General features: G+C 48.3%; 39 protein-coding genes and 1 CRISPR repeat array. Of the genes, 17 read left to right on the forward strand and 22 right to left on the reverse strand.

The genetic code is table 11. The annotated features are described in order from the left end of the window. The coding region (locus PN498_RS13185; RefSeq protein WP_272063270.1) for a hypothetical protein at positions 1-193 on the forward strand (193 nt) is incomplete at its 5' end. A gap of 237 nt (positions 194-430) precedes the next feature. On the opposite strand, the gene PN498_RS13190 is transcribed toward PN498_RS13185, so the two are convergent. The 13 genes from PN498_RS13190 to PN498_RS13250 all read right to left on the reverse strand — a co-directional run bounded on the left by PN498_RS13190 (position 431) and on the right by PN498_RS13250 (position 14,343). Further along, on the reverse strand, positions 431-1,159 hold the full coding sequence (locus tag PN498_RS13190) for a DUF6753 family protein (RefSeq protein WP_272063271.1): 729 nt from the start codon (positions 1,157-1,159) through the stop codon (positions 431-433). A gap of 10 nt (positions 1,160-1,169) precedes the next feature. Next, positions 1,170-1,871: a hypothetical protein gene (locus PN498_RS13195; protein WP_272063272.1), complete on the reverse strand. Its 702-nt coding sequence runs from the start codon at positions 1,869-1,871 to the stop codon at positions 1,170-1,172. Beyond that, positions 1,864-2,535 carry a hypothetical protein gene (locus PN498_RS13200; RefSeq protein WP_272063273.1) on the reverse strand — a complete coding sequence of 224 codons (672 nt, stop codon included), beginning with the start codon at positions 2,533-2,535 and terminating at the stop codon, positions 1,864-1,866. Before PN498_RS13200 ends, PN498_RS13195 begins: the two co-directional genes overlap by 8 nt. Positions 2,536-2,570: 35 nt before the next feature. Beyond that, positions 2,571-4,142, reverse strand: coding sequence for a type IV secretory system conjugative DNA transfer family protein (locus PN498_RS13205; protein WP_272063274.1), 1,572 nt, complete (start codon positions 4,140-4,142; stop codon positions 2,571-2,573). Between the two features lie 245 nt (positions 4,143-4,387). Then, positions 4,388-4,684 carry a hypothetical protein gene (locus PN498_RS13210; protein ID WP_272063275.1) on the reverse strand — a complete coding sequence of 99 codons (297 nt, stop codon included), beginning with the start codon at positions 4,682-4,684 and terminating at the stop codon, positions 4,388-4,390. After that, positions 4,681-5,382: a nucleotidyl transferase AbiEii/AbiGii toxin family protein gene (locus tag PN498_RS13215; RefSeq protein WP_272063276.1), complete on the reverse strand. Its 702-nt coding sequence runs from the start codon at positions 5,380-5,382 to the stop codon at positions 4,681-4,683. The genes PN498_RS13210 and PN498_RS13215 overlap by 4 nt, the downstream gene beginning before the upstream one ends. Before the next feature lie 87 nt (positions 5,383-5,469). Next, a complete protein-coding gene (locus PN498_RS13220; protein WP_272063277.1) occupies positions 5,470-6,588 on the reverse strand; it encodes a hypothetical protein in 1,119 nt (372 codons plus the stop codon). 64 nt (positions 6,589-6,652) lie between these two features. Next, positions 6,653-8,173, reverse strand: coding sequence for a hypothetical protein (locus PN498_RS13225; protein WP_272063278.1), 1,521 nt, complete (start codon positions 8,171-8,173; stop codon positions 6,653-6,655). A gap of 4 nt (positions 8,174-8,177) precedes the next feature. Further along, on the reverse strand, positions 8,178-8,888 hold the full coding sequence (locus tag PN498_RS13230) for a hypothetical protein (protein ID WP_272063279.1): 711 nt from the start codon (positions 8,886-8,888) through the stop codon (positions 8,178-8,180). Positions 8,889-8,907: 19 nt separating this feature from the next. After that, on the reverse strand, positions 8,908-9,948 hold the full coding sequence (locus tag PN498_RS13235; protein WP_272063280.1) for a hypothetical protein: 1,041 nt from the start codon (positions 9,946-9,948) through the stop codon (positions 8,908-8,910). A 10-nt stretch (positions 9,949-9,958) separates the two neighbouring features. Continuing rightward, the gene (locus tag PN498_RS13240; protein ID WP_272063281.1) at positions 9,959-10,660 is read right to left on the reverse strand and encodes a hypothetical protein; all 702 of its coding nucleotides are present in this window, start codon (positions 10,658-10,660) and stop codon (positions 9,959-9,961) included. Positions 10,661-10,701: 41 nt separating this feature from the next. Then, positions 10,702-13,458 (reverse strand): hypothetical protein, encoded by a 2,757-nt coding sequence (locus tag PN498_RS13245; RefSeq protein ID WP_272063282.1) that lies wholly within the window; start codon positions 13,456-13,458, stop codon positions 10,702-10,704. A 288-nt stretch (positions 13,459-13,746) separates the two neighbouring features. Further along, the gene (locus PN498_RS13250; protein ID WP_272063283.1) at positions 13,747-14,343 is read right to left on the reverse strand and encodes a hypothetical protein; all 597 of its coding nucleotides are present in this window, start codon (positions 14,341-14,343) and stop codon (positions 13,747-13,749) included. 514 nt (positions 14,344-14,857) lie between these two features. On the opposite strand from PN498_RS13250, the gene PN498_RS13255 reads away from it, so the two are divergent. From PN498_RS13255 to PN498_RS13270, 4 genes are all read left to right on the forward strand, one after another. Continuing rightward, the gene (locus PN498_RS13255; RefSeq protein WP_272063284.1) at positions 14,858-15,160 is read left to right on the forward strand and encodes a hypothetical protein; all 303 of its coding nucleotides are present in this window, start codon (positions 14,858-14,860) and stop codon (positions 15,158-15,160) included. 52 nt (positions 15,161-15,212) lie between these two features. Next, positions 15,213-17,618: a tetratricopeptide repeat protein gene (locus tag PN498_RS13260; RefSeq protein ID WP_272063285.1), complete on the forward strand. Its 2,406-nt coding sequence runs from the start codon at positions 15,213-15,215 to the stop codon at positions 17,616-17,618. Positions 17,619-17,841: 223 nt separating this feature from the next. Then, positions 17,842-18,339 carry a hypothetical protein gene (locus PN498_RS13265; protein WP_272063286.1) on the forward strand — a complete coding sequence of 166 codons (498 nt, stop codon included), beginning with the start codon at positions 17,842-17,844 and terminating at the stop codon, positions 18,337-18,339. A 78-nt stretch (positions 18,340-18,417) separates the two neighbouring features. Beyond that, entirely contained in the window at positions 18,418-19,110 is a 693-nt protein-coding gene (locus PN498_RS13270; protein WP_272063287.1) for a hypothetical protein, read from the forward strand. 598 nt (positions 19,111-19,708) lie between these two features. On the opposite strand, the gene PN498_RS13275 is transcribed toward PN498_RS13270, so the two are convergent. After that, entirely contained in the window at positions 19,709-20,443 is a 735-nt protein-coding gene (locus PN498_RS13275) for a replication protein RepA (RefSeq protein ID WP_272063288.1), read from the reverse strand. A gap of 304 nt (positions 20,444-20,747) precedes the next feature. Here PN498_RS13275 and PN498_RS13280 point away from each other — a divergent pair, with 304 nt between their 5' ends. From PN498_RS13280 to PN498_RS13300, 5 genes are all read left to right on the forward strand, one after another. Beyond that, positions 20,748-21,365: a hypothetical protein gene (locus tag PN498_RS13280; RefSeq protein ID WP_272063289.1), complete on the forward strand. Its 618-nt coding sequence runs from the start codon at positions 20,748-20,750 to the stop codon at positions 21,363-21,365. Beyond that, positions 21,304-25,551 carry a VWD domain-containing protein gene (locus PN498_RS13285; RefSeq protein ID WP_272063290.1) on the forward strand — a complete coding sequence of 1,416 codons (4,248 nt, stop codon included), beginning with the start codon at positions 21,304-21,306 and terminating at the stop codon, positions 25,549-25,551. Before PN498_RS13280 ends, PN498_RS13285 begins: the two co-directional genes overlap by 62 nt. Before the next feature lie 252 nt (positions 25,552-25,803). Further along, positions 25,804-28,008 (forward strand): AHH domain-containing protein, encoded by a 2,205-nt coding sequence (locus PN498_RS13290; protein ID WP_272063291.1) that lies wholly within the window; start codon positions 25,804-25,806, stop codon positions 28,006-28,008. A gap of 45 nt (positions 28,009-28,053) precedes the next feature. Beyond that, on the forward strand, positions 28,054-28,680 hold the full coding sequence (locus PN498_RS13295) for a hypothetical protein (RefSeq protein WP_272063292.1): 627 nt from the start codon (positions 28,054-28,056) through the stop codon (positions 28,678-28,680). Between the two features lie 109 nt (positions 28,681-28,789). Then, the gene (locus PN498_RS13300) at positions 28,790-29,428 is read left to right on the forward strand and encodes a hypothetical protein (protein WP_272063293.1); all 639 of its coding nucleotides are present in this window, start codon (positions 28,790-28,792) and stop codon (positions 29,426-29,428) included. 66 nt (positions 29,429-29,494) lie between these two features. On the opposite strand, the gene PN498_RS13305 is transcribed toward PN498_RS13300, so the two are convergent. From PN498_RS13305 to PN498_RS13315, 3 genes are all read right to left on the reverse strand, one after another. After that, positions 29,495-29,983 (reverse strand): tyrosine-type recombinase/integrase, encoded by a 489-nt coding sequence (locus tag PN498_RS13305; RefSeq protein WP_272063294.1) that lies wholly within the window; start codon positions 29,981-29,983, stop codon positions 29,495-29,497. 857 nt (positions 29,984-30,840) lie between these two features. Further along, complete coding sequence (locus PN498_RS13310) at positions 30,841-31,179, reverse strand: hypothetical protein (protein WP_272063295.1); 339 nt, start codon at positions 31,177-31,179, stop codon at positions 30,841-30,843. A 177-nt stretch (positions 31,180-31,356) separates the two neighbouring features. Further along, positions 31,357-33,345, reverse strand: coding sequence for a hypothetical protein (locus PN498_RS13315; protein ID WP_272063296.1), 1,989 nt, complete (start codon positions 33,343-33,345; stop codon positions 31,357-31,359). Between the two features lie 324 nt (positions 33,346-33,669). On the opposite strand from PN498_RS13315, the gene PN498_RS13320 reads away from it, so the two are divergent. Together PN498_RS13320 and PN498_RS13325 are read left to right on the forward strand one after the other, a co-directional pair. Next, positions 33,670-34,308: a hypothetical protein gene (locus tag PN498_RS13320; RefSeq protein ID WP_272063297.1), complete on the forward strand. Its 639-nt coding sequence runs from the start codon at positions 33,670-33,672 to the stop codon at positions 34,306-34,308. A gap of 24 nt (positions 34,309-34,332) precedes the next feature. Beyond that, the gene (locus tag PN498_RS13325) at positions 34,333-35,109 is read left to right on the forward strand and encodes an alpha/beta hydrolase (protein WP_272063298.1); all 777 of its coding nucleotides are present in this window, start codon (positions 34,333-34,335) and stop codon (positions 35,107-35,109) included. Positions 35,110-35,126: 17 nt separating this feature from the next. Here PN498_RS13325 and PN498_RS13330 read toward each other — a convergent pair whose 3' ends face one another. Together PN498_RS13330 and PN498_RS13335 are read right to left on the reverse strand one after the other, a co-directional pair. After that, positions 35,127-37,091 carry a hypothetical protein gene (locus tag PN498_RS13330; RefSeq protein ID WP_272063299.1) on the reverse strand — a complete coding sequence of 655 codons (1,965 nt, stop codon included), beginning with the start codon at positions 37,089-37,091 and terminating at the stop codon, positions 35,127-35,129. A gap of 60 nt (positions 37,092-37,151) precedes the next feature. Beyond that, positions 37,152-37,544, reverse strand: a complete 393-nt coding sequence (locus tag PN498_RS13335) for a PadR family transcriptional regulator (RefSeq protein ID WP_272063300.1) — start codon at positions 37,542-37,544, stop codon at positions 37,152-37,154. 524 nt (positions 37,545-38,068) lie between these two features. Here PN498_RS13335 and PN498_RS13340 point away from each other — a divergent pair. Beyond that, positions 38,069-38,587 (forward strand): hypothetical protein, encoded by a 519-nt coding sequence (locus tag PN498_RS13340; protein WP_272063301.1) that lies wholly within the window; start codon positions 38,069-38,071, stop codon positions 38,585-38,587. Here the strand turns inward: PN498_RS13340 and PN498_RS13345 are convergent. Further along, positions 38,556-39,167, reverse strand: a complete 612-nt coding sequence (locus PN498_RS13345; RefSeq protein ID WP_272063302.1) for a recombinase family protein — start codon at positions 39,165-39,167, stop codon at positions 38,556-38,558. The genes PN498_RS13340 and PN498_RS13345 overlap by 32 nt on opposite strands. A gap of 211 nt (positions 39,168-39,378) precedes the next feature. On the opposite strand from PN498_RS13345, the gene PN498_RS13350 reads away from it, so the two are divergent. Continuing rightward, positions 39,379-39,576: a hypothetical protein gene (locus tag PN498_RS13350; protein WP_272063303.1), complete on the forward strand. Its 198-nt coding sequence runs from the start codon at positions 39,379-39,381 to the stop codon at positions 39,574-39,576. A gap of 84 nt (positions 39,577-39,660) precedes the next feature. Here PN498_RS13350 and PN498_RS13355 read toward each other — a convergent pair whose 3' ends face one another. Next, complete coding sequence (locus PN498_RS13355; RefSeq protein ID WP_272063304.1) at positions 39,661-40,065, reverse strand: type II toxin-antitoxin system VapC family toxin; 405 nt, start codon at positions 40,063-40,065, stop codon at positions 39,661-39,663. Further along, positions 40,062-40,331 (reverse strand): AbrB/MazE/SpoVT family DNA-binding domain-containing protein, encoded by a 270-nt coding sequence (locus PN498_RS13360; protein WP_272063305.1) that lies wholly within the window; start codon positions 40,329-40,331, stop codon positions 40,062-40,064. The genes PN498_RS13355 and PN498_RS13360 overlap by 4 nt, the downstream gene beginning before the upstream one ends. A gap of 414 nt (positions 40,332-40,745) precedes the next feature. Here PN498_RS13360 and PN498_RS13365 point away from each other — a divergent pair, with 414 nt between their 5' ends. Genes PN498_RS13365 through PN498_RS13375 form a run of 3 tightly spaced genes read left to right on the forward strand, consistent with a single transcriptional unit; the run spans position 40,746 to position 42,475 of the window. Next, on the forward strand, positions 40,746-41,012 hold the full coding sequence (locus tag PN498_RS13365) for a hypothetical protein (protein ID WP_272063306.1): 267 nt from the start codon (positions 40,746-40,748) through the stop codon (positions 41,010-41,012). Beyond that, positions 41,012-41,440, forward strand: a complete 429-nt coding sequence (locus tag PN498_RS13370; protein WP_272063307.1) for a type II toxin-antitoxin system VapC family toxin — start codon at positions 41,012-41,014, stop codon at positions 41,438-41,440. The genes PN498_RS13365 and PN498_RS13370 overlap by 1 nt, the downstream gene beginning before the upstream one ends. A gap of 30 nt (positions 41,441-41,470) precedes the next feature. Next, positions 41,471-42,475: a tyrosine-type recombinase/integrase gene (locus PN498_RS13375; RefSeq protein ID WP_272063308.1), complete on the forward strand. Its 1,005-nt coding sequence runs from the start codon at positions 41,471-41,473 to the stop codon at positions 42,473-42,475. A gap of 92 nt (positions 42,476-42,567) precedes the next feature. After that, a CRISPR array of direct repeats spans positions 42,568-43,036; the repeat unit is 28 nt; unit sequence GGTTCACCCCCACAAGCGTGGGGACAAC. Positions 43,037-43,250: the final 214 nt, after the last annotated feature.

Here is a 43,250-nt window from a genome sequence, read left to right on the forward strand (position 1 = left end):
CCTGTCCGCTGGTCAAGTTTCATCCATCGCAAAAGCTTTGTCCTTGCAAGGACACTCAACAATCGGCTTAGTTGTCTGGTTTGGGGCACTCACAGCCTGTGGTTGCAGCGCAGGCACAACTCTATTTGTCCAAAATCAAGTCGGCTCCATCACCCCAACTTGTCTCATTCCCAGACTCCGGTGGAGGCCCTGACTACAACTGGTGAGAACAGCAGGGTTATATTGGAAAGCAAATTCTCCCAGCAAAATTTGCTTCCGCCATGTCTCAACCCCTTAGTGTGTTTATCTTGTATTCTCATCGGGATGAAGACCTTAAACAAGAGTTCGAGGATCATCTTGCCCTGCTCAAACACCAGGGAAAAATCAAGCCCTGGCAGGATCGAGACATTGAACCCGGTACAGAGTGGAATGTTCTCTCAATGCCGTCTCATCAATTTTGCTCTTGGAACAGATACTCCACTTTAGTCTTAGTGGACCGCACCAAATCCCGGTCATGGATATACAGACCAAGGAAAGCGATCAAGCCTGCGGCAAGGATACCGATACTGCCCACCAGACCGTAGAGCAACACGTGTTGATTAGAATTAGACCGTAAACCGAGTGCCTGTAGGGGATCCGGTTTTCGAGCAGATTGGACTTCAGCCGTGAGAGCTTTTAGTTGCACAGTTTGTTGTCGCAGAGTTTCTGGCAAGGCTGTAAGGGCATCCATCAGAGCGGTATTGACCTCAGTTTGTTCTTCCCAGGAATTCCCCCAGACATTATGGGCTGACTGAAGTTGTCGTACCAAGGCATTACAGGTTTGGGTATGGGACGTCAGAAACGTGGCCAGTTGCCCAGCTGTCTCCAGCAGAGCATTGGTAGCTTGTGCCTTTTCAGCAATCAGTTGCAGTGTTTCAGAATAGCTGTCCGACCAGAGGTTCAACTCCTTCACTAGCAGCTCTGACCAGCTGTTTAACTGCTGGGGCGCATCCTCAAGCAAGACCTTAACGTGATTGAGGCCAACGGAAATGAGGAAGAACTCTTCCTCCGGATCAATGCCAGCGTCAAGCACCAGTTGTAAGACCCGCGATTTAACCCGATCGCTCTCACCGGCAAGGGCCTGATCGAGTAAGGATTGCGCTTTCTGACTGAGGGGTCCGGGGGAATTGGGCTGTGTCATTGGCTTTTCCTCACCACATACCAGCATGATCAAAGGCTTCAGCACTCTCGCGTAGAAACTTCTTCACCCGTTGCCGTGAGATAATCCCGAACTCAGGGCTGCGTGCTGCTTTGAGCAGCGAGAGACGTTTATCTAGAATGGCTTGTCGCTCCGCCTCCCCATGGAACTTCGGAAAAGACACGACGGGCACCTGGTACTGCTCTAAGAGCGTTGCTAAATCAGCATCTCCATCAACGATGCGCCAGTCATTGGATTTGCCGTAATTTTTGACCGCAATAAAGTCGATACCGCCATCAAAGTGCTTCAGCGCACGTTTGAGTAACGTGCTGCTGGTGGGAGTTCCATCCAGGACAAACCAGTATGTGAACCGGATGTCGTATTCCTGCGCCAGTAGTAATAAGTCAGCATTCTCCACCCAGCTACACAGGGCGTTAAAGCTAGAGGCAGCAAGATTGACCAGCACGGGTTTCTGTTCTTCCACCGCCGCTTCGAAGATGGCGTTCGCGCCGTTTTCAAAACGCTCGGCTTCACTCAGAATGGCGCGTCGGCAGCCGATGTCCTTATGGGCGCGATAGACATCGGGCTTATCGCGGTCAGAATCCACGATGATGCAGGAAACCTTCAACGCTTCCAAAAAGGCGATCATGGCAAAGCACACCGTGGACTTACCCACTCCACCGGCAATGCCACCACACCAATGAATCCTAATCATTAATAAACTCCTCATCTAACAGATTGGTGGGGCTTTTGAAGCGCGAGGGGGCAGGCCGGGAAGAGGGCGGCTGTGCAGTCTGCGTCTCACTCTCATCGCCTGAAGGCTTGGTGTTCAAAGCTTTCGGAGACTCTGACGCGTTGGCAGGCTGTTTTGCTACGCGGTGATAACGTTGCAAGCTAGAAGCCGCAATTTTGATCCCCTTGGTGGTTAGTAAGGCGGCAATATCGGCATAGGTATAGCCAACCTCAAGAGCAGCTTGGATATCGTCCTGCATGGCGGCAACCAGTTCCTGGCGGGTTAAGCCCTTGCGAATGGTGCTGAGTCGCTTCCATTCTGCTGCGATCGCTCCGGCCGCATCATGGCTGACGGTAAGGGCTTCTTCAGCCAACGTATCGCCTTGTTTGGTTTTGACGCCTTTCTTTTTACCGAGCCTGGCAAGAACGGCTTCAACCGTTTGGCCAGAGACCGTAAGCTGGTTGTGGACAAAAACAAGCGCAATATCATCATGGCTGTGGCCATTCCTGAGCATGGTGCGAAGCACGTTACGTTCTCTGATGAGGAGTTGTTCCACGGTCAGTGGTTTTGGGGTTTTGGCAGTTTCTTGCAAGAGGGAAGAGATTGCCGCTAAGGTGCTATCAGGAATGATGGACGGGGATGGCATGAATTGACCTCTGAAACAGCAGAACAGTCCATTGATTAAACAGTTGAGTCAGGCGATGGAAGGAGAGTTTCAGCATGGCGCATCCGCGTTTCCAACTCGGCAGCGTCTAGGGGTGGTTGTCGTTGCCGCTCGATGAGTAACGATCGCAGACGCTTCCAGGCGATCCGACTTTTATCAGTTAGACGAATGATGTTGAGGGGCACGCGAATGGCGATTCGTGCGGGCAGGCTGCCATTCTGGGTATTGCCGTAACCGGGACTCAGAAAGACAGCTTGGCCAGGGGGGAGCCGCAGGAAATCGCTGGGCGCAAACAATTTGCGAATGCGGCGTTGTACACTGCGGCTAATGGTGGCCTTGCCCTGAGATTGGCTTTTGGATTGAGTCTTGAAGGTTATCTCCTCCTCTCCCAGTAAGTCAGAGAAGGTTTGGGCAGAGGCAGGTTCGCCAGGGTTAAACAGAGCTTTGGTCGCACAGGCCCCAAAGATAGCGCGGCTCATTTGCGAGCCATAGGTGTTTTCCATTTGCGCCAGATTCTGTGCGCCAAGAATAAGACAGAGCCCTTGATCTCGGCATTCGTTAATCCATTTAGCCAGGCTTGGAAGATAGAGGGTCGGTAATTCATCCAAGCCAACAATCAACGGCGTAGCGCGACTGGCAGTCGTATTTTTGGCCACCAGCATATGGAGAACACTGGCGATCAGGGGACCCACGGCATCCCGACGTTCCCTATCCATCCCAATGACAATCAGTTGCCGTTCGCTCAGCACCAACGGTAATGTGGATGCGCCAATGAAGGCATTGAGAAGGTTAGGATCCATGAACCGGGTAAAATACCCCGCAGCCGTGCCCAAAATGCTGGCGACGGTGCGTTCGGAGTCGGCAACAGCCAGCAGTTGATCAAAGTTCAAGCGGTTCCATAGGGGCAACAAGGCTGTATGCAACCGTTCTGTCAAACCAGGCAGCCTGAGAATGGCTTGTGCCGAGGCCAAATCGGGATAGGGAGAGCCTTTGGCAAGGGACAGAGCGGCAACAATAATTTGCTCTCCCGCATTGGTAAAAAAGGAATCACTGTTATGCAGGCTCCCCGAACTACCGGCGGCGTTGCGGTAAAGAACGTGGGCTATCTGACGGCCCATGGCCATATCGGTATCACTGGCCATAAAGTCCAGCAGATTGCAGGTGCTGGATTCGGGATACCCTGGGGCAAAGATGTGCACGTCGTAGCCCAAGTGTTTCGCTAGGGGGGCCAAGTCAGCTGTTTGGCCAGGATATTTATAGTCATACAGAATGATCGGAAAGCCTTGCAGTAGAGCAGAGACCATGAGGGGGGTAATCACGCTGTAGGTTTTACCGCTCCCAGGGGCTCCCAGCACCGCTACCCCACGCTGCACATCCGGGAAGTGTTGGCTTTTGTTCTGGCCAGGCAGACCGATAGAAAGGGAGACCTTGGCCGGTTCTCTGTTTTTGATTTGTCGGAGCGCCCGGCGATCGGCCCGCCGTTGTTCGCTGCGAGTCGCCCAGCGGGCATCTGCCAATTTAGCTTTTTTGCCGCTGCCTTTACCCAGGAAGGCTGTCACACCGAAAACCGCAAACGCGATCAATAGCATGAGTCCGGTCGAGGCGGAAAAATGTTTAGTAATCGAAGAAAGGGCTGAGAATGATGGTTCTGGGATCTGTAGCGGTAGGAGAACAGATCCTACTATTGAGGAGAAAGGTAGGATACACATGACTTTCAAAAACTGAAGAGAATGATGACGTGAGTCGCATCGTGAGATGATGTTGCTGACTACACTTTGTCCAAAGATTGGTTGGGGTAGGGTATCTACAAGCAGCAGCTTGATGAAAACGTTCTCTACCAGCGTTTCGGCATGGGTTTCTCGGAATCGTGATTAAGCATTAGATTCCAGTAGGCCCAGGAACGCCGACTGAGAATGCCTGGCGGCGAATTATCTAGGGCAGTCTTAAAATCGCTCTCTGTAAAATATTGCTGGGCAGTTAGCACATCCTGATCGGTGCCGTATTCCATCAGATAACACAGGAATTTGGTCGGCATGTTAACGACGACATCCGGTTCCATAAACCAGATGATCCGTTGAGCAACAGCCATTAATTCCGGTGCAACTTTTCCAGGTGCTGCTATCTTTCTCATTCCATGGCCAAACTGTTGTCTTTAGTCGCACTAATAACGCCGAAAGCTTTCAAACGCGGTATTTTTGCCAATTCAGCTTGCCGCACGAAGCGTTGTAGGTCATGCTTGACAGATTCTTTAAGCAAATTCAAGTCACCTTCTTTATAGGAAGACAGTGCTTTGAGGGTCATGAAGGGATGATATTGCTTGTTATAAATTGTTTTGGCCGCAGCCAGTCCGTCACTAAGGCTATGCTGTGTGCGCTGTAAAATGGCATGAATGTCTATGTAGTCTTTCTGCTCAATGCGGGCACTAACGGTAGCGCATTTAGTGCCGAGCAAATCCAGCAAGTCAGCTACTTTCAGACGATTATCGCTAGCCAACAATGGCTTTCGCACTGTTTGTAAAGGCAAGTCGCCGAAAAAACTAACTTTTACCGGATCTGTTGTGTTCTCTGGATTTACCAGACAAGTGAGAGTATTGGGCTCACGTTGGATAGCTTCAGCCTGCTGTAAATAGGGAATAGTCCGATGCAAGTTATCTGGGTTAAAAGGTTTATGGCTGAAAAAATCGAAATCAATCGACTTGCGATGTCCAAGTTGCAGGGCAATGGCGGTTCCGCCATACAGTACAAAATCCTTGGGTGTTTCTGCTAGGTTTGGCCACAATGCTAGTTGTGCTGACGGTAATGTGGCTAGGTTTGGTTCAAATGTTTTCATGGTTAACGTCTGTGAGAGTAACATTTTTAGGGAAATGACTAAAGCCAGAACTCCGTCGTCCGGTTAATTGCGAGTTCTGTGTTTGGCTTACAAAACCGTCATTTCTGTTTCGTGAATGGGGAACCATGGCACCGGCCCAATAAAGTAGGGGGTACAGCCAAGGTCAAGGAAGCGGCGTTTGATGCAGAAGCGAAAGAAGAGCCCGGTTTCAGCGATGCCGAGCACTTCATCGGTTTCTAAGACAGCTACCTTGAAGCTGTCGCCGAAGGGATGTCGTCCGGTGGGTTCCAGACCATTGTTGACTTGCCCTAACACCCCGTACCCGCCTTGCACCTGCTGAGACAGTCCACTGACCCATTGCATTCCTTCAAAAGGCCAACCAAGTTCCACATGAGCACAGTTTTGAACGCACGGCACCGCAAAGCCTTCTTGATAACTTCCACTGACAGTCCGATTTACTTGGCCTTCAGCCTCGCCAAACACGATGTCCGCTAAAACTGGGGTCGGCAAGCCGTGATTTGCAACTCCGGGGAAACGCGCCAATGGAATCGAGGTCAGGCCAGGGACACCGGCCAAAGGGGTTCGCTCAAAGTCGCGGAAGTTTTGCAGCGGTGTCTCCATGAGACCGGGAATATCCGCAACGCGGTAAGCACCGAGATTGGCTTGATCGAGGGGTAAGGCGGCAGTGGATGGCGTCTTTATCAGCTCCTCAAGGGGTGTCTGTATATCAACAGGCATAGCCGCTGCTGCCAGCACCTCCTGCAAGACGGGTACTGATGCAGGCGATAGGTTGGCGAGAGCAGGCACTGCTGTCACGACATCCCCGAGAGATTGCCAGCTGAGCAGAAGCAATTGATCAAGGGCAGCAGCCGTGAGGTCTTGGCCGGTTAAGGCCTGAATGTCTTCGAGACTTAGGTGACTGGGGGCATAACTGCCTTGCAAGTCACCCAGCCACAACACGTCGCCAAGGGATTCCTGCCCTGTCCATTGCCGGGAAGGATCGTATCCCAAGAGAGCAGCAACATATCCTGGGACGGAAACATTGCCAGGCCATTTGAATCCATCCAAATCGGCAAAAGTGCGTGACTGCCAATCCGGTGCACCGATCGCTGGTTGGACCATGATGGGCTGTGAAATCATGCCTGTGCTCATCACGGCTCCTATGCACAGCCCCTGGAAAGACAGGGACAAAGAGGGATATTTCATGAAGCAACCTCCATAGTGAGTAATTTTTGCGGGTAATCTTTTGCGTCAGTAGCCTGTCGATCGATCAGCGCTCTAACGTAAAGCGATGCAATCGACGTTTACCGGTATTGCTGGCGGTCAGCACATGGAGCACAGTGGATGTGGCCGAGCTGTCTTCCTTGAGGGTTGTATAAATAGCGCGGGTGTAGCCTGTTTCCAGTGGCCAGTCGTAGCGGAGACGAACCATCGTCGGGTCACTCACCCACGCCTGAACAATAACGTCTTGCGTCTGTACAAACCGAATAACGTGCGGGGTATCCGGTTTTAATGCAATGTTGACGGCTGGGGCTGGGTAAGCGTTGATGTCTTCGCTTCCCTTTGCACCGTTCGGTGTTGACTCTGGAAAAGCTGTGGACGGGGTCTCCAGAACCGGTAGCTCAAGGGACTGGTTGATATGGAGTATCGCTTCTGTTTCCCCAGGAATGATCCAGACCTGTTCCGCCTCCAAAGCTTCTCTTACTTGAGCGGCTTCCCGTTCACTGAGTTGGCCCAAGACATCAAGGACGATACCACTGAGAAAATCATCTTGATCTAAATCAAGGGTTGCGATCGCGCCAGTCAGAAGAATCTGTTCCAAGTTGAGGCCGTTATCAGCCTCAGGTGTCTGGCGCTGCCAGGGACCGTTTTCTCCCATGGCGATGACCGCTTGATCCGGGAGCGGATATTCCTCATGACCAATCACGGCGGCCGTCAGCTCAATCCAGGCACTCTGTTGGCCGTCCGTCCGCGCCTCACCAATGAGCACCGACCCCGTTGGCAGAACGACCTCCCCTTGTGGGAATTCAAGCGGTTCTGTGAGTCGTAACCGGGTTTTCAAAGGTAAGGTCAGACCGATGATCGTGGGTTGTTCCAGTTCCGCCATGATGGTCTCGCCACTGATCACCGTTAGGGTATCCAACGCAAGCGTGTCTTCTGGTTCAACGAGTAAAGGAGAAGGTAAGGCCGCGATTACCGGCTCAGACACTGTTGCCGATTCCGATGACGGCGTTACCTGTGGAGCTGACGCTGGTGTTACCGGCAAGGGCCGCGAGATTGGCGGAGGGGGAGGAGAGGGTGGCGATGATGAAACACGGCGAATAGGCGCGGCTGGTACAGACTGCTGACGGGATGTTGTGCTGACGGTTGTTGCTGTCCTTTGATCAGCACTGGTCTCAGAAGTCTCTGTGGCATTTTCTTGAGACGTGTCGTCAAGGGACAACAGGTCGTCACTTTGTTGACCAAAAGCCAGATCGGTTTTCACGGGACCATCATCGACTCCTTCTGATTCAGAGGACAACGCGGTATCATCCCTCTCCTCAAGAGGAGGTTCCGATTCAGCCTTGGGACCGATATTGCCGACAAGCATGTAGAGGCCAAAACAGAAAGTGGCGACGACAGTGGCGACCACGGCCAGGTGTACAAGGGGATTGGATGACCAACGGCGAGATTTTTCCTTGGAGTCTTCTTCTTCGGGAACGCTGTCATCAGGGTCACTCGGCTCCTCATCAATACGAAAACTGGCTAACTCCAAATAGTACTTGTCGGGATCTTCAGTAGAGTGCTCCATGGTGTTAGTTCTCAATGGGACGAATATCGGTAATGATGAGACCGGCCTGTCTGACGGTATATACGGCCTGTTCGAGGGGAGTTTCCCCTGTTGGGACGACTGGTGTGGAGGTCGCCTGAACGGTAATTTCCCGGTAAAAAGGGATCGTCTGTTCTGGTGATAGGCCACGCTTAAACACAGCCAAATGGGAAATCACCTTAAGCCTCCATTTGCCGGTCGCGACTTCTTGCGGTTCCGAAACGTTATCGATAATCAGCACCACTTGAGTGCTGTGATTAAAGACACCAGAGGGTGTTAACTCGGCAATCTTTTCTAAAAACGGCAGACGAAAATCTTCTGCCAGCGCAAAACTCGCTGTAACGCTGGCAGTGGGGACCTTCGCCCTCCCCTCAGAGGTTTCTATCTCGATGCCAGGGTCTCGTATCTTGTTGCCCTCGACGTCAACAATCGTGCCGTTCCAGTTAAATAGCTGGGTCAAGGTGTTGGTCGTAAACACCTTGATAACCTTTGGCGTGCGGCTTTCAGCGGCAACCGGTTGCACTTTATAAGCGCTGCCATCGTGCATTTGAACGAGGGTTTGTGTGTCTTTTGCCCCGACATTGCGGATGGCGAATCCTTGAGCGACAACGATGACTAAGATGAGAACGTTAACTCCCAGGCTGCCGCTCAGTAACCAAGCAAGCCCCGAGAAACGGTTAGGTGTGAAGGGTGTCATAGCGATACCTCCAAAAAGGTTATTTCAAGCGACGACGACTACGGAGAAGCCGAGGACCACCTCGAAGTGTTTTGCCTGCAACACTTCCGGCAGCTCGGTAGTAGGCATAGATGCCCGCAGTGCTCAGGGCGTTGAATAAGCTGACACCGCCCTGGAGGCCAACAACGACGGCGAGAATGGGGGCCATGACACCGAGCAGCACAGGCAACAGTAAGGAATGCAACGTGAACCCGCTGAGACTGACTGCATAAGCAGCGAGTCCCGAAATCAGGTTGAAGTTGAGCTTGATCAGGAAAACCCCGGAAAACCCTGATAGCCAAGCGATGATGGGCTTGCCTCGCGATGGCAGTAGGGATAGCCCCATAGCCAGCGGGGCAAGCAGCGACGTAATTAGCAGAACAAGCTCAACGCTCCATTGGAAGGCACTGTGAAAGGCCCAGAGCAAGTTTCGGATGACAAACTGCAAGGCACTGCCTAACCAGCTGTCCTGTTCATCAAACGGGAGGTCTAACTGCTGCCGTTGTTCCTTATGTGCTTGCCGGGCCTTTTCGATACAGGTGGATTGCTGGGGTGGTGGCTGACTTTCAACACATTCTGCAATGCTGACGGACAGGGTATTTTCCAGTGCTTCCGCGCTTCTGGCCTGTTGATAAGAGACCTGTAGGGATTCATTGAGAACGGCGCTCACGAGAACAGAATTGTTTATCTGATTGCCAACACTGCGAAGCTCTAAAATGACCGAGCTTAAAACAGCGCCGTCACCGCTCAAAAGAACAACGACGATGAGTGGCCAGATCAATTCCGTATACGCCTTATCCCCTTCTCCATACATCATCTGCCCGGCCCACTGCACCAGAAACAGCCCCAGGCTCAGCACGGCCAGCAAAATACCCACATCGGCAACGGCCTTATACAAACCGCCGTTCAAGACATTGAGCCACAAGACATCAAAATCAGCCGAAATCGCTTCCGAGGTTTGACGCCCCACTTCAAAAATCTCAGCAGCTCCTTTTGTTAAAGGAGTTTTCGCCGTTTGGGCAAGTAGAGATGCGGTTATCATGGCGGTCCTCCTAAAACAATCGGGCGGCCGCCGCTTGCTCAAGGCTCGTTAGCACCTCACCTCGCCGCTCCAAACGGTGAATATCACGTTGTTGGTCGAGGCTTTCGGATATATCAACCACGGCTAGGGACTGGGCAGCCGTATCCTGACGGCTTTGCAGCGTTTCTCTGTGAAGGGTGCCAAGGAGCGCTGCACTATCAGCCTGAAGCTGGACCATCTCCTTGATAGCGGCTTGCGTTGACACGGCAGCTTGTGCCCTATCCGCGTGCGACTGGGTTTGGGAAATCAGGCTTTCAACGCCTTCAGTCCGCTGAGCAGCCGCATCCTGTCCTGATTTGCCCAAGACCGTTTCAATTTGCTGGCTCAATAGATCACGGTTAAATGTCTGTTCCATATCAGCGGTTTCGCTCATAGGAACCGGTTGCGTAACATCCGGTTGAGGAAGTTCACCGAGCTGTTCTTCAATCGATTCAGCAACTGTATAGGGCGCGGGATAGCCAAAGACGCCAACAGCTTGATTCACCGCTTTCTGCATCAAACCAGCAATTTGTGGGGAATATTCCTCCGCGATCGTGTCCTCTAAAACGTGCAGCAAATCTTGAAAGGCATTGTTGAAGTGCCCTGTGAAATCAACCAGCCCCGCAGCACTTGCCGCCGTCTGGGTTAGACAAAGGGTGCCGGCAATAAATGCCGGTATGAGTTTCTTGTTCATTGTGAGTGTTGAAATGAAACGACTAATGGTCGAAAAGGCTGCTAATAAGCAGCATTCGCTTGCAGCCAGGTGGTGATGACGTCGTCTAACGATTCACCGGACTGAATTGAATGGGTTAACAACCGAGAAAATACTGCTAGGCCCTCAAGCGGTTGCTCATGAAAGTGTTCCAGGACTGTCGTTCGGGCACGTTGTTCGTTGGTGTTGTTAGCCGTCAAGGCCAGCAACACTGCCGAAGGATAAAACCGGCAACGGGTAAAGGTGCCACCCTCGACAACCAGCCAGTTGCTGTACATCTGTTGTGGGTTGGGTAAAAAGGATGCGGCTGCATTTTCACGGAGAATGGATGCGGGTATCCCCAGGTGACGAGCAAAGCTCTCAACCGCTGTGTTTTGAATGCGGCCAATAAGAGTAACGCTCAGGTTTTGCATGATCTGAGGACCGGCCTTGGAGGTGGCGATGGTATCGGGGTCTTGCCCTGATAGCAGCACCCGGATACCAGCCTTACCACCGTTGGCACATAAGCGACCAACCATCAGACTGACCTGCTCGTATTGCATTAAAATTGGCGACTCATCAATGAAGAACAGGCTTGCCGCTGCCGCGAGCGATCGCTGCATTGCCATGAGATTGGCGCTCAGTGCCATGACCGCCATCTCCCGTTCATCCGTCACATTGGTAAGCGCGTAGACCACCAGAGAGGCGTCACTTTGTATGGTGCTGGGTCTTGAGATAGCGCGACCAACCCCAGGATTCTGTAGCCAACTGCGTAATTGCAATTGACAGTAGGCCAAAGCCTTCTGTTCTGTCTCACTGGTAAGGCCCAGCAGATCCGGTTCCAGCAACGCGACAAAATCGTGCAAGGTCGGCATCCGCTGCCAGGCGATCGAGGCTGGACCATCGCGGTGGGCCTGACGGAACCGATCAGCAATACAGGCATCCTTCGCGAATTCCTGCTGGGCCAGCTGTAGAACTGCTTTGATACTGTCTTTGCCCCCTGGTAATTGATCGCCTGGGGTTTCGCCCACCACCATCTCCATCAACACTGTCAGTTGACCGTTTTGGTATTGGGCGAACCGCTCTGCTTGTTCAGCCTCGCTAAAGCCGCTGAGGTCTGGAATATCCAGGATATTGATGGCTTCCTGCTGAACGTTGAAATACGCTCCCCCCGCCTGACTGGCAAAATCCGTAAAGGTTGAGGTGCCATCAGGTCTGGGGTAATCGATCACTGTTATCGGCATCTGCCTGGCCATCGCCAGCATTAAGATACTGGCCGCCAACACTGATTTACCTGATCGGGTTTGGCCAAAAATGCCGCCATGACGTGCCCCATACAGCGGGTGAACGTTGAAGAAGTCAATCCACAGCGGACAATTCCCCTCTTCTGTCACCAGTTCCAAGCCTTCTTTGTCATGGCATCGGGGTTTGAGAACGGGTAAAAGACCGGTTGCTTCATTGCTGAGATAAATCATTCGCTGATCGAAGGGAGGATACACTTGCAGCTTTCCAGCCGTAACGGGGAGGGTTTGCAAAAATGCCTGTGCCGCATAGTGAGGCTCTCTAGCCATGTAGGGGACGTGGCTGATAAACCGGTTGCACGCCGCCGCTAAAGCCGCACGACTCCGGCGCTGAATCAGTACCGTGCAACCGACCTTTATGGTGACAGCGCCAGCAATGAGGGCGTATTGCGCCTGGGTACTTTGCTCCGCATTGAACATTGATTGCACATCATTGGCATTCTGCTCCCCAGCTTTTTCTATGCTGGTGTTGGCCTGACGATTTAGCAGTTGTAAGGCTAATTTCTGCTGCTGGGTATCTACGGCAGAGAATTCCACAAACAGATCCGTTTCCTTGACCTCAGCCTGCGCCAGGACTTGAAACAGACTGGACAGCTGATGGTAGGCGCTTTCCCAACCGCTCGGTTTGTCCAGCATGGTGAGCGCACCAATGTAGCAGTCATTGATCTGCACATAGTCTTCATAGGCCTCCGGTAGCGCGTTTTTGGTGAGGAGTGTGGCTGGCGCACGCTGGCTGTTCACCTCCTCGACAACGCCTTCCTCTGTCAGATGCAGGCAATGGGAAAGAGCAGTGCTATCAGTTTGAAAGGTGCGATTGAGCTGTTGCATGCACTCGGCCGCCGATAACGGCCGCACCGGCAGGTCCATCCTGGAGAATATATTCAGCCAGGTCTGGAAGCCCTCATCAAAGGCCTGACAAAGCTTGCGGTGAAAATCTCCCGCAGGGTCATCGCTTTGAGGCTGTAGCTGTTCTACCCAGTTTTCTATCAGGCATAAAAATCGCTCGATCGGACCTGCCGCCTGATTCATCGATCCTAGCGACCACGTGGCATAGAAGTAGAGTTTTAAGCTCTGCCGTAGCCCTTTTCCCGTGAGTTGTTGAAGACGCGTCTTTTCCGAGCAGAGATATAGTTTGACAACCTTGTTATCGGTCTGTGCAGTCGAAGCGCTCAGCACGGCTTGGCGCTCTTGATCGCAAGGAAACTTTGTGGCGTGAAGCCGGAGTCGCTCTCCTTGGGGAAGGGCGGCAAGCCCCCGCTCCAGCTTGCGAAGCTGCTGTTCAGCCATCTCTTCGCCCGTTGTGGGATGAATGCCATCGGACTCAAAGACAAAGGTCAAAGACAACCGCTGTCGGTTGCGGGTCTCACTAACGAGAAGGGCCCCCATTATTTGACCGTCCAGGGTTCCTTCAATAGGAATGTAATCGAAATGAGTTTCAAAAGCGTCGCCGGGTTTGTGCGTTTGAGCGAAACGCTTTTGAGCTTTTAAGGGTGCAATCATGATGTGAAATCCATGGTTGATAGAAACAAGCACTGCGTCGCCAGTTGGGTTTGAACCACCTGGAAAACCGGCTAATAAACCGAAAGCTGTTGCCCCCCGTTGTCAGCCACCACGTCGCAACTAAGAATGCGCTGATAAACACGGCTTGGAGCAAGGTCAGCCCCAGAAAAGCGTGGGCGAAATAACCTATGACAATCGCGAGCAGTAGGGGGAGCAGTAACTCAGCCGGGAAGGGGCCAAGTTTGGGATGTTGGCCCAACGTTGTATTGACGGAGCGTTTTTGAGGTGTCATGGCAAGAGTAGGCTTTGCTCTGCCTGAGGTAAAACGTCTCCAATGACCATGCCGGTGATCACATCCCCCATCGCAATGACAAGTACCGCAACCGCTGGGGTACGGGCGACAGATAGCCAATCTTCTCCCTGGCGAAAAGCCTGGAGTACAGAAATCAACGCGATCGCCACATAGATGATGAAAATTACGCGCAATGCGTTAAAAATCAATGGAATAGCCGTCGATGCCTGTGGAAAACTGTTTTGAAAAAACGCTTCGGCGTCACCAAAAAATTGAGCAGAAGCTGGCATACAAAATATGGAAACGAGGAGCGAGATCGTCAGTAACCCGCTAAATAGTAGTAAGGCACGGGTGCGATTTTGCGTAATACGGCGTAGAAACGTCGGCGGCCTGTACATCAAATCAACGGAATAGAAGACGATCATTCCTCCATAGATACCAATACGAATTAGGGATGGAGATAGCGGAAAAGTCGTAAGAATCAAGTGAAGCAGTAGTGCAGCTATCAAGCCAAAAGCGGCCCGTTGAACAAAAGTACATTGCTGTTTTGAGAACATGGCTTTCTTTACAGTCAGAGTAGTTGAACGTTGCATGGATTTAAGAACAAAAAGAACAACACGACGGGCAGAAAAAGTAAGCCTCATATCACAAATATTGGCTGTGAAAATCAACAAGTGATGCGGCTTCCATATACCCCGAAGAGATCAGACATCTCAATAACAAGATGTTGTATCTGACAGAGTCACAGAGGAATTAGTAAAGCAGCGGCTTTTGATAACGCCGCTGCTGGTTTTCCCTGTGAACGGCTTATCTAGCCGGTTAATTGCATTCTGGCACGGTTGCGTGTTGCGTAGGAAATTGCGCAATTGCGCAATTTCGCTAAAGATTTATTTACATTAAATCCAACAGATTGATTTGCTTAAATCTGACATAAGTAGCATGCAAAAAATCGCCTCAAAAAGCTCAATGGAGCTGATTTGAATTTGAGATTATAGAAAATAGTTCTATTTTCTATAGACTTTTTTGATAAAAATCTTCAGAAACTCCTCAACCGTTTGACCTCAGAATTTCGATTTTGAGGTCTTTTGACCTTCTTGAGGAAAGCTGATGAAACTTCAAGTTTATCGACTGAATCATATGAATAATGGAGATGCGATTGTGATCTCCAGTGAACGATTGAAGAACCTTAAACATATGCAAATCTGGGATGCTGCATCCTTTGTCGTGGATGCATGTAGACATACTGGAGCATTCTCTTTTCCGTATCCTTTTTGGGGATATTATTGCCATGATGCGGAAGATCCTGGAGCAAATGTCCTCCAACTAGTAGACGTATTTCAAGAAGCATATAGGAAGGGGAAGCCACTTAATGTAGAAGTTTTTGGTGATCTTCCGAGGAAATATAGATAGGCTCTTCGTCTTATTAGGAGGCTCCCTGAAGTATTCTTTAGGGAGCCTATTTATGAGCGACGATGTAACCTCAAGTACTCTTGGTAAACGCTGCTATAGTTTTGGAAGGTTAATATCGGACGGCGTTATGAGGAAATGGAAACTTAAAGATCGAGATACGGCAGAAAACCTCAAGAAAATACGAGAAATGAAAGTAGGATCCCAAGCGAAGTTAGCTTCTCAATTTGGCTATAGTACTTCTCATTTCAGCCATTTTTTTAAGTTAAACAGGCCTTTCGACAACGATTTATTCGTTGGTGTTATTAAAGTTTTATGTGGTGACGACGCCAACCCTTATGACTATGGAATAGTTGTCGGAGAGACTAAGGAAGATTGGGAAATCTCTCAACCAACAGCTGAAGAGCAGGCTGCAATACCCATTCAAGCAGAGACGACTACACCGCAACATAATTTGCGTCGCTGTGGAAAAGATCTATTGCATCGCACTACAGCGATAGTGGACCAGTACAGCGGCAAGACGATTCTCGAGGAAATACACAAACGACTTACCGACGAAGAGGGTGGAGGACTGTTATCCCTGGTCGGTATGGCGGGGGTTGGTAAGACTGATACCGCTTTACGCTATGCCTGGCAGTATCTAACGGCCTATCGCGGTGGTGTCTTTTGGTGCAACGCCCATGACGGCAAGGTTGCTGACCGGTTAGTCACACTTATTAAAAGCTATGCGAATATCCTAGTGCCTGATGAATTGCCGCCTGAAGATCAGTTGCGTTACTGCTGGCAAAAATGGCCTAGCGATTCCGGCAAAGTATTGTTCGTTATTGATGATGTTACTGAACCTAACCACATCAAGGAATTGCGGCTGATAAACGATAGCCGATTTCATTTTTTGTGCACGTCCGAGCATAAAATGCCCCCCCAAGTGAAGATTATCCCGCCGTCTCTATCGGAAGCGGTCTCTATGATGCAAATGTTGCTGGGAAAAGATTCACGCCTTGATGATGCGGGTGAGACGCTATCGAAACTATGCGACTGGCTTGGCCGGTTACCTCTAGCACTGGAAGTGATGGGTCGCTACTTGCAGCTGGAAGACTCCATAACAATTGACGAAGCGTTCGAGGATTTGGAGGCATGCGCTCTTGAGTACCCCATCTTTTCTGGAGCCAATCTGACTAGTATTGCTGAACGCGGTGCACAATCGGCCTTTGAATTGAGTTGGGAGCGCTTATTGCAAGACGCCCGGTGCCTTGCATGTGTGATAAGCCTGTTGTCGCCAGATCCCTTTCCATGGTCGCTGATGAACGAAGCCATGGCTGACATCCTGAAAGAGGGTCGGTTGCGACCGGCCCGTCAGAGTCTGACCGCGCTTCACTTGTTGGAATCCGTTGGTGACGATCTGTATACGGTGAATTCTCTGGTGCGAACGTTCTTCAAAAGTAAAATCGCTGAAATTGATTCCGATCAGATTTACCATAGGTGCCTTTGTACTGCCCTGATCAATCAGACTCAAAAAATACCGGAGAAACCATTTAAAGAAGATCTTGATACCTTTACATCCATTCTTAGTCACGCGGAAGTAGCAGCGGCCGAGCTATTGTCCGATAGCGATCCGGCGGGAGCGGCGCAGTTATTTACTGGGTTGGTTCGTTACTACCGGGGAAACGGCATGTTCCGCAAAGGGCTTCACTGGGCAGAACAAGGGCTACGTAATGCAATAAAGCACTTCACTGAGCGTGACCTACAATTTGCCCAGGCTCACTACGATCTGGGCTTGATTGCCTACTTTCAGCGTGATGCCGCCAAAGCCAAAACCCATCTTGAGCAGGCTTTGGCACTGAACGAGGCAATTTGTGGTGTGGAGTCTTTGGAAGTAGCAAAAGTATTGCTCCCATTAGCTTCCCTCACCCGTGGAAGACCAGATTTCGATGAGGCGATCGTCTCAGCCGAACGGGCCTTGTGGATACGTGAAAAAGAATTGGGCGAAGATAGCCTTGGTGTCGCCGAGGCGCAAATGAGCTTAGCGGTCACTCGGTTTCAGCAGCAGGATACCAGTGTAAATAACTTGATACAGCAGGTTACGAACGCCCTTGCTGTACGCCGAGAAAACCTACCGCCGAATCACGCTGACATTGCCCAAAGTCTAGACCTACTCGCCAAACTGTATGAACGGCAGGAACACTACGAGGACGCCGAAGCTTGCTATGAGGAAGCAAAGGAGATAAACGAAGCCATGCTGGGTGAAAATCACCCGCAAACGGCTGTCAGTTATAACAATCTTGCCAAGATGCTCGTTCGATTAAAGACCTATGACCAGGCCGAGGCGCTCTATGAGAAGGCTATAGGTGTTTTTGAGGCGTGTGGCATTGTTCCTTCCCGACAAAAGGTTGAAGAAAACCTTGCACAATTGCGATTGGAGATGACGTCGGCAGGGAAACATCTAGAGTCACAGTCAAATTAGTCCCTTTGTTGTTCCGTGTGTTCTGGTCTTTCATCTATATGAATTCACAGAAAGAATAATGTATTATTTCACTGAGTTTGCTTTCGTTTCATGTTTTTTGATTAGTCGTTTTAGGGTGTAAACTGCGATGATCGCGAAGTCGGCTTATAGAGTTATGGGACTCGCTTTCCTAGTTACCTTGCTAATATTTTTGTTTCCGAGGACGTCCCTTTCACAGCGCACTGTGCCGGACGACACGGTCCGACTTCATGATGGTTCAGCCTGCGAAGTTTCCCAAACGACAACCGACAATAGTTCCCTTTCACTTCAATACAGTCGGTTCATTACCCAAGAAACAGGTACAACAAAGGCCATCGATCGGCAGATTAGAGACATCGTATACACGATGATAACGGCACTAGGTCATCGCGTTACGTTGACTTGTCGGGTATCCGAAGACTACGCAACTTTACGTATGCAGATTGGCGTAGCTGATAGAGAAGCATCAGATCGCCCCCTTATTAATGCCCGAATTTATCAATCAGGAATCCCAAAAGAAGAATACTTAGGTTTAGTCGCGAGTTCTACTGCAACAGCAACAATTGATTTGCAAGATCCGAATTCGGCTAGTCCAGACCAGATTGCTCTAGAAATGGAATGCCAGAGCGCAATTAATAAATATCAGCACTGCGTTATGGAAGTAATGGAAGCAACACTGTTAACGAGGGCAACTCAGTCCTAGTTGCTAACCGTTTCAGCGATAAGCGGTCTATAGGGATGAAAGGTTCGTACTATTCTGAGTCTGTTAGGGATTTACACGATGTGGCATCACCGATTGACACTTGCCTTATTCTTACCTTCGTTCATTTTTCTGCCTGTTGAAAGCGCTGTTGCCCAGCGCACAGAGCCTGACCTAACAGTGAACATTCTCGAAGGCGGAGAATGCATCAAATCAAGCACATACAATGGTTTCAACTACCTTGACTATGGGCTGTATGTTCAAGATGCTGGTACGGTGCGTTCGATATCGCGGCAAGTCTACGATGTCATATTTACGTTAGCAGTACCAGAGAGTTATCGATACACTGTGTCTTGCCGTATTCCCGAGCAATACGTGACGCTGGATATAGAAATGGGTGTATCTGACTCGGCTGCAAGCAGCAACCCATTAATAAATGCCTATATTTATCAAAGCGGCAGTGTCAGAGAAGAATATTTAGGGCTGAGGTCTGGCGAATCAAGAAGTGCGCTAATCGATTTGCAGGATTTTGATTTCGGTGCCAATCCAAACCACATAGCGTTGGAACTGATCTGTCAGGATGTAGCCTTAAATGGGTCATGTTACTTGCATTTTATGCAAGCCACGTTGATTAGAGGAGAGGGCACCCTAAGTTCAACAAGCGGCACACCAGCACAGCCTCGCTCTTCGGATGGCGCTGATCGCACGGAACCTAGTTCAGACGGAGATGCCGTGTTCGAGGTCATCGAGGAAGTATTCGATTGGATATTTTGAGTAACTTCTGATGACATCTAGCAGACGAACATTCATTAAAGCGACGACTTTGGGTAGCGCAGCTCTGGTGGCTACAAGACAACGCAGATCGAGTTTCCTATTTATACGACCAAGCACAAACTACACGCTGGATTATACGTTGAGTGTCGATGGTACAGCCGATCGAGTTTTCAATACCTTCCTTTCCTCCAACGTTGCTCGCGATACCAGCGACACTCTTCCCACTGACGACCCAGATGTGGTCGCAGCGGTGCAATCGGCGCAGAACGAGTTTGTCATTCGAGAGTTCACCAATAACGAAACGCCCTTCGCACAACGTCGCAATAGCACTATCAATCCACTATGGGGACGCCAGCGAAATGAGAAATTAGGTCCAAATCCAGGTTTTGCAACCGTTCAGGTGCAACGCAATTTCCTGAGCCCTATTGCGTTTACCGGATCGACGACTGCCGGTATCGATTCAGCTTTAAGAGTATTGATAGCTGATGAAAATTTCGATCCAACGGTACTCGATAATGCCCTTATCCCAGTACAGGAGCAGTTCGAGGATTGGGGTACCTGGGAAGGAGACGTAAATCCCGAAACCGGTGAGCCAATTTCAGGGGCTAGTTTGACGAGTTATCGTACTCGCTTTGGTGATGTCACGCGACGTTATGATGTTGAGGAGCCGGGACCAGGAGGCTTTGGCATCATTACGTTCGATGTCAATGGCGGTGATCGTTTTAAGACGCGTGTCGTGGTACGCGTAGAGTTCAGTTAGGCATTTGGCCTGAACATATGGCACGATATAGCTCTCCCATAGGGTTCGCTGCTCGGCAAGGTTATCGCTCCACCACGTCATCGCTTTAGGGGCGATTTGCATGTCCAACCAGCTTTGCTGCTTGTCATCCCGATACTCAAAACTGATACGCGCCCGGAACAGACGCTCCATCTGATCACGCAACCGCTTAGCGTCCCCGCGCTTGCCGCCACGGGACGGGTCAAGGCCAAGCTTGCGCATAAAGTCAGCCAGATAGTTTCCCAGCTCCAACCGGCGATCGCCGGTACGTAGGGCTTCGGTTGTGAGCCAGAAAATCAGTAACCGGGGAATCGTGCCGTAAGGATAGCCATAAGACCGCTTCTCCCAGGTATCCCAGCCCGGCTGCATGGTGAGAGCGTAGTTTCCGTTGCGGCGGCTCCAAGCGGGAATATCGCCGGGGTTTTTGTGGGGCAGGGTAGCCTGCACCATCTCCCGGCTTACAAAAGCCTTTTCTGGTTCGTAGCCGTGTTCTTTGACTTGCACAGCAAGATCCAACAGCCTATGCTGAACATGGGAGAGGTGCTTCTTCGGCATTCTCGATTCTCTAAATTCAATTTAGCTTTTCAAAACCCTGCATTGGTTGGCCGCCGCGCAGGGTTTTGTCGTTTTTAGCACTCGTCTCTTCAAAAAAGCAATCGTTCTTTAGAACGTCGCAAGTTCAAAGCCTGAGACGGGAAGGCGAAGTCAAACACTTTATTAAACATGATTACAGAAATTGACTACTATACAAACATGATATATATTCTTTTTGTGACCTTTCGGCAAAGCTCAAGATAATGGAACATGCTATCTTACTTGACCCAAAAATAACCCTGAAATATTGTCTGAACGGCATTTAATGCTAGCTCATTTTATATGCAGAACTGCCTTTGGAGAATTGATTGATGAGCTGAAATATAAAGGACAATTCAATCTAGATGCATTTCAATATATCAAGAAAGAAATAAACAAAAACATAATCCTTGCAACAGTGGTGATTCTGTTGCCGCTTATTTATGCCTTTGAAAAGCGGGATTATTCATTTTTATTTATGGTGATTTTCTCAATAGTGTTTTTCAAACTATTGAATATACTTTTAATTAATCACTACAAAAAGATTGTATATCCATACACCTGTGGCCTGATGGCAAAGGCTATCGTAAAATCTGTCAGAAGACCAGATTTTAGACATCCATATAGATGGATTATTGACATTGAATTTTCAGATACAAATAATGTTTTTTATTCATATTTCATTGACTTGAGTGACCTTAAAAATTTTTCGCTAAATCCTCCGTTTAAGAGCAATGATAAGATAAATATCTTATATCACTTTAACAAGAAATTAAGGTGTTCAGTTTATGAGCCTGAGTTAGTCAATTTGTATTCGTTAGACACGTTAAAGGTGAATGAATATGGCGAACAATCCGGAATTTTACCTGTCAAAAAACCTAGTAGTAATAAAAGAATCTTCTGAAGGTGCTTTATTTACAGGGATTCTAGCTTCAGTGTTCGAGGAAGAGCTTGGTAAATTTCTCAAAGAATCGAATCTTAATACGTTAAGTATTCTAGCGAAGAATAATGTATTTTCCTCTCTCATCACTAATACTGTTGAAATCATTAAAAATGATGATGGAAATCTCGAAGTAGGGGGATTTGTCTTAGAAGTTGCTGAAGACGCAACTGCCGCAACAATTGGTGCAGCCCTCGCAACTCCCCTATTTTTAGCTCTCGGATTTCCTCTCGGTACAGCGATCTTTGCCGCTGCTACTACTAGCTCTCTTGTATGGAATGCTATCGAAGATGATGTTGATAAATTCTTTCTAGATCTTTTTGAAGATCCAGCAGATGATGGCGAATTGAGACTTTATGAAGCAGATGGAACCCCTCTCGGAGGCGCTTTATATTCAGACTATTTCTCGCAGGATCAACAAATTGATGCTATTCCAAATGTAGTTCAAGTATTGGAGCACGGCATCTTAAATCCTTTTTTCCCAAGGGTTGAAGATTTAGCTGAGATTAGGCTATTCCTAGAATCTCAAAATGAAGCTAACGACGTATTTCAGATTGTCAGCGACGATATTGAAGAACTAATAGATGAAAGCTTTTCAACTGAAAGAATTTTGACCGCTACAGGACTAACAGTTCGGAATGGATCAATTAAAGAAAATGTCATATTAAAAAATTATTTTATATTTTCAAATTTCGAGGAAGATAAATTATTAGTCCCTGTCCCAGTCTCAGGATATGTATCTGGTAATTTGCGTAATCTTGAAACTGTTTCAGTACCTGGCAGTAACATTGTTGTTTACGATGACACTGGGAAAAAGCAGAAATTCAACTCACTATTTCCTCTGTTACCATCTTTAACAATTGGAAGTTCGCATGCTAACTTCATCGTAGGAAGTTCTGACAAAGATGTTGTTTTCGGAGGAGACGCAGACGACGACATTATTGGTAACAGAGGCCAGGATACTCTTTTCGGAAATTCAGGTAGTGATATCCTGTACGGGGGTGCAGATGATGACGTTCTTATAGGCGGTACTGGTGAAGACTTCCTATATGGTGAAAGTGGAAATGATATTTTCTATGGTGGTGGCTTGAGATATGAGCCCAACGCCGTAAAACACGTAGACGATTTTATCTCTGACGTGCTTGTTGGGGAAGACGGCGATGATATCTTCTATGTTGGTCAAGGGGATACAGTACTAGGTGGAGAAGGAACTGATCGAGTAATTTTTTCAGAGAATTTAGATCAATATGAATTTTCCATTCTCAGTGGCGGCGAAGCGGTAATTGTTACTCATGTTGATTCAGGTAGTTTCAACAGAGTTAGTAATGTAGAATTCGCAGATTTCGCTGATAGAGAAAACGTTCAACTCTTGGGAAATACTCTAAGCTTTGCTAAAGACCTTTTTACAGGAGAAGTAGGAGATTCTCAGCTTGTATTTGAGTTCACCCGGGAAGGTGATACATCTTTCGATTTCTTAATATCTCTCACAGGTAGAGTGACAGAGGGAAATGCAACCTTCGACAGCGGTCAAGTTCCTATATTAGCAGGATCAAATCCCATCTTTATATCTAATTACGTTGACTCAGAACGTAATCCAACCCCAACCACATCAACTGTTTCTGTCAATTTAAACATATCAATTCCAAAAGAAGATAACAATCCTCTAGCGGGCCTTATTCTTATAGAAAAAGAAAAAAATACAGCAACGGGCGCATATCTTGATAAAAGTAGCAATCCAACAAATAACCGAAGCGGACGCGTTTTCAGCGATCCACGCATCGTCACATTTGATGATCGCTATTATGACTTTCAAGCTTCAGGAGAATTCGTACTTGCCAGAGCAACCGAAGGTCCCCAATACGAAGTCCAAGTCCGGTTTGTTAAACAATCTCGATCTTCCAATCTATCCATTGCAAAGGCAATGGCTACGTCCGTCAATGGCACAGTCATCTCCATAGAGAAAACTGGAAGCGGCAGCTCATTATTGATTAATGGGCTTGAAACAACGCTGAGGAATGGCGATTCTATCGCTATTGGTGAAGGGTCAATCTCTCGTTCAGGTATCAACTACACCATCGATCATGGCAACGGGGATATAACGTCTGTAGCCGTACGCGGTAGTTTTCTAAACGTCACTCCATCGCCGTCCTTTAACAATAGAGTAGACGGAACAATAGAAGGATTACTTGGCAACGCCAATGGCGATCCTGTTGATGATTTCCAGTTAGCAGACGGCACTATTCTTGAAACACCATTAGCCGCCGAAACCATGTATGGCGACTATGCAGCGAGCTGGTTAATTCCCGAGGAACAATCACTACTCCCCGGCGAACGAGAACCTTATGCACCGCCAAACCGTATCATCACTATTGATGACCTGGATGAATCCACGAGGGATGCAGCCAAACAAGCTATTAAGGACGCAGGAGGGATTACTAACGCAATACTACTTGATGCAGCGATCATTGACTTCGCCTTGACCGGCGATGCGGAGTTCATTGAGTCAACCAGGCTAACAGGTGGCGAGTTTTCTCCATTGGCAGCAATGCAGCCTATTATCAATACCTTCAACGATATTGAAGGCACACCGGGCAACGATACCCTCTTTGGCGACCCGTTTGACAACGTCTTGAGGGGATTTGAGGGAGACGATCAGCTCTACGGCTTTGAAAGAGATGATGAAATCACCGGCGGTCCCGGCAACGACCTATTAGAAGGCGGTATTGGCAACGACATCCTTGATGGCGGCGAAGGTAATGATACCTATGTTTATGGTCTAGGCGACGGCTTCGACACGATTGACGACTTCGGAGACAGCACAGACGCGCTGTTCTTCGAAAGCAGCGTTGATAAATATACGCTCATCTTTCAACGAAACAGTAATGACCCAACCGACCTAGACATCACCACACCGATAGAAGGGGATCTCATCCGCATCCTTGGACAATTCGGTGCCCTCAGAGGTGTTGAATTCTTCAGGTTTGCTGACGGCACAGAGATCTCCGCCAACACTATTGAAAAGGAATTATCCAAACCCGGCGTCACGACCTACAGCCTCTTTGAACCCGGTGCCTATATTGCGTCTCACGACGATCTCATCGATGCCTTTGGCTATGATCTCGTAGCCGGAGAGCAACACTACAGCCCACAGGGCGCTAGCGAAGGGCGGCAAATCACTTTTGAAGCCGATGATTACATTGCTTCTTACGAAGATCTTATCCAGGCCTTCGGCTATGACTTAACTGCTGGAACACAGCACTTTATCAATCAAGGCTCAAAAGAAGGTAGAGTCCGCGATCGATTCGATGGCAATGCGTACCTCAATCAATATGAGGATCTAAAATCAGCCTTTGGAGACGACGCGGATGCCGCTACAGAACATTACATCAGGCATGGCTATGCAGAAGGGCGCATCTGGAGATTTGACCAGGGGGCTTACATTGCCTCACACGATGATCTGATTGACACTGTTGGCTATGATTTAGCCGCTGGAGAACAGCACTACAGTCAATATGGCTCCAGGGAAGGACGGCAGATTACCTTTGAAGCCGATGATTATATTGCCTCCTACGAAGATCTTATCCAGGTCTTCGGCTATGACTTAGAAGCTGGAACGCAGCACTTTATTGATCAAGGCTCAAAAGAAGGTAGAGTCCGCGATCGATTCGACGGCAATGCTTACCTCAATCAATATGACGATCTCAAAGCGGCTTTTGGCGATGACGTAGATGCCGCGACAGAACATTACGTTAGACATGGCTACGCCGAAGGCCGTATCTGGAGCTTCGACCAAGGAGCCTACATCGCATCATACGACGATCTGATTAATGCCTTTGGCTATGATTTAGCCGCCGGTGAGCAGCACTATAGTCAATATGGCTCCAAAGAAGGGCGGCAAATCACGTTTGAAGCGGATGAGTACCTTGCTTCTTACGAAGACCTTATCCAAACTTTTGGCTATGACCTGGAAGCTGGAACAGAGCACTTTATTAGTTTTGGCTCGGTAGAAGGCAGATCCCGTAACCTATTTGATGGAGATGCTTATCTCAACAAATATGCTGACTTGAATGCAGCCTTTGGTAACGACTTAACGGCGGCAGCTGAACATTACATCAAACATGGGTATGCGGAAGGGCGCACTTGGCTTTAACGGTTGGTCATCAGCCATCAACTCTCAAGACAAATTACCCCCACATCCTCGACGCAATATCCCGCTCCTCCTTCATCAGTCCATACAGACGAAGCTTTGCGCCACCATTTCCCCGTTCCTAGCAAGGACCATCTTGACTGATCATAGTTGACATATTTTACAAAAATGATATAGATTTATTCTGTCCATTAAGCGCTGCTTGTAAGTTTTCTACAAAGGACCAGCTAGCAGGCTATCTACCCCTACCAAACAATGAAAAAGTTCTGTGCGCCACTCAAGAGAGTGCATCGTCGGCTTTTCATCTTCATCGCAAGCCTAATCGCCTTCTTTGCTACAGCTTCAGGCTTTTTTCCAAAAAAACTTATATCTCTGATACTAGCGAGCATCCTTGGCTTTAACTCTCTTACACTCGCCCGTTCTACAAGCTTTCTAGATAGCGCTTACGCACAGACACCAAGTTCTAATCCAGACAAAACAACGCTGATCAATAGCGAACAGCAAATTCAAAACAAACAGATTTGCCTACCTTTTGTAGGCTGTGCTGATGTTCCAGGAGTGCCAGACGTTTTAGAAGACGTTATAGGAGATGCCGTCGAAAGAGAGATCACAAACGCACTACTCGAAGTTGTTAGAGACGACATTCCTATAGAGATAAGCACTGACAATCTTTATCCGACGATTAGCCAACTACCCGATAGTCCCTTCTCTCCTGAGGGTTCCGCCTTAGAACCAGAAGACACCATTTTAGACGTCATCCAGAAGATGCTGTTGGTTAGCCCAGACGGCACTTTGGAACTTATGCCTGGGGATTACGCAGCAAAGATTTATCTTTATTGCCTAAAGCCTAACGCTCCTGGTATCCCAGTGCACGAGTACGCAAGCCCTAATGGACATAGATATTTGCTTGCACCGGCAGCAGGCTCCAGAGCGGACGTCATCAGAGCATTGAATGTACGGGCGCTCGGCTCTGGCCTTTCTCACACACAACTAAATGTCTTGATGTGGAATATCCAGACAGGAGTTGATTATGAGGAGATGGCTCCTGACGTCAGAGAGACCATTGATTATCTCATTCCAGACTACCGAGATAGCTTATCTCAGGATTTTGTTGAACAGATAATTTCTACATGGAATACAGTCTCCAGCCTCCATTCCGATTTACCAAGTTTTGAGGATGCCCTCAATGAACTAGGCGACGTAGGGCAATTCATAAAAGCGACTATGTCCGTTCGAGAACAACTCATTCAACACGGGACTAACTATTTCGCCCTCTCAGAAGACTTCATCATCCCCGTTTCTAGCAACGAAGCTGAACGCTATGCCGATGTGCCTTGGAGCATAATTAGTGACCGCATATATGCACGGATGGTTACCCAAGGTAGGACGGGTGAATTTGGGTCATTACAAATAAGAGTATTACCTGATGAAAATCCACTAGATAACAACCAACCGCCTATATTTGTTGAAACAATTGAAGGCTTAGAGACTCCCCATGTTATTGATTTTTCAGAATACATTTCGACGGATATAAGCTCAGAAGAACTCATCGGACTTAAAGCAGCAGGAAATGATGGATCTTCGACTCTTCCAGCAGTTTTAGTAGTCCCACCTTCTGATCTACAAAGTGTAAATGTAAATGGACACAGCCATAGCAAGATTTCAAAGCGTGCAGCCGCTACCGTCCTTCGAGCAGGAGTAAAAGCTGGTGCACGAGCGATTCCTGGTGTTGGACTAGCTCTTACTCTATACGACCTATACGAATTATTTATGGCTGTAGGAGTACCGGAAACCCCAACGGACGATGATTACAAGGTTCAACCACCGGGCATTGGTTTTCCTGAAGAGGAGCTTCCGCCTACTGGAAATTTAGATGACTCACTAGATCCAATAGCTGTCGCAGATAGCCTATGCGATAAATTAGGCAACCGCCCTGATAGAGGCCAGATTGGTGGTGTGACTGAGGCTGTTTGCTCTATTGCCGATGGGGGGGCAACGACTCTCCCAGACAATTCCTCTACACTATTTTTTCGTGAGAACGTTAAACGAAGAGATCGACAAATAGGTGTATCCCAAGGTATCACCTACACGGACGAAGAGTTCAAGAATTCTCAAGCACACCATATTGTTCCAAAGGGGGATCCGAGGGCGGCTGGTGCACGTGAAGTGCTTGAGGAAAACGGTATCAGTATTAACGATCCACGAAATGGCGTGATGCTGCCCAAAGACGATGAGGGTCCTGTCAATCCAGCTTTAGAAAATGCTCATCGTCACAGTGGACACCATCCTCACTATTCTGAATATGTAAACCAGCGCTTCAGAGAGGAAAGACCACAGACACCAGAAGAGGTGTGGGAATTGATCAACGAAATTCGGATCGAATTAATCGAAGGAGATGTGCCGGGGCAACAACCAGGAATACGTTTAAGTTCAAAGGATTTTTCAGTTGATCTATCATGATCAGATATTTAGAGGAATATCAAATTTCAAGAATTTGGAGTTTTTTTGAAAGTATACCAACTACACGCAGCTTCCCCATTATGTCTGAACTGGGTAAATCATAAAGACTGCAAGCCAATAAGTCAGGCATTCGGCAAGAAGTTAATTGTTGAAATTCCTCGTGGTATTTCAATCTCAGACGTGTTCAACAAAGTTCAACCGAGACTCAAAATTGAATTTGATGACTGTAGTGAGGAAGAGGTAAAAAATAATCCCTATCCGGACATAATCTATCAATCGCTCTTTCTTATTTTTTCTCCCAGAGCTTATTCCAGCTTAAAGCATTTTCTCACTCAAGATTGTGAAGAGGTGATTCCTCAGATGCCAAAGAGATACAAAGATTACAGGGCTTTCAATCTACTAAATGTAATAGAAGATTCAATTTTAGTAGAGAAATCTATTAATACCAGATTTTCAAATTCGAAAATTAAACCGAACATCAGAAGTTTTTATTTCAATGAGGAAAAGATAAGGCATCAAGCTATGTTTATTGATTCAAAAACGAACAAAGAATTTTATACAGACCTTTTTTTTAATGAGGTACGTCGTGCAAATTTGACAGGATTTAAATTTTCATTGATGTGGGATTCTGAAGGCCCGCACCCATTCAAACCAATTTATCGTAACTATTGATAATGGGGAGTTCAGAAACAATTGGCCCCCGAATAATTCTCTTTTTATTCGAAGTAGTTTCTAGTTTTCAGTCTTTTGTATACTCACTTCCAACAATTGAACTAATCTCATGAAACAAGCATCAAAGTCACAAAAAACTAATAGAGCTAGACATCAACACCATATCTTTGCAGACAAATTGTTCATCTCGACACTCACTTTTTGTACATTTATCTTTTCCCCTTCTCTATTTCATAAAGCTTCTGCTCTTCCAGGACAGTCACCTACAGAGTCTATGCGTCTTATAAACAATAATTTGGGAGGGATTGCCGATTTTGAAGTAGAACGCTACGGAAGTGCAGAGTACTACAGGGCTGAACTGACTTACGGAAATAGCCCTCTTTCTATCATGATATCCTCACCATCTTCTGTTGAAAATGACTATTCTGAGGGAATTGGAATCCGAGAATCCGACATCGGAAATCAGTTAATAACGTCAGATTTCAATCCTCGACAAGATGAGGACATTCTTTATGTTATTCAACAAATATGGGGCAGTGAAGTTGTTGAAGACTTTGTTGGTTCACGATATACGGCTCGATATTATGACGCATCAGGTCCTACTTACCGTAATACGTATCGAGGAAATAAATTCGGATACATAGTACGACTCTTTAATGACTCAAAGATATTTTCACTTAGTATCTATAGCCTGCAAGATTTTGATCAATTTCGCAGCAAGCCGAATGAATTCGAAGAAATTCTATAAGTTTAAAGACAGCGCTTCTTTAGCCTTTTCAACTATAATTATAAATAATATGAGGAATCTAAGGAATCACCCCCACATTCTCGACGCAATATCCCGCTCCTCTTCGCCAATCGCATCGGCGTAAATCGCCGTGGTTTTCAGATCGGCATGGCCCATCCACTTTTGCAGCATGTTGAGCTGAATGCCTGCCTGCATTGCCTTAATGCCAAAAGCGTGACGCAGCCCTTTCGCCGTTTTATGAGGCCCGTTGGAGATACCGGCTGCTTCCATCACCTCTTTCACCACCAGCCAGCCCCAGGCACGGGTGCGCGGCCAAAGCGGTAAATCCAACCGTTTATCACCCCGCTGCTGGATCTCCCGAATCCCAAACACCAAGTCCAACTGCTCTAGCAGGGTAGGGGGCACCGGCACTGTGCGGTAAATGGCGCGGGGCTGGCCGTCCTTATCCTTACGCTTTTTCAGCGAACGAAATCGCAAACACTGCTCGCCCAGCTCCACCCGCCGTGGCGTCAGTTCCAACGCTTCCGAAATCCGACACCCAGAATAGACCAACACATAACCGCGCTTGCACCGCCGTTTGGCGATCGCCTCCATCTGCGCCAGCGCCTCTTCATAGGTAAGGGCCGTTGTCGTCTTGCCATTCCCTCGACGACTATAGCGACTACCCCAGCGCCGACAACAGCACCAGGAACCGAAGAGGTCTTGCGTCTTGATATGGTGAGAATTGGAATGTCTTCTTCCAAGATTATGTAGAAAATATTGGTGGGGAAAATTAAATAACCTTGTATTTAATCTTTAGATACAGAGATTTTCACCTAAACATTTTCTATAATTAGGAACTAGATTGCGAAAAAGTCCATCATTGCTGGAGAAGTATTATGATCGACATTTTAGTAGTATCTGGAGTACTCATCTTCTTAGGAGCAGGATCTCTTCTCAACCAAGGAGAAGATGTTGACTCTACAAATAATGGTGGACCAGGGCCTTATTCTCCTGATCCTTCCACTCATAATCCTCCTATTCTAAATTCCACTGCGTTGCAGGCTTTCTACAACCAAAACAATCCCATACGGGAATCTTCAAATCCTACAGGTTTGGATTCAAGCGGCCTAGAGATTAATCGAGTCCCAACTCTCGATAGCTTGAGAACGCTGAATGAAAACCCGCAAGCTGGGCGCTTTCCCATCGAAAGCCGCCTATCTTTCCCTTCTGATAATCCGCAGCATAGAAACTTGAGTAGGGGCATCCAACGCCGTTCTCAAAGCAATGTTGCGCTCAATCGATCTGTGCGGCAGCAACCATCTATAACCATTAACATCATTAATTCCCACATTGAGAACCTTAATCTCAATAGCCATGGTAATCCGTCTCAAGGTCAAGATCTTGGACGTTTTCTCCCTGAACCACCTAACTCAAATCAAGGTAGGGCGATAGATATTCCCTGGCTCAATGATTACCAGTCTGACTCTTGAAAGGCACGGTCCATCGCGCCGAAGATGGCCTAACGACACCCTTTTCACCGTCATTTTACTTCTGAGTCTAAGTTTGGAGCTATTGCAGGCGAAGGAGGAGATGTAGCGATCCAATAATTGCTCGACAAAATCTTCTTGCAGCTTACCTTCATGCAGTGCTGCCTCAAGCGCAACACCGTAAAGAACCTTTCGCCGAGTATCGGCTCGTCTCCGTTCCTGGCTGATTTTGTTCTTTAATTCCGTTAATTGAGCTTCCAGTTGCTCCAGCTTTTTAGACATGAGGTTTAGGGAAAAACAGCTGATTCGGTGTAGCGTTCATCTAGATATCGCGGCACATGACACGCTGACAAACCACGAAGAAAGAAGAGGTTCAAAAGCCGCTATATCATATTTGCATAGATTATCAGAACTGCAAACAAATCAGTCGTGCAGCAACGGCAATAGGCATAGCGTTTCTTACTGCTGAATACTATCCTTGTAGGATAATACTGTCCGCATCATTTCTTGAATCCTCTGGGGAGAATGGCGCAACTGAGAAACCATATCCCAAAGTTCCTGAGGACTGATCTTGGAGTCTGCCTGAAACTCTAATATCTCTCGGCTCTTCTGCAGAAGGACATATCGGGTAAAGAATTCATCCCGCAAATACCATTCTTGATAGCGTGCCGCGATTGCCCCGGCAAGACACCCGCCGATCAGGAAGATATTGTTGTTCATGAGCAGCGCCATATTTGGCTCGGTGAAAAAATCCGCATGTGCGTAATAGTTAATTCCGTTGTAGGTGAACACAACAGCAATAGCTAACAGTGTGGCCGAGACAAACCGTAGGCGGCTGAAAACAAATATGTAGCTAAGAATGTTCATCAGGCCAAGGTAATAGAAGCGGTAGCCCAACTCTTGCGGATTTGCGTATGCAATCATCAAAATGATCGTGCCAGAAGCGTAGACAACACTAGCGGCGACAACCCATACAAAAAACCGAGAGAACACCTTTTCAAAGAACGTCACGTATAGAAGCACTGAGGCTATTACGATAAAGGTAAGCCGCATGGAAATAGAAAGATACCGCGTGTCGGGGAGCACAACCCAATCAACCACCCCAAAACTGGCATAGGTACCGATCGCAAAATACGCTCCTATCCTGAACGGCGTTAACGCCCCATAGAAGTAATCCTCGTCATAACTTACTCGTGCATCCGTTGCGTCGCTGAAAAACAGATATTGCTCTTCCGATAGCAACCAGGCCCGAAGCGTTTTCCAGGAGTTAATCAGGCTCTCTTTCGCTGCCTGAAAAAGTTGCGAATGGGAGGGCTTCTTCACCTCCTCCAAGATATCGGAAGCATCTTGTTCATCTGTCTCTTCTATGGCCTCTTTAAGTTCCGAAGAAGCCGTCAGCAAAGACGGCAATGATTGGGGAAGAGATAAGAACAAGCCACTGCCAGCCGGATAGGTTCGACGCAGAAATTGCCATAGTTCGTTTGGTCGGTGTTGCAACTGATTGATGGCAGATTGCAACTGCACCGCATTATTGCCACTGAAATACCGGACAAAATCCTCAAGGGTAAAGACCAACACATAGCGAATTAGAAACCGAATCCGGAAGGAACGCTCCAGCCACACAGCCCCACCCATAGCCAAAAAGCTGCCAGATCCGAGAAACATAACATCATTAAATAGCCGCACCACATCCCCCTCTACTGGGGAAAGCGACCACTTTAGGACGACAGTCATAATGATGTAACCCACGACAAGAATGCTGCAGAAACGGAGCACCGCATCAGCCCGCAAGCCAGAGATCGTTGCCGCAAATAATGGAAACAGCATTAGCCCTGCATAGTAAATATCATGGCCAAGCTCGCCGGGATGCGATAGGACAAGGATAATGATGCTCCCTGTGGTGGCGACTAGTAATAGGCTCTCTTGAATAGTTTGATAATGGGCTTGGTAAAAATCTTCTGACCGCCACAAGAGTAGCGGTCCTGCAACCATACTGCTGCACACAACCGCTCGAATACTCCAAGCGATCAACCACGTTTCAGAAAGGCACCACAGATCCAGCAACGCCCACAACCCATTGAAGACAATGATTACCGGACCAAGCAAGCGTGCCATAGCTGCCGTTAATTGGTAATGGTCGGCGAGAAATTCCGCTTCAACGCGCTCAACGGCGTTTGGTCCGTAAGGCAGTGCTATCCGAGTGGTAACCATTTGTGGGTTAAAAGCATCTGCAATGGCTTGTGGAACACAAACCAAATAACCACGCCATAAACTGATGACTTCTGTAAGGGCAGTACGGAACAGCAATAACGGCGCATGTTCTGTATTTTCATGTTCCGCCCGTTCTAATACATCAAGAAAACTTCGTCGCAAACCCGGCGGCAGGAACCAGCAAAGCCCACGGGATAAGACATCAATAATTGCTTGCCCAGAGAGATGATGCACCATAATGAGGCAACGCGTAAGAGAAGGTTTCTTCACGCGTATTCTAACGGTACCCTTAAAAATGTTTATGCCGAAACATTTCAAGTCAGTTCTCGGCAACTATTTGGGCCCGATTATCTGAAATAGGCACATGGTTGCCCATCGCAACAGCAAACCAACTCACCTGCGCAACGTAAGCTAAAGCAATTTAGACTGTAAAATTGCTTTAGCTTACAAATATGATATAAATCATTTTTATCGGCAAAGATACCAGCTATTCATTTGCCTTCCCGCCGCCGACCATATCTACAGGAACCTTTTCAGAAGTCGTTATTTCTCATAAATACCATGACCGAAGAGTACACGGGTCGTATCAGTGCCCGGGCATTAGACGTTGTCCGTACCGAGGGTAGACGCGTTACAGACCTTGATCGACGACAGAGTGATAAAGCCGCATTCAACCGCTTACGCATTGCAGAACGGGATGCAATTTACCGGGTTGCTAGGCCAGAGCGGAATATTTCTGCGGCCAAAGAGTACCGAACGCAGCTGTCTAGAACATTAGGGAGAAGCGATCGCAAAGCAGCAGCGAAGGCTTTTGCCGGTCGGCATCCAAAAGCGATCGCCGCCGATAAGAAAATCGCTCAAAAGATGTTCGTGGCAGGCTACTCGCCACAGGAGATTCAACGGGCCATGCGCTGTGGCTCTCCTGCCTGTGCTCGCATGTCACCAGCGGCGTTCAATGCTTACTACCGCAAACAGATTCAGCCCGCCATCCGTAACCGCAAGGTGCAGAGGCAACGACAGAAAATGGCCCTATTCAAACAACGCCATGGGGTCCCACAATCTTACAAACGCATGGACGGCATAAGACAACTGCAAGCACGAGAACGACAGCAGGCACCGACCCGGATGCGTCCAGACCCCATCCAACGCAGTCATACAGGCTATACACGGAAACGCTGGGCCCCGCCCTGCTTTTATTGATCAGCCATCCCCTCTTCAGGAGATATGCAGTTAGAAATCCTCACCAGGGAAGCTACCTCCGGCAGCAACCACCTTGTCTTTATCCACGGGGCCTGGCACGCCGCCTGGTGTTGGGAAGAGCATTTTATGGAGTATTTTGCCGAGCAGGGGTATACGAACCATGCACCTAGCCTCCGTGGACATGGCGGCAGCGCCGGACATGATACCTTGCAAGCCGTCAGGATTAGCGATTACGTAGAGGACGTCATCAGCCTGACAAGCACCTTAGAAGAGTTGCCTATCTTAATAGGACACTCCATGGGGGGCTTTATCGTTCAGCATTTCCTAGCGACACATCGCGCTAAAGCCGTGGTCCTGCTCGCCTCTGTTCCCCATACCGGAGCGTTGGCCCTAAATCTACGGTTTTTGAAGACCCATCCAGGCCAATTTTTACGATCGATTATTCGCCAGCAATCAGAAATTTTCATCAAGGAGAAAAACTGCATCCGCGATAGTTTTTTTCCCAATCTCAGCCCACCACAGCAAGCCTACTATTTTCAGAAAATGCAGGCTGAATCCTTCGCCGCGTTTTGGGACATGTTGCTGCGGCCACTGCCGCCCGTTACCAGCAGTCAAACCCCGATGTTGTGCTTAGGAGCCACAGAGGACCAGGTCGTTTGTCCAGAGGAGGTAGAGCAAACCGCAGCTGCATACAATGCAGACCTAGTGATTTTCCCAAACATGGGCCACGACATGATGCTCGATCGCGACTGGCGTGAGGTTGCCAACACAATGCTTCAATGGTTACAACAGCAGCTGTAACGGTGACAGAAAACAGGTCATCCCTTATGGGAAAGAATTCTATTGATTAATTCCTGTATCTTCTGAGGAGAGTAACGAAACCCGGTGAACAGATCCCATAGTTCCTGAGGCGACATATCCACGCTCTCTTGAATTTCAAGAATCTCCCGGCTCTTCTCAATCAGACAGTACCGAGCAAACAACTCGTCACGCTTAAATAATTCCTGAAATTTCATGGCGATCGCCACAATGAGACAGGCACCAACTAAGAATAAATTATTGTTAGCTAGCGCTGCCACGTTTGAGGTGGTCAATGGCATCGGCTCTACGTACAGAATAACCACGTTATAGAACACAGTGATCGCCACAACCGTTAACGTCGCTGGGACAAAGCGTAATCGGCTGAGAACACACAAATACAGATAAATATTGATAAGCCCCACATAGTAAGAGCGATACCCCGGCTCGAAGGGATTAGCCCTGGCGATCATGAGAATAAGCGTCATCCCAACAGCAAAGACCGTAGGAGTCATAATCAAGAGAAATGCTTTCTTAAAGAAGGCCTCGAAGAAAGAGAGAATAAAGCTACCAAGTCCTACAGCCGTAAAGACCAATCGCAAAGGCACTGAGAACGATCGTGTTTCGGGTAGCGTCAGCCAGTCAAGCACGGCAAACGAGACATAAGTACCGAGGCCGATAAGAATGCCAAGGCGAAACGGCACGATCGCTCCGTAGAAATAATCGTCTTTATACGCTTGCCTCGCAGAGCGCGCCGCTCGAAAGGAAAGGAATTCCTCTTCAGAAAAACACCAGGCCCATACGGCTTTTCCGTAACGAACGGCTCTATCCCAACCAGCCTTCAACACCCCATCAATTGGAGTATCAAGGCCTTCCACTGGAGCGGAAGCCTCAGATGACTCGTTTTCTTCAAACGGAGATGCCCCCGGTAACTGCGCAACCGGGACTTTGGGAGCAGCTAATAACAGGGAGGCAGGGTACGCCTGATCCAAAAATCGTTGCAATCGCATCGGCTGATATTGCAATCGAGAGACCACTTCCTGTAGCTGCGCCACATCACCGCCATCAAAGAACCGGACAAAATCCCCTAAGGTGTGAATGAGGATGTAGCGGATCATGAACCGTAACCGCAGCGACCGCTCTTGCCACGCCACACCAAAGATCGTCAAAATACTGCCACCCCCCAGGAAGGCCATGTCATTTGACAAACGCAAAAGGCTGTCCGCGTCCCCAAAGATAGGCCACTCCAAGGCACCCACCGTAACCATATAGGTCACCACAAGAACACCGCAGAAACGACAGACAGCGTCTGTTCGCAGGCCAGACAGCGACGCCGTCAATAACAGCAGCAACATCAGCCCGGCATAGTAAATGTCGTGACCCATCTCCCCCGGTTGCGCTTGGACAATAATGCCAATGATCCCTACGACAGCGGTTACTAAGCTCAGTTCCGGCACCGTTTGATAAAACCGCTGGTACGACATTGCCATCCGCCAGCGAAATACCATTCCAGCCCCTACGACCAGACAGATGACAAGGCGGATCGACCAGGCCACAGACCAGGTTTCCGGCAAACACCAGCGGTCTAGAATCGCCCAACAGATATTGAAGCCGATGAGCACGGGACCAAAGAACCCGGTCATGGTGCGTGTTAATTGAAAATGATCAGTGATAAATTCCGCTTCAATCTTCTCCGTCACCACTGGCCCGAACCGTTTAGTGAACTGGCGGGTAGCCATCACCGGGGTACACGCATCCACCATCTTCCCTGGCAGGACGTCAAGATATCCACGCCACAAGTTGAGCAGCGTTTGCAAATCTCGCCGGAGGACTTCTCGCCTTTCTCCTACGTCAAAAGACTGCTGTTCGTAACTTTCTAAAAAAGCTTGTTGCAAGTCTTCAGGCAGTGACCGCGAGGCGACAAGAATCGCTCCCCGCGCCGTATCTGTCGCTGACTGCCAAACTGGCTCCCAAAAATTTCTCACCCCACACGCACCCAATCACCCTTACGCTTGAGCACATTTTATGGTTTGCAAGAAGAATTCTCACCTGGCCTTGCTTAATTTTTGTACCTTGTCCACCTGTGCTTTGGCCTGGGGAGAGGACGTCATCTCTTCTTTTGAGACATAGTCCCTCAGCCGCTGATGGAAACGCCAATCCTTCTCTAGAACGTCCTTCCCATAAGGTGTGATGAAGTAATACTTACGCCGTGGCCCACTCGTCTCATCGCCCCATTCCCACCTGACAAAGCCTTTTTTCTCCATCCTGGTTAGGGTCGGATACAAACTCCCAACACCAATCTCCCGTTCCCCATCACTGGCTTCCCTAATCGCATCGACAAATTCCGTGCCATAAAGGCGCTGCCCATTCAGCAAGGTCAATAGGGTTTTTTCCAGTTCTGAAAGAACGACGGGTTTTGACTTCTGTTTCTGAGGCATAACAATATCCTGTAGAACATTCGATGGCGTGGAAGAGCATTCTCACCATCATATCTATCAGCTATTCCAGTTGCACAGCATAAGGTGCCACTTATAGCATTTAGTCAAAATAGACTATGTATACAAAAATGATATATAGTACTCTCACTGCCACGCGAGTCTCTTTCCATCGGCAACACTGACCGGTGATAACGCAAGCTGCACGATCATCTACAGAGTCATCTACAGGGCAGCGCAGTTTTGTATCTATCTGCATACATCGTCTTTCAGGTTCCTGTCGAAGCCTGAACAGCTTGCCCTGCCATGGCTGGCTCCATCAGCCTGCATGAGAGCAGCCTATTCATATATCGCCGGTATCTTTGCCCGTCGTGCTCACAAAGCTACTTATGGGACTAAACGCCTATGTAATGATTCCATCGCTCTTGGAATTCCTTTGTGCTACAAACCTTGTCCTGAAACATAGCAAGAATACAATCTGTCAAAAAACGCTTGATTCCAACATCTGGGTGCGTAGCATCCACTGCATGATTGCAGACTTGAGCCTCAATGATGTGTCTACCCTTTTAATGGCACTGTTTACCTGCGTTATTACGGTAGCCAATATTCTGCTGTGGCTAGCAACACGACGAACCATCAAACTACAGGTCATCAGCAACTACAGCTTGAATCATCAATCCATTGTGAACGGGCATCGTGACCTGTTTTTGGGACTGTTGCATCAACCAGGTATTTTTAAGCAATTCGCGATCGCAAATAAGCTCGATCCAGAGAAGTGGGAATTACAAATCATCTCCTCCTTCTTCATTAACCACGCCTTCATCCACTATCTCAATTTCACCAACGGCACCTTGGACAAAGCCTATCTGGAAGGATTCAAGCGAGATGCTCAGGAGCTACTGGCCCTGCCCACTATTCAAACTCACTGGCAAGCCGCTCGTCTTGGATATTCTGCTGCTTTCCGCACATTTGTTGAAGAGGAGCTTATGCCTACAGTCTCTGACACTTCAATCTCTACCTCTCCCCCTTCGCCTGCAAAATCTTAAGGGCCGCTGGTTTCGGCGATCCATCACCATTAAGGTAGTTGTACAGGGTGGCGCGGGTAATACCCAACAGAGCTGCAATCTCTGTCGCACTGGTATCAGACTCTGTCATGTAGACCATGGCCTGCTGGATCATCTCAGCGGTCATCTTGCGACGCGGCCCGATCGCCTGTCCTCTGGCACGCGCTTCAGCCTGGGCTTTCAAAGTGCGCTTGCGTAGGACCTGCGTTTCTAACTCTGTCAGAGCTGTTATCAAGTTGATGGCCACATCCAGGCTAAGTTGGGTCGTATCAAGAACAGCCCCGTGCCCTGTCAAAACTTTTAGACCAACTTTTCGCTGCCAGAAAACTTGCAAGAGTTCTAACAGATGCGATCTACTATCCGCCAATCGCTCCAGTTGCCAAGCTACCAGTGTGTCTCCGGCTTGCACGGCATCAAGACAGGTTTGAAGAGCGGGACGCTCTGCTTCGACATCCTGGTAGATATCAGACGCCTCAACTCCCGCATTTAGTAGTGCTCGACGTTGATCTTCCTGCACCGCTTCACTATCGGTGTCAGCAATCCACTCATATCCAATCAGCACCCGGATTTCCCCTTTCCAGTGCCCATATCAAGCCCAAATGGCCTGCTGTCACTCTATCGGGCTACCCAAGAAGAGAGGAGATATTTCACTAATGTCGTCAATTAAGTCATGACTAATTTGACAAGCGTGGACGTATTTCCATACAGTAAGAGAGGATTCCCCACTCCAGCTATCGTTGTTTTACACCTGTTCCCAGGTGAAGGAGTCGATCGTGTCCGAAAAACTGACCGTCCTACTCAAACCCTGCTCTAGCGGCACCTGTCCTGCACTCTACAGAGACGAACAAAATCGGATATTCATTCAGGGCAATAAGCTTGGAACTACCGCTCGACAAGACATCGAGGTCGGTACGTACGAAGAAGTTGTTGAAATCTCTGAGGAGTTGTTGGTGTACCTGCGCACGCTTTGAGGCAGTGGAAAAGCTGATGTAGGCATCCCTAGAAGCATCTCGTGAGGCTGTTTCTCGGGATGCTTTTTGCTGACCCGCATCCGATCAACGGATTAACTGCACCTCAACCGGCAGATCAAGCTCAGCCCAAACCTTGTTTGCTGTTATCACAAGGAGGTTTTTGCTCATCCCGAGCGCGAGGCAAGCGCGATCGCCTAGTGATAGGCCAAGAGACTGCGTCTGTGGATGAAGGGTTGCAGCCCTTTTTGCCAGCTCTTCATCAAAACTGGTGATGGTAAGCGCGCCGTCGAGAATTTGTTTGTCCTCAAGATCTCCATAAAGACGCTCTTGAGCGATACCGCGCCCGTTTGCCTTTTGTAAAACCTCGCACCAATTGACAGAGGCAATTAAGCATCCTTTGGTCAGAGCCTTCGTGATGTGTTGACGACCGGGCTCACCAAATAGCCAGGCTAGCAGGGCTGAGGCATCAAGCACAAAGCCTGGCTTCATTCAGGATGGCTTTCGGCAGCAGCTTCAGAACGACGTTCTGTGATCAATTCGTCCACCACGCTTGTATCCGATGCATAGTTTCGATACAGCCCTTCAGCAGCCATAATCTGTTTATCTAGCTTCTGTAACGAGAGATGTTTCAACTCTGGATCAGCAGCGAGGACAAATCGATCCCCATTTGACAGATTAAGTGATTTGCGGATTGCTAAAGGGAGTAACAATCGGCCATTTGGACCTAACGCAACAATGCTATTTTCGATCAGCACATAAATCCTTTCTTCAGTTCAACAAATAGTGATTAATAATATTCAAAATAGATTATTTATTCAATAACTTTGTCGGATTGACATTTTTTAGGAAATGGCAAATTTCTGATTCATCAAAATTGATTCGGAATAATTTTCTGAATCCTACATCTTTAAGAATTTCTGTGACATTATCTTAAAAGCATTTCTTTCCTTTTTTAATCAGACATAATTCCTTTTTATGTCTGAACAGAATTGAAGCAGATGCCTCAATATCAAGAACAATGTTTTATTACGCGTAAGTTCTGGAATTTTTAATCTGTTAAAATTCAGATCCATTCCAAATAATTGCAATCAAGAAAAGAATATTTAACATGCAATCAAATATAGCTTTCTTTACTTGCTTTATAGGTGAAATTTATGTATTAGTTCTAAATGCTTGCAGAACTCAATCCCCAGAAAACGATTCATATTCGTAAAGTTGAGTCCTGGGTTTACCAAACACACTCTGCACTTGCTAAAAATGATGGTCACTCGCTCGAAGAGCATATTAGACAGATTCTCATAGAGCGTGCATTACAAGCACAGCGCAATTTCGCTGATGAGATGGAAGCAATTCAACAACAGTTCAGTTGCAAAAAAGAACGCGAATTTCCTGACAGTGCGGAACTTATTCAAGCTGTTAGAGACGAGTCTTACTAATGCTGGTTGTCGATGCCAGCGTCGCGGTCAAATGGATGGTGCGTGAGAAAAACTCTGACACAGCCTTTTCTCTGCTTCGAAGTGACTCTAAGCTCATTGCACCTGAACTCATAGCAATCGAAGTTGCTGCTGCAATTACGCGTCTATTTAGGATGGAGATTTTGACAGATGAAGAGACAGATGTGTTACTGCATAAGTGGCAATTTCACCTGGAAAAACAAGGTGTAACATTGCACCCGAACAAGATGGATTTTAACCGAGCAACTCAAATTTCTAAGGAAATCAAGCATGGCTTACAAGATTGTCTCTATATTGCTGTTGCAGAACGATTGCAGATTCCGCTTATTACAGCCGATGAAAAATTACTCAAGAAAAGCGATACTGTGCCTTGCAGATTGCTGTCTTTAGATAGCTCACGGCAGACTTAAGGCTGGAAAAAGTAGAGTTCGTCTAGGACCGTGCCAAATGTACACAAATCCATCGTTGCTGTATCCAACGCGATGCCGGTGGGTGGTGGTCTTGATGGAATTGTCCCTGCGATTGTCTACAACTCTGGGGAAGAAACCGCCCATAGGTTTGTTGAGTATTTTATTGGACAGATTCGCAACCCTAATACGCGACAGGCTTATGGTCATGCCGTGAAACTGTTCCTGTCATGGTGTGAAGCCAAAGGCGCACAGAGGCTTGAAGACATCACTTACATTGCAGTCGCTAGCTACATTGAGCAACACCCCGGCAATCCCCAGACAGTGAACCAGCATCTAACGGCGATTCGGCGGCTGTTCGCCTGGCTGGTCAAGCAGAAGTTACTGGCAATGAATCCAGCGGAGAATATTGTGGGCCGCAAGTACCGCACCAAAATCGGGAAGACGCCAGAACTGGAGACCGTTGAAATGCGGCAACTAGTTGACAGCTTTGATGTGTCTCACATTATTGGTCTGCGCGATCGCGCTTTGATCTGCCTGATGGGATTCTCGTTTGCCCGTATCGGTGCGGTCTTGGCCATGAATGTTGAAGATTACTTTCTCAAAGGCGCAAGTCATTGGATTCGGTTGCACGAGAAGGGTGGGAAATACTTGGAGCTTCCCCTACATCACACGGCCAACGAGTATCTGCATGGCTATGTGGAGACGGCAACCTCCCAAGAGGGCATTACATGGGGTAAAGGCACGCCACTATTTCGCTCCCAGCAGCGAGGTCGAGTCAGAAAGCTCAGCGATCGCCGCCTCGATCGGCGAGATTCTTGGGCTATGGTCAAGCGTCGATGCAAAGCAGCTGGAATTAACACGGATGCCTGCAATCACACGTTTCGGGCCACGGGCATTACAAACTTTTTGGAGAATGGTGGAGCCTTGGAGATTGCTCAGGAGATTGCAGCCCATGCAGATAGTCGTACAACTGCGCTGTACGATCGCCGCCGAGAAAAGGTCAGTCTGGACGAGATCGAGCGGATTCGGTTTTAGTCCTGCTAAAGCCAGGGCATTAACAAAATCAATAACCCCCACGGGCGTGGGGACAAGCAACCACAAGTGCGGCAGACACAATTGAAAAAGCCGGTTCACCCCCACAAGCGTGGGGACAACTCGCTGCCCGAGTTTTCAGGCACAGGTGTAGGCGGGTTCACCCCCACAAGCGTGGGGACAACCAGAGAGAATGCCTTTCATCCAGTTGCCAAAAGTCGGTTCACCCCCACAAGCGTGGGGACAACGCGTAGGCTCTAGCTCGGGGTTCCCTGGGCCCATCGGTTCACCCCCACAAGCGTGGGGACAACAGTTCAGGGCGACATCAGGATCAGCCTGAGTGACCGGTTCACCCCCACAAGCGTGGGGACAACGGTGAGCTTAGTTGCTAAGGATGTGCCGGGTGACTGGTTCACCCCCACAAGCGTGGGGACAACTTGATGCGGCTCAACCAGAACCGATTGCGTATCAACGGTTCACCCCCACAAGCGTGGGGACAACGCCAGCGGGGTAAATGTCGCTACAGGAACAGTGACGGTTCACCCCCACAAGCGTGGGGACAACTGTCGATCTAACTCCATTCCACGCGCCCCCTTGTATGTTTAGAGGTAGGAGCGGTAGACCGCAATCCCCCGGTCTTGTATGTTTAGAGGTAGGAGCGGTAGACCGCAATCCCCCGGTCTGTAGTGGCCATTTTCTGCAGAATTGGCTTCATTATAAGACGTCCGTAAGCTCGGTCGCCGTCTCCGATTCAGCGCTTTGAGAACTCGTACAATCG

The sequence above is a fragment of the Oscillatoria sp. CS-180 genome, from assembly GCF_028330965.1.
Classification (GTDB): domain Bacteria; phylum Cyanobacteriota; class Cyanobacteriia; order Phormidesmidales; family Phormidesmidaceae; genus Halomicronema.

What these genes read in the sequence shown, in the direction of transcription:
- PN498_RS13190 (WP_272063271.1), bottom strand. Translation starts at nt 1,159, where the DNA reads ATGACACAGCCCAATTCCCCCGGACCCCTCAGTCAGAAAGCGCAATCC.
- PN498_RS13195 (WP_272063272.1), bottom strand. Translation starts at nt 1,871, where the DNA reads ATGATTAGGATTCATTGGTGTGGTGGCATTGCCGGTGGAGTGGGTAAG.
- PN498_RS13200 (WP_272063273.1), bottom strand. Translation starts at nt 2,535, where the DNA reads ATGCCATCCCCGTCCATCATTCCTGATAGCACCTTAGCGGCAATCTCT.
- PN498_RS13205 (WP_272063274.1), bottom strand. Translation starts at nt 4,142, where the DNA reads ATGCTATTGATCGCGTTTGCGGTTTTCGGTGTGACAGCCTTCCTGGGT.
- PN498_RS13210 (WP_272063275.1), bottom strand. Translation starts at nt 4,684, where the DNA reads ATGAGAAAGATAGCAGCACCTGGAAAAGTTGCACCGGAATTAATGGCT.
- PN498_RS13215 (WP_272063276.1), bottom strand. Translation starts at nt 5,382, where the DNA reads ATGAAAACATTTGAACCAAACCTAGCCACATTACCGTCAGCACAACTA.
- PN498_RS13220 (WP_272063277.1), bottom strand. Translation starts at nt 6,588, where the DNA reads ATGAAATATCCCTCTTTGTCCCTGTCTTTCCAGGGGCTGTGCATAGGA.
- PN498_RS13225 (WP_272063278.1), bottom strand. Translation starts at nt 8,173, where the DNA reads ATGGAGCACTCTACTGAAGATCCCGACAAGTACTATTTGGAGTTAGCC.
- PN498_RS13230 (WP_272063279.1), bottom strand. Translation starts at nt 8,888, where the DNA reads ATGACACCCTTCACACCTAACCGTTTCTCGGGGCTTGCTTGGTTACTG.
- PN498_RS13235 (WP_272063280.1), bottom strand. Translation starts at nt 9,948, where the DNA reads ATGATAACCGCATCTCTACTTGCCCAAACGGCGAAAACTCCTTTAACA.
- PN498_RS13240 (WP_272063281.1), bottom strand. Translation starts at nt 10,660, where the DNA reads ATGAACAAGAAACTCATACCGGCATTTATTGCCGGCACCCTTTGTCTA.
- PN498_RS13245 (WP_272063282.1), bottom strand. Translation starts at nt 13,458, where the DNA reads ATGATTGCACCCTTAAAAGCTCAAAAGCGTTTCGCTCAAACGCACAAA.
- PN498_RS13250 (WP_272063283.1), bottom strand. Translation starts at nt 14,343, where the DNA reads ATGCAACGTTCAACTACTCTGACTGTAAAGAAAGCCATGTTCTCAAAA.
- PN498_RS13255 (WP_272063284.1), top strand. Translation starts at nt 14,858, where the DNA reads ATGAAACTTCAAGTTTATCGACTGAATCATATGAATAATGGAGATGCG.
- PN498_RS13260 (WP_272063285.1), top strand. Translation starts at nt 15,213, where the DNA reads ATGAGCGACGATGTAACCTCAAGTACTCTTGGTAAACGCTGCTATAGT.
- PN498_RS13270 (WP_272063287.1), top strand. Translation starts at nt 18,418, where the DNA reads ATGTGGCATCACCGATTGACACTTGCCTTATTCTTACCTTCGTTCATT.
- PN498_RS13275 (WP_272063288.1), bottom strand. Translation starts at nt 20,443, where the DNA reads ATGCCGAAGAAGCACCTCTCCCATGTTCAGCATAGGCTGTTGGATCTT.
- PN498_RS13280 (WP_272063289.1), top strand. Translation starts at nt 20,748, where the DNA reads ATGCTAGCTCATTTTATATGCAGAACTGCCTTTGGAGAATTGATTGAT.
- PN498_RS13285 (WP_272063290.1), top strand. Translation starts at nt 21,304, where the DNA reads ATGGCGAACAATCCGGAATTTTACCTGTCAAAAAACCTAGTAGTAATA.
- PN498_RS13290 (WP_272063291.1), top strand. Translation starts at nt 25,804, where the DNA reads ATGAAAAAGTTCTGTGCGCCACTCAAGAGAGTGCATCGTCGGCTTTTC.
- PN498_RS13300 (WP_272063293.1), top strand. Translation starts at nt 28,790, where the DNA reads ATGAAACAAGCATCAAAGTCACAAAAAACTAATAGAGCTAGACATCAA.
- PN498_RS13310 (WP_272063295.1), bottom strand. Translation starts at nt 31,179, where the DNA reads ATGTCTAAAAAGCTGGAGCAACTGGAAGCTCAATTAACGGAATTAAAG.
- PN498_RS13315 (WP_272063296.1), bottom strand. Translation starts at nt 33,345, where the DNA reads ATGGTGCATCATCTCTCTGGGCAAGCAATTATTGATGTCTTATCCCGT.
- PN498_RS13320 (WP_272063297.1), top strand. Translation starts at nt 33,670, where the DNA reads ATGACCGAAGAGTACACGGGTCGTATCAGTGCCCGGGCATTAGACGTT.
- PN498_RS13325 (WP_272063298.1), top strand. Translation starts at nt 34,333, where the DNA reads ATGCAGTTAGAAATCCTCACCAGGGAAGCTACCTCCGGCAGCAACCAC.
- PN498_RS13335 (WP_272063300.1), bottom strand. Translation starts at nt 37,544, where the DNA reads ATGCCTCAGAAACAGAAGTCAAAACCCGTCGTTCTTTCAGAACTGGAA.
- PN498_RS13340 (WP_272063301.1), top strand. Translation starts at nt 38,069, where the DNA reads ATGATTGCAGACTTGAGCCTCAATGATGTGTCTACCCTTTTAATGGCA.
- PN498_RS13355 (WP_272063304.1), bottom strand. Translation starts at nt 40,065, where the DNA reads ATGAAGCCAGGCTTTGTGCTTGATGCCTCAGCCCTGCTAGCCTGGCTA.
- PN498_RS13365 (WP_272063306.1), top strand. Translation starts at nt 40,746, where the DNA reads ATGCTTGCAGAACTCAATCCCCAGAAAACGATTCATATTCGTAAAGTT.
- PN498_RS13370 (WP_272063307.1), top strand. Translation starts at nt 41,012, where the DNA reads ATGCTGGTTGTCGATGCCAGCGTCGCGGTCAAATGGATGGTGCGTGAG.